At 64.1% G+C, this 57,671-nt stretch carries 47 protein-coding genes (2 of these 47 running past the window's edge); 27 read left to right on the top strand and 20 right to left on the bottom strand.

Translation table 11 applies throughout. From position 1 onward, the window contains the following. The 4 genes in view from ABIB80_RS07185 to ABIB80_RS07170 are tightly spaced (at most 21 nt apart) and all read left to right on the top strand, a layout consistent with a single transcriptional unit that may run on beyond the window. Positions 1 to 519, top strand: partial view of a CpaE/TadZ family protein gene (locus ABIB80_RS07185; protein ID WP_007599774.1) — the 3' end only. Its footprint begins 750 nt before the window's first position; 519 of the gene's 1,269 nt are visible here — the last part of the coding sequence; its start codon lies beyond the left edge, outside the window; its stop codon occupies positions 517 to 519. Between the two features lie 21 nt (positions 520 to 540). Continuing rightward, positions 541 to 2,001: a TadA family conjugal transfer-associated ATPase gene (locus ABIB80_RS07180; RefSeq protein ID WP_007599772.1), complete on the top strand. Its 1,461-nt coding sequence runs from the start codon at positions 541 to 543 to the stop codon at positions 1,999 to 2,001. A 16-nt stretch (positions 2,002 to 2,017) separates the two neighbouring features. Further along, positions 2,018 to 2,995: a type II secretion system F family protein gene (locus ABIB80_RS07175; protein WP_007599770.1), complete on the top strand. Its 978-nt coding sequence runs from the start codon at positions 2,018 to 2,020 to the stop codon at positions 2,993 to 2,995. Positions 2,996 to 3,004: 9 nt separating this feature from the next. Further along, positions 3,005 to 3,979 (top strand): type II secretion system F family protein, encoded by a 975-nt coding sequence (locus tag ABIB80_RS07170; protein ID WP_007599767.1) that lies wholly within the window; start codon positions 3,005 to 3,007, stop codon positions 3,977 to 3,979. 74 nt (positions 3,980 to 4,053) lie between these two features. On the opposite strand, the gene ABIB80_RS07165 is transcribed toward ABIB80_RS07170, so the two are convergent. The 3 genes from ABIB80_RS07165 to ABIB80_RS07155 form a co-directional block, all read right to left on the bottom strand. Continuing rightward, positions 4,054 to 4,896, bottom strand: coding sequence for a tetratricopeptide repeat protein (locus tag ABIB80_RS07165; protein ID WP_007599765.1), 843 nt, complete (start codon positions 4,894 to 4,896; stop codon positions 4,054 to 4,056). A 94-nt stretch (positions 4,897 to 4,990) separates the two neighbouring features. Further along, positions 4,991 to 6,505 carry a metallophosphoesterase family protein gene (locus tag ABIB80_RS07160; protein WP_007599764.1) on the bottom strand — a complete coding sequence of 505 codons (1,515 nt, stop codon included), beginning with the start codon at positions 6,503 to 6,505 and terminating at the stop codon, positions 4,991 to 4,993. A gap of 266 nt (positions 6,506 to 6,771) precedes the next feature. Then, positions 6,772 to 6,975, bottom strand: a complete 204-nt coding sequence (locus ABIB80_RS07155; protein WP_007599763.1) for a hypothetical protein — start codon at positions 6,973 to 6,975, stop codon at positions 6,772 to 6,774. Positions 6,976 to 7,175: 200 nt separating this feature from the next. Here ABIB80_RS07155 and ABIB80_RS07150 point away from each other — a divergent pair, with 200 nt between their 5' ends. Further along, a complete protein-coding gene (locus ABIB80_RS07150; RefSeq protein ID WP_007599762.1) occupies positions 7,176 to 8,549 on the top strand; it encodes a leucyl aminopeptidase family protein in 1,374 nt (457 codons plus the stop codon). Further along, positions 8,542 to 9,396, top strand: coding sequence for a C40 family peptidase (locus tag ABIB80_RS07145; protein WP_354127156.1), 855 nt, complete (start codon positions 8,542 to 8,544; stop codon positions 9,394 to 9,396). The genes ABIB80_RS07150 and ABIB80_RS07145 overlap by 8 nt, the downstream gene beginning before the upstream one ends. Before the next feature lie 6 nt (positions 9,397 to 9,402). Here the strand turns inward: ABIB80_RS07145 and ABIB80_RS07140 are convergent, their stop codons facing one another. The 6 genes from ABIB80_RS07140 to ABIB80_RS07115 form a co-directional block, all read right to left on the bottom strand. Further along, a complete protein-coding gene (locus tag ABIB80_RS07140) occupies positions 9,403 to 11,040 on the bottom strand; it encodes an ABC transporter ATP-binding protein (protein ID WP_007599757.1) in 1,638 nt (545 codons plus the stop codon). 4 nt (positions 11,041 to 11,044) lie between these two features. Next, entirely contained in the window at positions 11,045 to 12,226 is a 1,182-nt protein-coding gene (locus ABIB80_RS07135) for an ABC transporter permease (protein ID WP_007599755.1), read from the bottom strand. Next, positions 12,226 to 13,335: a microcin C ABC transporter permease YejB gene (locus ABIB80_RS07130; RefSeq protein ID WP_007605353.1), complete on the bottom strand. Its 1,110-nt coding sequence runs from the start codon at positions 13,333 to 13,335 to the stop codon at positions 12,226 to 12,228. The genes ABIB80_RS07135 and ABIB80_RS07130 overlap by 1 nt, the downstream gene beginning before the upstream one ends. Continuing rightward, a complete protein-coding gene (locus ABIB80_RS07125) occupies positions 13,332 to 15,212 on the bottom strand; it encodes an extracellular solute-binding protein (protein WP_007599752.1) in 1,881 nt (626 codons plus the stop codon). The genes ABIB80_RS07130 and ABIB80_RS07125 overlap by 4 nt, the downstream gene beginning before the upstream one ends. 14 nt (positions 15,213 to 15,226) lie before the next feature. Further along, positions 15,227 to 17,128, bottom strand: a complete 1,902-nt coding sequence (locus ABIB80_RS07120) for an extracellular solute-binding protein (protein WP_007599751.1) — start codon at positions 17,126 to 17,128, stop codon at positions 15,227 to 15,229. Between the two features lie 209 nt (positions 17,129 to 17,337). Beyond that, on the bottom strand, positions 17,338 to 17,892 hold the full coding sequence (locus ABIB80_RS07115) for a c-type cytochrome (RefSeq protein ID WP_007599749.1): 555 nt from the start codon (positions 17,890 to 17,892) through the stop codon (positions 17,338 to 17,340). A 231-nt stretch (positions 17,893 to 18,123) separates the two neighbouring features. Here ABIB80_RS07115 and ABIB80_RS07110 point away from each other — a divergent pair, with 231 nt between their 5' ends. Further along, positions 18,124 to 18,864, top strand: a complete 741-nt coding sequence (locus ABIB80_RS07110; RefSeq protein WP_007599748.1) for a 3-deoxy-manno-octulosonate cytidylyltransferase — start codon at positions 18,124 to 18,126, stop codon at positions 18,862 to 18,864. A 21-nt stretch (positions 18,865 to 18,885) separates the two neighbouring features. Then, complete coding sequence (locus tag ABIB80_RS07105) at positions 18,886 to 19,731, top strand: prephenate dehydratase (protein WP_007599747.1); 846 nt, start codon at positions 18,886 to 18,888, stop codon at positions 19,729 to 19,731. Between the two features lie 45 nt (positions 19,732 to 19,776). Here the strand turns inward: ABIB80_RS07105 and ABIB80_RS07100 are convergent, their stop codons facing one another. Beyond that, the gene (locus ABIB80_RS07100) at positions 19,777 to 20,790 is read right to left on the bottom strand and encodes an LLM class flavin-dependent oxidoreductase (protein ID WP_007599746.1); all 1,014 of its coding nucleotides are present in this window, start codon (positions 20,788 to 20,790) and stop codon (positions 19,777 to 19,779) included. Positions 20,791 to 21,182: 392 nt separating this feature from the next. On the opposite strand from ABIB80_RS07100, the gene metF reads away from it, so the two are divergent. From metF to ABIB80_RS07075, 5 genes are all read left to right on the top strand, one after another. After that, on the top strand, positions 21,183 to 22,103 hold the full coding sequence (gene metF, locus ABIB80_RS07095) for a methylenetetrahydrofolate reductase [NAD(P)H] (RefSeq protein WP_007599745.1): 921 nt from the start codon (positions 21,183 to 21,185) through the stop codon (positions 22,101 to 22,103). Between the two features lie 6 nt (positions 22,104 to 22,109). Further along, on the top strand, positions 22,110 to 25,973 hold the full coding sequence (gene metH / locus ABIB80_RS07090; RefSeq protein WP_007599744.1) for a methionine synthase: 3,864 nt from the start codon (positions 22,110 to 22,112) through the stop codon (positions 25,971 to 25,973). Between the two features lie 515 nt (positions 25,974 to 26,488). After that, positions 26,489 to 26,620, top strand: coding sequence for a hypothetical protein (locus ABIB80_RS07085; protein ID WP_007599743.1), 132 nt, complete (start codon positions 26,489 to 26,491; stop codon positions 26,618 to 26,620). After that, the gene (locus ABIB80_RS07080; RefSeq protein WP_245285966.1) at positions 26,602 to 27,369 is read left to right on the top strand and encodes a hypothetical protein; all 768 of its coding nucleotides are present in this window, start codon (positions 26,602 to 26,604) and stop codon (positions 27,367 to 27,369) included. The genes ABIB80_RS07085 and ABIB80_RS07080 overlap by 19 nt, the downstream gene beginning before the upstream one ends. 83 nt (positions 27,370 to 27,452) lie before the next feature. Beyond that, positions 27,453 to 28,460 (top strand): DUF3592 domain-containing protein, encoded by a 1,008-nt coding sequence (locus ABIB80_RS07075; RefSeq protein WP_088941392.1) that lies wholly within the window; start codon positions 27,453 to 27,455, stop codon positions 28,458 to 28,460. A gap of 284 nt (positions 28,461 to 28,744) precedes the next feature. Here ABIB80_RS07075 and ABIB80_RS07070 read toward each other — a convergent pair whose 3' ends face one another. Continuing rightward, positions 28,745 to 29,374: a glutathione S-transferase family protein gene (locus tag ABIB80_RS07070; RefSeq protein ID WP_035995420.1), complete on the bottom strand. Its 630-nt coding sequence runs from the start codon at positions 29,372 to 29,374 to the stop codon at positions 28,745 to 28,747. Positions 29,375 to 29,492: 118 nt separating this feature from the next. On the opposite strand from ABIB80_RS07070, the gene ABIB80_RS07065 reads away from it, so the two are divergent. After that, positions 29,493 to 29,912 (top strand): DUF6636 domain-containing protein, encoded by a 420-nt coding sequence (locus ABIB80_RS07065; protein ID WP_007599735.1) that lies wholly within the window; start codon positions 29,493 to 29,495, stop codon positions 29,910 to 29,912. Positions 29,913 to 30,195: 283 nt separating this feature from the next. Here ABIB80_RS07065 and ABIB80_RS07060 read toward each other — a convergent pair whose 3' ends face one another. Beyond that, positions 30,196 to 30,801: a GNAT family N-acetyltransferase gene (locus ABIB80_RS07060; RefSeq protein ID WP_007599733.1), complete on the bottom strand. Its 606-nt coding sequence runs from the start codon at positions 30,799 to 30,801 to the stop codon at positions 30,196 to 30,198. Positions 30,802 to 31,067: 266 nt separating this feature from the next. Then, positions 31,068 to 32,573: a glycerol kinase GlpK gene (gene glpK, locus ABIB80_RS07055; protein ID WP_007599731.1), complete on the bottom strand. Its 1,506-nt coding sequence runs from the start codon at positions 32,571 to 32,573 to the stop codon at positions 31,068 to 31,070. A 419-nt stretch (positions 32,574 to 32,992) separates the two neighbouring features. Between glpK and ABIB80_RS07050 the strand changes: the two genes are divergently transcribed. Continuing rightward, positions 32,993 to 34,351, top strand: coding sequence for an MBOAT family O-acyltransferase (locus ABIB80_RS07050; protein WP_354127155.1), 1,359 nt, complete (start codon positions 32,993 to 32,995; stop codon positions 34,349 to 34,351). 1 nt (position 34,352) lies between these two features. Next, on the top strand, positions 34,353 to 35,246 hold the full coding sequence (locus ABIB80_RS07045; RefSeq protein WP_007599727.1) for a hypothetical protein: 894 nt from the start codon (positions 34,353 to 34,355) through the stop codon (positions 35,244 to 35,246). Between the two features lie 14 nt (positions 35,247 to 35,260). Here the strand turns inward: ABIB80_RS07045 and ABIB80_RS07040 are convergent, their stop codons facing one another. The 6 genes from ABIB80_RS07040 to ABIB80_RS07015 form a co-directional block, all read right to left on the bottom strand. Continuing rightward, positions 35,261 to 36,034, bottom strand: coding sequence for an SDR family NAD(P)-dependent oxidoreductase (locus ABIB80_RS07040; RefSeq protein ID WP_007599725.1), 774 nt, complete (start codon positions 36,032 to 36,034; stop codon positions 35,261 to 35,263). A 125-nt stretch (positions 36,035 to 36,159) separates the two neighbouring features. After that, entirely contained in the window at positions 36,160 to 37,302 is a 1,143-nt protein-coding gene (gene pimD, locus ABIB80_RS07035; RefSeq protein WP_007599724.1) for a pimeloyl-CoA dehydrogenase small subunit, read from the bottom strand. Positions 37,303 to 37,488: 186 nt separating this feature from the next. Further along, positions 37,489 to 38,679, bottom strand: a complete 1,191-nt coding sequence (gene pimC, locus ABIB80_RS07030; protein WP_007599723.1) for a pimeloyl-CoA dehydrogenase large subunit — start codon at positions 38,677 to 38,679, stop codon at positions 37,489 to 37,491. A 132-nt stretch (positions 38,680 to 38,811) separates the two neighbouring features. Next, a complete protein-coding gene (locus ABIB80_RS07025; protein WP_354127154.1) occupies positions 38,812 to 39,999 on the bottom strand; it encodes an acetyl-CoA C-acyltransferase in 1,188 nt (395 codons plus the stop codon). Next, positions 39,996 to 41,690, bottom strand: coding sequence for a dicarboxylate--CoA ligase PimA (gene pimA / locus ABIB80_RS07020; protein WP_219682929.1), 1,695 nt, complete (start codon positions 41,688 to 41,690; stop codon positions 39,996 to 39,998). Before pimA ends, ABIB80_RS07025 begins: the two co-directional genes overlap by 4 nt. A 205-nt stretch (positions 41,691 to 41,895) precedes the next feature. Beyond that, positions 41,896 to 43,992 carry a 3-hydroxyacyl-CoA dehydrogenase NAD-binding domain-containing protein gene (locus ABIB80_RS07015; protein WP_354127153.1) on the bottom strand — a complete coding sequence of 699 codons (2,097 nt, stop codon included), beginning with the start codon at positions 43,990 to 43,992 and terminating at the stop codon, positions 41,896 to 41,898. 128 nt (positions 43,993 to 44,120) lie between these two features. Between ABIB80_RS07015 and ABIB80_RS07010 the strand changes: the two genes are divergently transcribed. From ABIB80_RS07010 to ABIB80_RS06965, 10 genes are all read left to right on the top strand, one after another. After that, entirely contained in the window at positions 44,121 to 44,987 is an 867-nt protein-coding gene (locus tag ABIB80_RS07010; RefSeq protein ID WP_007599713.1) for an IclR family transcriptional regulator, read from the top strand. Between the two features lie 66 nt (positions 44,988 to 45,053). Then, on the top strand, positions 45,054 to 45,851 hold the full coding sequence (locus tag ABIB80_RS07005; protein WP_354127152.1) for an ABC transporter ATP-binding protein: 798 nt from the start codon (positions 45,054 to 45,056) through the stop codon (positions 45,849 to 45,851). Beyond that, entirely contained in the window at positions 45,848 to 46,561 is a 714-nt protein-coding gene (locus tag ABIB80_RS07000; protein ID WP_007599709.1) for an ABC transporter ATP-binding protein, read from the top strand. Before ABIB80_RS07005 ends, ABIB80_RS07000 begins: the two co-directional genes overlap by 4 nt. A 12-nt stretch (positions 46,562 to 46,573) precedes the next feature. After that, positions 46,574 to 47,452, top strand: a complete 879-nt coding sequence (locus ABIB80_RS06995; RefSeq protein WP_007599708.1) for a branched-chain amino acid ABC transporter permease — start codon at positions 46,574 to 46,576, stop codon at positions 47,450 to 47,452. Positions 47,453 to 47,454: 2 nt separating this feature from the next. Next, positions 47,455 to 48,471, top strand: a complete 1,017-nt coding sequence (locus ABIB80_RS06990; protein WP_007599707.1) for a branched-chain amino acid ABC transporter permease — start codon at positions 47,455 to 47,457, stop codon at positions 48,469 to 48,471. Positions 48,472 to 48,502: 31 nt separating this feature from the next. Next, positions 48,503 to 49,738 carry an ABC transporter substrate-binding protein gene (locus ABIB80_RS06985; RefSeq protein WP_007599706.1) on the top strand — a complete coding sequence of 412 codons (1,236 nt, stop codon included), beginning with the start codon at positions 48,503 to 48,505 and terminating at the stop codon, positions 49,736 to 49,738. A 120-nt stretch (positions 49,739 to 49,858) separates the two neighbouring features. After that, a complete protein-coding gene (locus ABIB80_RS06980) occupies positions 49,859 to 51,085 on the top strand; it encodes an ABC transporter substrate-binding protein (protein WP_007599705.1) in 1,227 nt (408 codons plus the stop codon). Positions 51,086 to 51,324: 239 nt separating this feature from the next. Then, entirely contained in the window at positions 51,325 to 52,554 is a 1,230-nt protein-coding gene (locus ABIB80_RS06975) for an ABC transporter substrate-binding protein (protein WP_007599704.1), read from the top strand. Positions 52,555 to 52,747: 193 nt separating this feature from the next. After that, complete coding sequence (locus ABIB80_RS06970; protein WP_354127151.1) at positions 52,748 to 54,031, top strand: glycerate kinase type-2 family protein; 1,284 nt, start codon at positions 52,748 to 52,750, stop codon at positions 54,029 to 54,031. Positions 54,032 to 54,252: 221 nt separating this feature from the next. Then, positions 54,253 to 56,349 (top strand): putative bifunctional diguanylate cyclase/phosphodiesterase, encoded by a 2,097-nt coding sequence (locus tag ABIB80_RS06965; RefSeq protein WP_354127150.1) that lies wholly within the window; start codon positions 54,253 to 54,255, stop codon positions 56,347 to 56,349. Positions 56,350 to 56,408: 59 nt separating this feature from the next. Here the strand turns inward: ABIB80_RS06965 and ABIB80_RS06960 are convergent, their stop codons facing one another. Beyond that, a complete protein-coding gene (locus ABIB80_RS06960) occupies positions 56,409 to 56,930 on the bottom strand; it encodes a MarR family winged helix-turn-helix transcriptional regulator (protein ID WP_007599701.1) in 522 nt (173 codons plus the stop codon). Between the two features lie 176 nt (positions 56,931 to 57,106). Between ABIB80_RS06960 and ABIB80_RS06955 the strand changes: the two genes are divergently transcribed. Then, a protein-coding gene (locus ABIB80_RS06955) for a branched-chain amino acid ABC transporter permease (protein ID WP_007599693.1) crosses the window boundary here: on the top strand, positions 57,107 to 57,671 show its 5' portion. 476 nt of this gene lie beyond the right edge of the window; 565 of the gene's 1,041 nt are visible here — the first part of the coding sequence; it begins with the start codon at positions 57,107 to 57,109; its stop codon lies off the right edge, out of view.

Raw genomic sequence — 57,671 nt, 5'->3', positions numbered from 1 at the left:
CTCGATCGGGTCTATGATTTCGGCGCCGACGCTTTCGATGCCGTGTTCGACACGCTGCGCTCCACCATGCCCTGCATCGTGCTCGACGTTCCGCACCAATGGTCGGGCTGGACCAAACGCGCCCTGATCGGGGCGGACGACATCCTGATCGTGGCGGCGCCCGACCTCGCCAATTTGCGCAACGCCAAAAACATGTTCGATCTCCTGAAAGCCGCGCGCCCCAACGACCGGCCGCCGCTCTACTGCCTGAACCAGGTCGGCGTGCCGAAACGGCCCGAAATCGCCGCGGCGGAGTTCGCCAAGGCGATCGAGAGCCAGCCCGTCGTCTCGATCCCGTTCGAGCCGCAGATCTTCGGCTCGGCGGCCAATAACGGCCAGATGATCGCGGAAATCTCGGCCAACCATAAGTCGATCGAGATGTTCCTTCAGATCGCCCAGCGCCTGACCGGCCGCAGCGAAACGAAGAAGCAAAAATCGTCCCTGCTTTCACCCCTGATTGACAAGTTGCGGGGAAAATAGGTCGCCGCATGGAGTTTTTAAGTGTTCGGTAAGCGTAGCGGAACAGACGCCGACGCCCGGGCCCCGAAGCCCGGTGCCGTGTCGCCAGAGCCTGCCCAGGCTCCGGCGCCCGCCGTGTCGCGCTTGCCGCAGCCGACAGTCTCGTCGCCGCCGCTTGCCCCGGCGAAGCCTGCGCCGACCATGGAAGCCCGCCGCTCGGACAATTATTACGAGGTCAAGGCGACCATCTTCGGCGCGCTGATCGAAGCCATCGACCTCGCCCAGCTCGCCAAGCTCGATTCGGAGTCCGCGCGCGAGGAAATCCGGGACATCGTCAACGAGATCATCGCGATCAAGAACATCGTGATGTCGATCGCCGAGCAGGAAGAGCTACTCGACGACATCTGCAACGACGTCCTCGGCTACGGTCCGCTGGAGCCGCTGTTGTCGCGCGACGACATCGCCGACATCATGGTCAACGGCGCCGACACCGTCTACATCGAGGTCGCCGGCAAGATCCAACGCACCGGTATCCGCTTCCGCGACAATCAGCAGCTCCTCAACATCTGCCAGCGTATCGTCAGCCAGGTCGGCCGGCGCGTCGACGAATCCTCGCCGATCTGCGACGCGCGCCTGGCCGACGGCTCCCGCGTCAACGCCATCGTGCCCCCGCTGTCGATCGACGGCCCCACGCTCACCATCCGCAAGTTCAAGAAGGACAAGCTGACGCTCGATCAGCTCGTCAAGTTCGGCGCAATCTCGCCGGAAGGCGCGGAAATCCTCCAGATCATCGGCCGCGTCCGCTGCAACGTGCTGATCTCCGGCGGTACCGGCTCGGGCAAGACCACGTTGCTCAACTGCCTGACCAACTACATCGAGCACGACGAGCGCGTCATCACCTGCGAAGACGCCGCCGAACTCCAGCTCCAGCAGCCGCACGTAGTGCGACTGGAAACCCGCCCGCCCAACATCGAGGGCGAAGGCCAGGTCACCATGCGCGAACTGGTGCGCAACTGCTTGCGTATGCGTCCCGAGCGCATCATCGTGGGCGAAGTCCGCGGACCCGAGGCGTTCGACCTGCTCCAGGCCATGAACACCGGCCATGACGGCTCGATGGGCACGCTGCACGCCAACAATCCGCGCGAGGCGCTATCGCGCTGCGAATCCATGATCACGATGGGCGGCTTCTCCCTGCCTTCACGCACCATCCGCGAGATGATCTGCGCCTCGATCGACATCATCGTCCAGGCAGCGCGGCTGCGCGACGGTTCGCGCCGCATTACCCACATCACCGAAGTGATGGGCATGGAAGGCGACACCATCATCACCCAGGACGTCTTCCTCTACGACATGGTCGGCGAGGACGCCAACGGCAAGATCATCGGCCGGCACCGGTCGACCGGAATCGGCCGCCCGAAATTCTGGGAACGCGCCCGCTATTACGGCGAAGAGAAGCGCCTTGCCGCGGCGCTCGACGCCGCGGAAGTGGCGCCGCCGACGTGAGCAGGTCAGCACAGCCATGAACATGCAAGTCCTTGCCCTCGCCTTCCTTGCCACCGCGACCGTCGGCGGCCTGGCCTGGGTCTTCCTTTATCCGATGCTGTCCGGGGAACGGAAGGCCGAGAGCCGCCGCGCCTCGATCTCGCGCGCCGAGGCGCCCACGGCCCGCGCCGCCGAGAAGACACAGCGCTCGCGCCGCGAGCAGGTCGAAACCTCGCTCAAGGATCTCGAGGCGCGGCGCCAGCAGGAGAAGAGCGTATCGCTCAGTGTTCGCCTGTCGCAGGCCGGCCTCGACTGGACGCCGCAGAAATTCTGGATCGCATCCGCCGTCGTGGCGGGCGTGCTGTTCGCAGTCGCCTTGTTCATCGGCGGCGGCCTGCTCGGTGCCGCCGGCTTCGCTTTTGCCGGCGGGCTCGGTCTGCCCCGCTGGGCGCTCGGCTTCCTGAAGAAGCGCCGCGAAAACAAGTTCCTGGCCGCCTTGCCCGATGCCGTCGACGTCATCGTCCGCGGCATCAAGGCGGGCCTGCCGCTGTTCGAATCGATCAAGGTGGTCGCCGCCGACGCGCCAGAGCCGCTACGCTCCGAGTTTCTGTCCATCATCGAGACGCAGGCGATCGGCATGCCGCTCGGCGAGGCCTGCACGCGACTCTACAATCGGATGCCGCTGCCCGAGGCCAATTTCTTCGGCATCGTCATCTCGATCCAGCAGAAATCGGGCGGCAACCTCTCCGAAGCGCTCGGCAACCTCTCGAAGGTGCTGCGCGACCGCAAGAAGATGAAAGAGAAGATCCAGGCGATGTCGATGGAAGCCAAGGCCTCGGCCGGCATCATCGGCTCGCTGCCGCCGATCGTGATGTTTCTCGTCTACCTCACGACGCCGGGATACATCTCGATGCTTTGGACTCATCCCACCGGCCAGCTCATGCTGGTCGGCTGCGTCGTCTGGATGTCGATCGGCATCATGGTGATGAAGAAGATGATCAATTTCGACTTCTGATGGTGCCTTATGGTAGAGTTCCTCGTTGCGAAACTTCACGACGTTCACTTCATGACGATGCTGCTGGCGGCCATCGCCGCCAGCGCCACCGTCTATACGCTGGTGATGCCGCTGTTCGCCGGCGAGGGCCTTTCCAAGCGCATGAAGGCGGTTGCGAACGAACGTGAGCGCATCCGGCAGCGCGAGCGCGAGCGCCTCCACAAGAGTGAAAAAGTCTCGCTGCGACAGACGCCGAAGCAGCTCGTCTCGAAGGTCGTCGATGACTTCAACCTGACCAAATGGCTCGCGCAGGAAGCTGCGCGGGACAAGCTCATCATGGCGGGCTATCGAGGCCAGGCGCCCTACATCACCTTCCTGTTCGCCCGCCTGGTTGCCCCGATCGTGCTATTCGTCGGTTCGGTCATCTACGTGTTCCTGATCGCGCACATGCAGCAGTCGTTGCCGATCAAGATCGGCATCTGCGTCGGTGCGGCCTATCTCGGACTTCAGGCGCCAATGCTGTTCCTCAGGAACGCGATCTCCAAGCGCCAGCTCTCGATCAAGCGCGCCTTTCCCGATGCGCTCGACCTGCTCCTGATCTGCATCGAATCCGGCATGTCGGTCGAGATGGCGTTCCGGAAGGTCGCGGTCGAAATCGTGAGCCAGTCGATCGCGCTGTCCGAGGAGTTCACCCTGACCACGGCCGAGCTGTCATATCTGCAGGATCGCAAGGTCGCCTACGAGAACCTCGCGCGGCGCACCGGGCTCGAGGGCGTCAAGTCGGTATGTCTCGCGCTCCAGCAGGCCGAGCGTTACGGCACCCCGCTCGGTCAATCCTTGCGAGTGATGGCGCAGGAAAATCGCGACATGCGCATGAACGAAGCCGAGAAAAAGGCCGCAGCACTGCCGCCGAAGCTGACGGTACCGATGATCCTGTTCTTCCTGCCGGTGCTGTTCGTCGTCATCCTCGGGCCGACGGGGATCAAGGTCACCGAGATGCAATGACGTTAGACGCGGACCGCGCACGGTCCGCGGGCGCCTTCAAGATTGGAAGATCAAGACTCGAAGATCACGTCTGATCAGTCGGGCTGGCCGAGCGAGGCGACCGGAATCCGCTTCGGCGCACCCCGCCGGACGTCGTTGCGGGTCAGCATTTCCTTGAGATAGGCGACGTTGGCCACAGCCTGGTCCGGCGGCAGGTCCGCTTTCACGATGGTCTCGGCTTCGGCGAAGCGGCCCTGGAGACCGACGACCAGACCGAGATTCTGCCGCACCCGCGCGTTTGCGCGCGGCGAGGCATAGGCTTGCCGCAGGGCGTCTTCGGCCTTCGGCAGGTCTCTCGACAACATATAGGACAGGCCGAGATTGGAGAGCACACCGGGATCGCCAGGCGCGATCTTGAGCGCGCTCGCATAATAGGAGCGCGCTTCCTCGTGACGGCCCATCTGATCGAGCGCCGTCCCCTGTACCGAGAGCAGGCGCCAATCCGGGTTATCGGGCGAATGCGCCTTCGACAACACGTCGAAGGCTTGCTGGAAATTGCCGTTGTCGGAGAGCGCGCGGCCGTATTGGGCCATCAGCGCCTTGTTGCCGGGATTGGCGATGGTCGCCTGCTCGAGCACGGCGGCGGCCTGGGCGTGCTGGCCGTTGGCGCGCAAGGCCTGACCGTAGGCGAGCGCCGCATCGGCGTCTTTGGGATTGGCACGATAGCGCTCGCCATAGACTTCGGCAGCACGCGCGGGATCGGTGGGAGCGGCTTCCGCTCGCGGCCCGACCGAGCCCGTGACGTCGGAGAGTTTCGACATCGCCGTGCAGCCGCCGAGGCCCATGGCCACCGCCGCGACCAGCGAGGTGGACGCGAAAAGCCGGGCAAGACTGAGCCGTCCAAGACTGAACCGTTCAAGACCGAACCGTTGACGCATGACGCTTTGACTCTCGAGCCGATTGATCGAGCCGAACGCGCCAGCAATAGACTGTTAACCCTAACGGCCGGTTAATTCCCCGGACCCGCGTCCCTCACTGCGGCGCCGGCGGCGGGACCTTGCCGCCGAGACCCGGATCGAGACCGAGCGCCTTTGCCTGCTCGTTCAGGTCTCGCAGCAATTGCAATCGTTGCCGCGTCTCGATCTCGAGATCGATACCCGGGCGCGCCACCCTCGGCAATTCGCGCCGAAGGTCGTCACGATTGACCAGACGCCTCGCGCGGAGCTCGTCGAGCTGAAAATCGTCGATGCCGAGCACATTTGCAGATTGTTCGATCAACCGACGCAGCAGCGATGTCACCGTGGCCGCGGCGTCGACCTCATGCTTGCGTGCGGATCTCGATAACTTGCTTTCGAGATCTGCCCAGACGTGGGAGGTGACGAGATAGACGTGGAGCAAATCGGCCCAATCCGCCTCGCCATCGGCATAGAAGGCGCGGCGCAGCAGGAGCCGGCGGGCGAATGCCGCGACCTGATCCCGTTTCAGCGTCGTGCATGCGTCGATCTCGATGCCCGACTGGACGGCCGGATCTCGGGAAAAATCCCGCCCGGCCGGCAGCCCGACGACGCCGTGCGGCAGGTTGGAATCGAGGAGCCTGAAGACACCATCCTTGCGCGGACGTGAGTAGCGGGCGATCGCGAAGCGATACTCGGTGCGGCCGCCATGGGACATCGGATGGGACATCGGGCCGAAATGGATGACGTTGAAGCCGGCGTCGTCACCGGCCTGCCCGGTCGATGACGGACAGGACAAGACGTAGATCGTGCGCCAGAATGCTTCATCGCTCTCGCTCGACATGGCGCGCGGATCGGGAATCGAATAGCGCGTCAACCCTTCGACATGCCGGTGTCCGTGCAGAACCAGATCGACGTTGAGCGATGTCGCCGCTTCGAGGAAGGTCGCGGGCGCGGCGAGATACATCAGCGGTTCGTCGGGCACGCCGAGAAACCGCTTTCCTTCTCCGGTCGCCTGCGGCAGTGGATGATGGTGCAGCGCCAGCACGCGCACGAGGTTTTCCACCGGCTCGGCATAATCGGCGCGGCCGCCCGAGCCGAGGCTGCCCGCGAGCTCGACGCTCAGCCGCGCGGAATCCGAAACCATGGCGTGATAGGCGCTCTGGTCGACGTTGCCGCTCGCGAGCGTCGTGAGGCTCGCGCGGTTGGAATCCAGCAGCACCAGATCGAGGCCGGCCTGACGGTAGTAGACGCTCTTCGAGGTCCGCGGCAAATGCAGGTAATCATAGACGTCGTAGCGGCCTGCACGCTGGCTCGAGCGCTTGACGTCGTGATTGCCGGCGATTGCCTGGATGTCGGTGAACAGCCCGGTCTGTCGGAAGGACGCGATGACTGCGAGCGCTTCGTCGAGCGCAGGCGGCGTCGGGTCGTCCACGATATCGCCAGTGATCAGCAGGATGCGATCGGGAATGTCCGCGAAGTCCGCCATCCTCTCGCGAATTGCGGCATTGAGCGTCTCGATCGTCGCAAGCAGTCGACCAGACCCGTCCAGATGCAGGTCGGAAATCTGTACGATGACGAACGATCTATCCATTTTGCGTCGCTCATTTGCGAATGTCGCGCCGCGCAAACGATGAGAGAAATGCCTTCGACGATCAGATTCAGGCCGGTTTCAACCCAGGCCGTGATGAGCCAGGTAGCAATGACTTTCGCCACGTGCAGAACCCGCACGACACAATCTAAAATATTGGCCAATAATGCCACAACCGCAGCGCTAGTAAAGCCCCGCGGCCGCTCGCGCGAACCGCGGATCTTGGCATGAGATACGGGGCCCGCCCGATGATGGTTTCGCACACTTGATCAATATTCGATGGCGAGCCGCTTGCGGATTTCGTCAATGCGCTTGTCCAGTGCATCGAACCGCGCGTGAACGGAGCGGTCGTGGAGATAGAAGGCGTAACCGCCGGCAAGGAACGCGAATATCCAATGATGATGCTCGACATAGCCAAAAATCGCCTCGACCGCCTGGCCGATGAATGTGACCACGCTCCACACAAATTCCATTGCATTTCCTCCCGGCCGGCTTTGTCGTCGGCCGCCGGAGATCTCCGCACCCGACGGCCGTTGCCGGAACCTAGCATGGCCCCCTTGCTGCGAGTAGCGGATCGCTGAACGGTGGCAGCAAAGCTGATTGCGGCGGCGGCAAAACTCTGCGAAATCTCGTCCGTTCGTATGACCCGCTCGATCTGGATCCGGACCCGCCAATGCCTTCTGTCTTCGAGACGTCGCCTACCGCCATCCCGATCACCTTCGTCACCAAGTCGAGCTGGGATCAGGTCGCCGAGGGGCTACCGGCGGCGCAACGCCAGTTCGCCATTGCGAGCGCCTTTACCGCAAAGCCGGGCGGCTATCTCGCGCTGCCCGCGCTCGATGGCGCGATCGCGCAAGTGCTGTTCGGGCTCGAGGACGAAGGTGCAAGATCGCGCGACCTGTTCCGACCGGGCGCCCTGCCCGGCCTGCTGCCGCCGGGCATCTATCGCTTCGCCAATGCACCGCACGATGCACGGCTCGCCGCACTCGCCTTCGCGCTCGGCAGCTACCGCTTCGCCCGGTACCGCAAGGCGGATCGCCCCGAGGTCCGCCTCGTGCCGCCCGACGGCGTCGACGCGACCGAGATCAACCGCATGGCGGACGCCGCAACACTGGCGCGCGACCTCATCAACACGCCGGCCAATGACATGGGGCCGGAGGAGCTGGCCGCGGCCGCGCAGGATCTCGCCGCCGAATTCGGTGCAAGCTTTGCCTGCACCATCGGTGACGACTTGAAGACGAATTTTCCGCTGATCCACGCCGTCGGCATGGCATCTAGCCGCGCGCCGCGGCTGATCGACATCGGCTGGGGCGACCCGGCCCATCCCAAGGTGACGCTGGTCGGCAAGGGCGTCTGCTTCGACACCGGCGGGCTCGACTTGAAACCGTCGAGCGGCATGCTGATCATGAAGAAGGACATGGGCGGCGCCGCCAACGTGCTGGCGCTGGCGCGCATGGTGATGGATGCGAAGCTGAAGGTGCGACTGCGCGTGCTGATTCCGGCCGTGGAGAACGCGGTCGCGGGCAATGCCTTCCGCCCGCTCGATATCTTCACCTCGCGCAAGCGCATCACGGTCGAGATCGGAAATACGGACGCGGAGGGACGGCTGGTGCTCGCCGACGCGCTGGCGCTGGCGGACGAGGAAAAGCCGGACCTGCTGATCGATCTCGGCACGTTGACGGGAGCGGCACGCGTCGCGCTGGGGCCGGATTTGCCGCCCTTTTACACCAATGATGAGGCGCTGGCCGCCGACGTCGCACGATGCGCGGCGAGGGAGAACGATCCGTTGTGGCGCATGCCACTGTGGCCGCCTTACGATGCGTGGCTGGACTCCAAGACGGCCACCATCACCAACGCACCGTCAGGCGGCTTTGCCGGCTCGATCATCTGCGCGCTGTTCCTGCAACGCTTCGTCGAACAGGCCAAGAGCTGGCTGCATGTCGACATCTACGGCTGGACGCCGTCGGCGAAGCCCGCACGCCCCGAGGGCGGCGAGTGCCAGGCCGCGCGCGCGATCTACACATTGTTGAGCGAGCGCTATGCGTGATCCGGGACGAGATCCAAGGCTGACACCGTCGCGAGGCGACCTCGCCGCGAAGTATCTCGAAGGCACGGTGCAGGCGGATCGCTTCGTCACGGGCGAGGAATTCGAGATGATCGAGGCGATCGCGCCCGTGCGCGAGCAGCCGTCGCCGAACGCGATGCTGATGACGCAAGCGTTGCGCGGCGAGCGCGTCACGGTCTACGACCGCAACAGCGAAGGCTGGGCATGGGGTCAGCTTTCCGGTGACGGCTATGTCGGCTGGCTGCCGGACGCAGCGCTCATGAAGCCTGCGGCCGCGCCGACCCACATAGTCAGGGCTTTACGAACCTTTGCCTTCCCCGGCCCCTCGATCAAGCTGCCGCCGGCGGACACGCTGGTGATGGGATCGAAGATCGCGGTTGCACGCGAGGACGGCAGCTTCGCCGTGACGGGCGACCGACAATATCTGCCCAAGGCCCATCTCGCCCCGCTTGGCCATCGCGAGCCGGATTTCGTCGCAGTCGCCGAGCGTTTCGTCGGCACGCCCTATCTCTGGGGTGGCAAGAGCAGCCTCGGCGTCGATTGCTCCGGCCTCGTCCAGATCTCGCTGACATCAGCGGGCATCGGCTGCCCGCGCGACAGCGACATGCAGCAGGCCGGCCTCGGCCGCGCGCTGGAGCCGCATGAGCGGAGCAGCTTGCTGCGCGGCGATCTCATTTTCTGGAAGGGTCATGTCGCCATCGTCCGCGACGCCGACACTATGGTCCACGCCAATGCGCATCACATGGCAACGGCGATCGAGCCGATCGAGCCGGCCATCGCAAGGATCAAGCAAGCCGGCAGCGAGGTCACCGCGATCAAGCGGCTCTGACGGACGCTAAGTCGCCGCAGACCCATTCCCCGCCGTCTCCAGCCGGAACGCCGCCGCAAACAGCGCGCGCGTGTAATCCGTCTTCGGGTTCTTGAAGAGCTCGGCGGCCTGGCCTTCCTCGACCACCTTGCCGCCGCGCATCACGATCAGATGGCTGGCGAGCGAGGCGACGACGCGCAGATCGTGCGAGATGAACATGTAGGTGAGATCGCGCCGGCGCTGCAATTCACGTAGCAGATCGACCATTTGCGCCTGAATCAGCATGTCGAGCGCACTGGTCGGCTCGTCCAGCACGACGAAATCCGGCTCCAGCACCACCGCCCGGGCGATGCTGATGCGCTGGCGCTGGCCGCCGGAGAATTCATGCGGATAACGGTGGCGGGTATCCGGCTTCAGTCCGACGTCCTCGAGCGCCTTGACGACGCGCTCCTCACGCTCGCCGCGCGAGAGCTGCGGCTGATGCACGGTGAGGCCTTCGGCAACGATGTCGGCGACCGACATGCGCGGGCTGAGCGAGCCGAACGGATCCTGGAACACGATCTGCATGTCGCGCCGGAACGGCCGCATCTCCTTGAAGCGCAGGCCCTGGATATCCTTTCCCAGGAACACAATGCGTCCGTTCGACGAGATCAGCCGCAGCAATGCGAGCCCCAGCGTGGTCTTGCCCGAGCCGGACTCGCCGACGACGCCAAGCGTCTCGCCCTTGCGCACGGCGATGCTGACACCGTCGACCGCCTTGATGTGACCGACCGTCTTGCGCATCAACCCGCGTTTGATCGGAAACCAGACTTTCAGGTCGTCGGCCGACATCACCACCGGCGCATCCGGCTGCGGCGGCGCCGGATCCGGCTTCGGCTCCGCGGCAAGCAGGTCGCGCGTGTAAGGATGCTTCGGGGTCTTGAACACTTGCTCGACCGGCCCCTGCTCGACGATCTCGCCGCCCTTCATGACGCAGACCTGGTCGGCGATGCGGCGCACGATGCCGAGATCGTGGGTGATGAAGAGCAGGCTCATGCCGAGGCGACTGCGGATCTCCGCGAGCAGCGTCAGGATCTGCGCCTGCACGGTGACGTCGAGCGCCGTGGTCGGCTCGTCCGCGATCAAGAGGTCAGGCTCGTTGGCGAGCGCCATCGCGATCATCACGCGCTGACGCTGGCCGCCGGAGAGCTGGTGTGGATAGCTCTTCAGCCGCGTTTCAGGCTCGGGAATGCCGACCTGCGTCAGCAATTCCAGCGTCCGCCTGCGCGCCTCGGCATTGCTGGTCGGATTGTGCAGCTGGATGATCTCGCCGATCTGCGCCTCGATCGTGTGCAGTGGGTTGAGCGAGGTCATCGGCTCCTGGAAGATGATGGAGATGTCGCTGCCGCGAATCTCCCGCATCTCCTGCTCCGACCGGTCGATCAGTTCCTGGCCCTTGAAGTGGATGCTGCCCGAAGGATGCGAGGCGTTCGGATAGGGCAAGAGCTTGAGGATCGAGAGCGCGCTGACCGACTTGCCGGAGCCGGACTCGCCGACCAGCGCCACGCACTCGCCGCGCCTGATCTGGAACGAGATCTTGTCGACCGCGAGCGTGGTGACGCCGCCCTGGTGGAAGGCCACCGAGAGCTCGCGCACGCTGAGCAGGGGCTGGTTGATCGCGTCCATTGGCTTACCTGAACGTCTTGCGCGGATCGAACGCGTCGCGCACGGCCTCGCCGATGAAAATCAAGAGCGACAGCATGATGGCGACCGAGAAGAAGCCGGAGAAACCGAGCCAGGGCGCCTGCACGTTGGACTTGCCCTGCGACAGCAGCTCGCCGAGCGACGGCGAGCCGGGCGGCAGTCCGAACCCGAGGAAGTCGAGCGCCGTTAGCGTCATCACCGAACTCGACACGATGAACGGCAGGAACGTCATGGTCGCGACCATCGCGTTCGGCAACAGATGCCGGAACATGATGACCTTGTTCGACACGCCGAGCGCCCGCGCCGCCTGGATATACTCGAAATTGCGCCCGCGCAGGAATTCCGCGCGCACGAGTCCGACCAGCGACACCCAGGAAAACAACAGCAGGATGCCGAGAAGCACGAAGAAGCCGGGCACGAGCACCGACGACAGGATCAGCAGTAGATAGAGCGAAGGAATCGCAGTCCATATCTCGATGAAACGCTGGAACAACAGGTCGATCCAGCCGCCGAAATAGCCCTGCACCGCGCCGGCCGCGATACCGACGATGGAGGAGACGATGGTCAGGCAGAGGCCGAACAGCACCGAGATGCGGAAGCCGTAGATCAGCCGCGCCACCACGTCGCGGCCCTGATCGTCGGTGCCGAGCCAGTTGTATTCGAGATCGCGGCAGCTCTTGAGGCCTTTCTTCTCGACGACAGGCTTGCATTGCGCTTCCGTCAGCATCCAGGTCGGCTTCGACGGCGCCGGCGTCGGCAGATCGAGATTGTGGGTGTCGTAGGAATAGCGGATCAGCGGCCAGACGATGCTGCCACCCTTGTCCTTGATCAACTTCTGCAGATAGGGATCGCGATAGTCGGCCGCCGTTTCGAAATCGCCGCCGAAAGTGGTTTCCGAATAGGTGACGACGGAGGGCCAATAAAGGTGGCCATCATATTTGATCAGGAACGGCCGATCATTGGCGATCAGCTCGGCGAACAGCGACACCACAAACAGGATCAGGAAGATCCAGAACGACCAATAGCCGCGCCGGTTCGCCTTGAAATTCTGCCAGCGGCGCCTGTTGAGCGGCGACGGCACGAACGGTTTGCGCGTGATCGGCACGGCATTGCCGAGCGGCGACTTCGCAGTGGTTTCGATCGGCGTGGTGGGGGCGGCCAGCGTCATCAGACCTCCCGCGCCTCGAAATCGATTCGCGGATCGATCCACATATAGGTCAGGTCAGAGATCAGGTTGATCACGAGGCCGACGAGCGAAAAGATGAAGAGCGTGCCGAACACCACGGGGTAGTCGCGGTTGAGAACGCTCTCGAAACTGAGCAGTCCCAGTCCGTCCAGCGAGAAGATGGTCTCGATCAGAAGCGAGCCCGAGAAGAAAGCGTGAATGAAGGTCGAGGGAAAGCCGGCGATGACGATCAGCATCGCGTTGCGGAAGACGTGGCCATAGAGCACCCTATTCTCGCTGCAGCCTTTCGCGCGCGCGGTCATCACGTATTGCTTGCGGATCTCGTCCAGAAACGAATTCTTTGTCAGGAACGTCATGGTGGTGAACGCACCGAGCCCCATGGCGATCAGCGGCAGCGTCAAATGCCAGAAATAATCGATGATCTTCCAGTACCACGGAAATTGCGACCAGCCGTCTGACGTCAGTCCGCGCAGCGGGAACCAGTTGAAGAACGAGCCACCGGCAAACAGGATGATCAAGAGGATCGCGAACAGGAACCCGGGTATGGCGTAGCCGAGCACGAGCACGCTCGACGTCCAGGTGTCGAAGCGCGTCCCGTCCCTGACCGCCTTGCGGATGCCGAGCGGAATCGAGATCAGGTAGGTCAGCAGCGTCAGCCATATGCCGAGCGAGATCGAGACCGGCAACTTCTCCTTGACGAGTTGCAGCACGCTGACATCGCGAAAATAGCTCTTGCCAAAATCGAAGCGGGCGAAATTCCAGACCATCAGTGCGAAGCGCTCCGGGGCCGGCTTGTCGAAGCCGAACTGCACTTCCAGCTTTTTGATGAAATCGGGATCGAGGCCTTGCGCGCCGCGATATTTCGAATTGATAGCGTCGCCGCCAGCGCCTAACTGCCCCGGGGCGCGTTGCGCAAAGTCGCTGCCGCCCGAAATGCGCGAGGTCCCGCCGGTATCGGCGCCCGAGAGCTGCGCGATCACGCGCTCGACCGGCCCGCCCGGCGCGAACTGCACGACGATGAAGGAGACGAAGAGGATCCCGAGCAAGGTCGGGATCATCAGCAGGATGCGGCGGGCGATATAGGCGCTCATGGCTGTTTCGCCTGCTCGAGCCTGGCGGCTTTGCCGCCCTCGTACCACCAGATGTCGGGGGCACCGACGCCGTTGGCATAACGCGGCGGCTTCTGCGGATGACCGAATTGGTCCCAATAAGCAAGCCGGTGCGTCTTGTTGTACCATTGCGGCACCCAATAACGGCCGGCGCGGAACAGCCGATCGAAGGCCCGGCAGGCGACGGTCAAGTCCTCGCGATTGTCCGCCGCCATGATCTTCTCGATCATGGCGTCGATGGCCGGACTGGCGACGCCCGCGAGATTATAGGAGCCCTTGGTCGCCGCGACCTGCGAGGAAAAGAACGCGCGCATAGCATCGCCCGGTGTCGCCGACATGCTGAAGCGCTGGATCGTGATGTCGAAGTCGAAATCTTCCTGGCGCGCCTTGTATTGCACGGCATCGACGAGGCGCACGCTCGCTTCGATGCCAAGCGTCGCGAGATTCTTGATGTAGGGCGCATGGTGCGGCTGGAACGAAGCCTCGTCCAACAGGAATTCGATCCTGAAGATCTCGCCGTTTGGCAGCACCCTCTTGCCGTCCTTGATCGGCAGGCCGGCGTCGCTGAGCAGTTGCTGCGCCTTGCGCAGCAGGCTGCGGTCCTGCCCGGAGCCGTCCGAGACCGGCGGCGTGAACGGCGCAGCGAACACCTCGTCGGGAATCTGGCCGCGAAACGGCTCCAGCAGCTTCAGCTCTTCCGGCGGCGGAGGCCCGTCGCTCGCCATGAGGTCCGAGTTCTGAAATGGCGACACCGTGCGGGCATAAGCACCGTACATGATGGTCTTGTTGGTCCACTCGAAGTCGAAGGCGTCGATCAGTGCCTCGCGCACGCGGGGATCCCTGAACTTGTCGCGCCGCGTGTTGATGAACCATCCTTGCGCGCCGGAGGGCGTGTCGTCGGGCACGACCTCCATCTTGACGCGACCGTCCTTCACCGCAGGGAAGTCATAGCGGGTCGCCCAGATCCGAGAGGTGAACTCCTCGCGATAGAGATAGTTCTTACCGGTGAAACCTTCGAAGGCGACATCGCGGTCGCGGTAGAATTCGTAGCGCACGACGTCAAAATTGTAGCTGCCGCGACAGGGGGGCAGATCGGCAGCCCACCAATCCTTGACGCGCTCGTATTCGATGTAGCGGTTGACCTCGAACTTGCCGACCTTGTACGGCCCCGAACCCAACGGGATCTCCAGAGACGTTTCGTCGAACGAACGGGAGGCATAGTAGGCTTTCGAGAAGATCGGCAGACTCGCCACATAGAGTGGCACGTCGCGCGCGCGTCCCTTGGCGAAGGTCACAACAAGCGTCGCATCGTCAACAGCTTCCGCGCTGACCATATCGCGCATCTGCACGATGATCAGGGGATGGCCCTTCGTCTTCAGCGACGTCAGCGAAAACGCCGCGTCGTGCGCGGTCAGCTTGGTGCCGTCGTGGAACTTCGCCTCGGGCCGCATCGTGAAGCGATAAACCAGCCTGTCTGCCGATATATTTACAGACTTGGCGGCAAGCCCGTACATCCCGTCCGGTTCGTCATTGGCTCGCACCATCAGCGGCGCAAACGTCATGTCCATGCCCTGCGCGCCATCGCCTTTGAGGATGAAGGCATTGAGCGAGTTGAAGGTTTGGTAGGACTGGTTGTAGGCGCGCACCGACGGAATCAGCGAGAAGGTGCCGCCCTTCGGCGCGTCGACATTGACGTACTCGAAGTGATGGAAGTCGGCGGGATATTTGAGGTCGCCGAAGGCCGACATGCCGTGGGCCTCGGCGGGCATCTCGGACGCTGTCGCGCCCCGGAGCCAGGAGACGCCGAACGCGCCACCGGCACCCAAGGCCAGCACATGCCGGCGTGAAAGCTGCGCCATGCGGAGAATGTCCTTCACGACTTCTTTGCGATCCGCGCCGCCTTGTCCGCGTCGTACCACCAGATGAACGGAAAGCCGGACTGACCGTATTTGGGTAATTCCGCCGGCCGGCCGAACCGATCCCAGCGCGCGGTGCGGACCTTCGTATAAGTCCACTGCGGCACGACGTAGTGATTCCACAGGAGCACGCGGTCGAGTGCCTTGGTTGCCGCGACGAGATCGTCGCGACCCTTGGCGTAGATCACCCGCTCGATGAGCTTGTCGACAGCTGGATTCTTGATGCCGGTAATATTGCGTGAACCGGCGATGTCGGCCGTCTTCGAGGACCAGAATTCGCGCTGCTCGTTGCCCGGCGACTGCGACTCGCCCCAGGAGTTGGTGACGATGTCGAAATCCCACTCGCGCGTCCTGTTCTCGTACTGGGTGGGATCCACCGTCCGCACGCTGACGGCAATGCCGAGCCGTTCTAACGAGGGCTTATAGAACAGCGTGATCCGCTCGAAACTCGGATCCGAGTTCAGCAACTCCAGGGAGAACTGGGTGCCGGTCTTGACGTCGATCAGCTTGCGGTCGCGCACCTCGTAGCCGGCTTCCTTGAACAGGCGCAGCGCTTCGCGCAGATTGTCGCGCACGGCTTCCGGACTGCCGCCGACTGGATTGGTATAGGCCGTCGTGAAGACTTCGGGCGGAACCTCGGCGCGGACCGTCTCGAGAATCTCGAGCTCCTTGCCCTGCGGCAACCCGGTCGCCATCAGCTCATCGATGCCGTCGAAATAACTGCTGATGCGCTTGTACTGGCCGTAGAAGATCTGCTTGTTCATCTCCTCGAAGTCGAACGCGTAATTGAGCGCGCGTCGCACGCGCGGATCCTTAAACTTGGCGCGGCGCAGGTTCGGCACGAAGGCCTGCATGACACCCGAGCTGCGATTGGCGAACTCCTCGAGGATCACGCGCTTTTCGGTGACGGCCGGGAAGTCGTAGGCTGTCGCCCAGTTCTTCGCGCTGTTCTCGGTGCGCCAATCGACCTGATCGGCCTTGAAGGCCTCGATCGCCACGGTGGCGTCGCGGAAATACTCGTAGCGCAGCTCGTCGAAATTATTACGGCCCACATTGGCCGCGAGGTCGCGCCCCCAATAATCTTTTACGCGCTCCAGCGCGATCGACCGTCCGGCAACGAATTCCTTGACCCGGTAGGGGCCCGAACCCAGCGGCACTTCGAGCGTGGTGGCGGAGACATCGCGCTTGCGGCCCTGCGCGTCGGTGCCCTCCCACCAATGCTTCGGCAGGACTGTGAGCTGCCCGACGATCTGCGGCAGTTCGCGGTTGCCCGGCGCGTCGAACACGAATTTCACCTCGCGCTCGCCGACCTTCTCGGCCTTCACCACATGGCTGTAATACGCCGAGTACTGCGGGTGGTGCTTCTTGAAGGAATCGAGCGAGAAGATCACGTCATCCGCGGTAACCGGCTTGCCGTCGTGCCATTTGGCTTGCGGCCGCAAGCGGTAAGTCACGAAGGAGAAATCATCCGGATGGCTGACGGCCTCGGCCAGCGCGCCGTATTCGGTCGAGACTTCGTCGAGCGCGGCCGTCGTGAGGGATTCGTAGATGAATGCTACGGCGCCGGCGACTTGCCCCTTCACACCGGAGACGACGATGTTGAAATTGTCGAATGTGCCGACGGCGATCTGGCGCGCGACGCCGCCTTTTGGCGCTTCCGGATTGACGTAGTCGAAGCGCTTGAAGTCCGCGGGGTATTTGACCTGTCCGAACAGCGACAGAGCATGGCGCCAGGTGGGCTCGTTGGCGGATTGCGCGTGTGCCACGCCGACGGCGGGAAGGCCCGCTACGGAACCAAGGGCGGGGAGCGTTACGGCAGCAGTGCCAGTGAGCAGGAGATCGCGTCGGGTAAGGGCCAAATCAACATTCCTGTCTTGAAGGAGGCTACTCCTTTAAGTTCCCAATATAGGCGAGGTTTCGACGGAATATGTTGCTTTTTCCTCATCTTGGAAGGCCGGCTGGCCGATCGCTGCGGCCAAACGCCCCGATAACAACGCCGCGAGGCCCGGATAAGCAAACGGCCAGGCTTTTCAGCCTGGCCGCTTACGAAGAGCGAAGTCGATAGGCCTTACTTCGCCGCGGTGGGCAGCGGCTTCGGGCTGTCGGAGAGGCTGTTCAGGTAAGCGATCACGTCGGCGCGCTCGCTATCCTTCGGGATGCCGGCAAAGCCCATCGCGGTGCCCGGGACAGCCGCCTTGGGATTGGCGATGAATTTGTTGAGCGCATCGAAGTCCCACGTGCCGCCCTTGGCCTTCATCGCTGCCGAGAAGTTGAAGCCGCCGCGACCTTCGCCAACATGGTCGCCGACGACGCCATAGAGGTTCGGACCGACACGGTTCGGGCCGCCCTTCTCGAAGGTGTGGCAAGCGCCGCACTTCTTGGCGGCGGCGGCGCCCTTCTCGACCGAGGCGGTCTGGAGCAGCTTTTCGATCGGCTCGGCGGCCGCGGGGGCAGCGCCGCCTTCCTTGCCGTGGCCGGCGTCTTCCTTCACTGCGATCTCGAAGCCCGGCTTTTCCGGCATCTTGGGCGAGAACAACGCCTGGGCGGTGAAGCTCGTCACCAGCAGAAGGAGACAGGTGCCGAGCACGGCACCGAGAATCTTGTTCAGTTCGAAAGAGTCCATTTCCGGCCAGGCCCCACACCGCAAGAAGGATCGAGCGGCCCAATGCGGCCGCCAGGACGAGCCTCGGAGAATCAACGTTCCTTACTGTTTCCCCGAGTTTTGCCATTGAGATATCGGTTTGCCCGGGGTCTGGCAACCCGTATAAGCGAGCGGGCTTCACGCCCGTCCCCACCCATTTCTCGGCGCGGAAAACGCCTCGTTTCCAGGCCCTTGAACCCAGGCCCTTGAATCATGATCGATCCCCGCATCCTGGTGCTTATTCCGGCCCGCATGGCCGCCACCCGCCTGCCCGGCAAGCCGCTCGCCGATATCGCGGGGCAGCCGATGATCGTGCACGTCATGCGCCGTGCCGAAGCCGCCGGGATAGGCCGGGTCGCGGTCGCAACCGACACGGCGGAGATCGCGTCCGTCGTGACCGCCCATGGCGGCGAGGCCGTGATGACCCGCCCGGAGCACCCGTCCGGCTCCGACCGCATCCACGAGGCCATGCTGAAGCTCGATCCGGACGGCAAAGCCGAGATCGTGGTCAATCTGCAGGGCGATTTCCCGACCATCACGATCGACAACATCCGCGAGGTGCTGCCGCCGCTGCAAGACCCCGTCGTGGACATTGCAACGCTGGCTTCGCAGATCCACACCGAGGAGGAGGACCTCGCGCCGAGCGTCGTGAAGGCGATCGGGACCTCGCTCGGCGGCAGACGTATGCGCGCACTTTATTTCACCCGCGCAACCGCCCCGACCGGCGACGGACCGCGCTACCACCATATCGGTCTCTATGCCTATCGCCGTGCCGCGCTGGAACGCTACGTCCGGCTCCCGCCCTCGCCGCTGGAATTGCAGGAGAAGCTCGAGCAGCTCCGGGCGCTCGAGGCCGGAATGCGCATCGACTTCACCATTGTCGATACCGTGCCCCGCGGGGTCGACACGCCGGCGGACCTGGAAACCGCCCGCAGCATCCTTTCCAAATCCTGAGCCGCTGTTACAAGGCCGAGCATGAGCAAGCTGAAAATCGCATTCCAGGGCGAGCCTGGCGCCAATTCCCACATCGCCATCGTCGAGGCCTATCCCGACGCCGAGCCGATGCCCTGCGCCACCTTCGAGGACGCCTTGTCGGCGATCTCGTCCGGCGAAGCCGATCTCGGTATGATCCCGATCGAGAATTCGGTCGCGGGCCGCGTCGCCGACATCCATCATTTGCTGCCGGCCTCCGGCCTCTTCATCATTGGCGAATGGTTTCTGCCGGTCCGGCATCAGCTGATGGCGGTGAAGGGCACCCGGCTCGAAGACATCAAGAGCGTCGAAAGCCATGTGCACGCGCTCGGCCAGTGCCGGCGCATCATCCGCAAGCTCGGCATCAAGCCCATCGTGCACGCCGATACCGCCGGCAGCGCCCGCGACATCTCCGAGCGCAACGACAAGACGGTGGCCGCGATCGCCTCGCGCCTGGCCGCAAAGATTTACGGCCTCGACATTTTGGCCGAGGACATCGAGGACGAGGCCCACAACACCACGCGCTTCGTGGTGCTGGCGCGCGAACCGAAATGGGCCGCACAGGGCTCCGGTCCGCTGGTCACGACTTTTGTGTTCCGGGTGCGCAATTTGCCGGCCGCGCTCTACAAGGCGCTCGGTGGCTTTGCCACCAACGGCGTCAACATGACCAAGCTCGAGAGCTACATGGTCGACGGCAATTTCTTCGCCACCCAGTTTTACGCCGACGTCGACGGCCACCCCGAGGACAAGGGCCTCGCTTTCGCGATCGAGGAGCTGAAATTCTTCTCGCGCGAATTCCGCATCGTCGGCGTGTATCCAGGCCACCCGTTCCGCGCGACGATGGAATAGTCCCGTGTCCCGGACGCGCGAAGCGCGAGCCGGGGCACGAGAGCCTTATCCGACCGCCTTAAGTCCGAACGCCTCCGCCAGCAGCGAATACGATTTCTTGCGCGCCTCGTGATCGTACACGGCGGTGATCACCATCAACTCGTCCGGCTTGCTCGCGTCGATCAACGGCTGCAGTGTCTTCTGCACGGTTGCAGCGCTGCCGACGAACAGGCGCGAGCGGTTGCGCCGGATCGAGATGCGCTCCGAGTCGCTATAGGGATAGGCCAGCGCCTCTTCGACGCTCGGCAACGGAAGATACTGGCCGCGGTCGCGGCGCAGGCGGTTGAGGTCGAAAGACGCGGCGAGCTTTTCGGCTTCGTCATCGGTGTCGGCCGTGATGACGGCGACCGCGAGGATCGCGCGCGGACTCGCACTCCAGGCCGAGGGCTGAAAACGATTGCGATAGTGCACCATCGCATCGATCGCATCGTGGGACGCAAAATGATGGGCGAATGCGAAGCCCATGCCGACCTGCGCGGCGAGCTCCGACGAATAATCGCTGGAGCCGAGCAGCCAGATCGGCGGCAACGGCGTATCGTCGGGCATCGCGACGACGTTGTGGTAGGGATGGCCCGAGGGGAATTCCCGGGTCTGCCACAGGATCAATTCGTGCAGCCGCTCGAGGAAATCATCGCCTTCGCGGCGGTCGAGCCGGCTGCGCAGCGCATAGGCCGTGGCACCGTCAGTGCCGGGGGCGCGGCCGAGGCCGAGATCGATGCGGCCGGGAAACAACGCCTCCAGCATCTTGAAGCGCTCGGCCACGACCAGCGGCGCGTGATTTGGCAGCATCACGCCACCGGAGCCGACGCGGATGTGCTTCGTCACCGCCGCGATTTGCCCGATCATCACGTCGGGCGCCGGACTAGCGACAGAGGCGAGATTGTGATGCTCGGCGAGCCAGTAGCGGACATAGCCGAGCCCATCGACATGGCGCGCCAGGTCGATGCTGTTGCGCAGCGCCGCGGCGGGCTTTGTGCCGCTTGTGACGACGGAGAGGTCGAGGACTGAGAGCGGGATCATGGCGCGCTAACGTAGTGGAGAGCGGCGCAGCGGCAATGGGCCGGGCGCGCAGGTCTGACGTGCAGGCCGCGGACTCGCGGGACTTCGCCGCAGTGTTGGGACAGCGACCGCGCTAATAGTATCATTTTCATATTGCCCACCGATAAATTCGCGCCGAACGAACCACCCTCTTCTATTATATATCTGATATATCAGATATTTTATCTAAAATCGAACTTCCCACCTCGACCTCTTACCTCAGATGTTTCTTAATTTATACCCGTAAAGTGGGCAATTTCCCATCACTGATGGGCTGTCGAGTGCGGCCGCTTTGGCCTATCTTGACCTCTCCCAATCTAGACCTGACCGCCGGCCGCCAGCGACCCGGCGAGCCCTTGGAGTGAGTGGTGCCCATGACTGACGCGACGATGCCTGCCCACACCGACGGGCAAGACGGGTACCTGAAGCGGCCTGCGATCTCCTTCGAGTTCTTTCCGCCCAAGACGGAAGATATGGAGCGCAATCTCTGGGACACCATCAACCGGCTGGCCCCGCTCGACCCGAAATTCGTCTCGGTGACCTATGGCGCCGGCGGCTCGACCCGTGAGCGGACCCACGCGACCATCTCGCGCATCCTGAAAGAGACCGCGCTGCTGCCGGCCGCGCATCTGACCTGCGTCGGCGCCTCGCGCGGGGAGATCGACGAGATCGTCGACCGCTATCACGAGGTCGGCGTCCGCCACATCGTGGCTTTGCGCGGCGATCCCGCCGGCGGCATCGGCACGGCCTACTCCAGCCATCCCGACGGCTACCAGAGTTCCGCCGACCTCGTCGCCGGCATCAAGAAGCGGCACGGCGATATCGAGGTGTCGGTGTCGGCGTACCCCGAGAAGCATCCCGAGGCGCGCGACTTCGACGATGACATCGACACGCTGCAGGCCAAGGTCGATGCGGGCGCGACCCGCGCGATCACGCAGGTGTTCTTCGATAACGACCTCTACTTCCGCTATCTCGACCGCGTGCGGGCGCGCGGGATCAACATCCCGATCGTGCCGGGCATCATGCCCATGCACAATTTCAAGCAGGCTCGCAATTTCGTCACCCGCGCCGGCACCTCCGTGCCGGATTGGTTCGCCGCGAAATTCGAGGGCCTCGACGACGACGCCGAGACCCGCAAGCTGGTGGCGGCCACCGTCGCCGCCGGCCAGGTGCAGAAGCTGGCCAAGCACGGCGTCGACACCTTCCATTTCTACACCATGAACCGCGCCGATCTCGTGTTCGCGATCAGCCATTTGCTCGGCATCCGCGCCAAGAGCGCGCAGAAGGCGGCTTAAGACACCATGACCGTATCCACCTCTCCCAAGCGAACCGCCCTGCTCAACGCCGCGCGCGAGCGCATTCTCGTGCTCGACGGCGCCATGGGCACGATGATCCAGAACCTCCAGTTCGACGAAGCCGCCTTCCGCGGCGGGCGCTTCAAGAACTTCCATCGCGATTTGCGCGGCAACAACGACCTCCTGATCCTGACCCAGCCGCAGGCGATCGAGGACATCCACGCCGCCTATTTGCGTGCCGGCGCCGACATCGTCGCCACCAACACCTTCTCCACGACTTCGATTGCCCAGGCCGATTACGATCTCGCCGACATCGTCTACGAGATGGCGCGTGAAGGCGCCCGCCTCGCCGGCAATGCCGCACGCCGCGTCGAGGCCGAGGACGGCAAGCCGCGCTTCGTCGCGGGCGCCATCGGACCGACCAACCGCACCGCCTCGATCTCGCCCGACGTGTCCAATCCCGGCTACCGCGCCGTCACGTTCGACGATCTGCGCAAATCCTATGGCGAGCAGATCAACGGCATGCTCGACGGCGGCGTCGATCTGCTGCTGGTCGAGACCATCTTCGACACGCTGAACGCCAAGGCGGCGCTCTACGCGATCGCCGAGATCACCGAGGAACGCGGCATCGACATGCCCGTGATGGTGTCGGGCACCATCACCGACAAGTCCGGCCGCCTGCTGTCCGGCCAGTTGCCGGAAGCGTTCTGGCATTCGGTGCAGCACGCCAAGCCCGTCACCATCGGCTTCAACTGCGCGCTCGGCGCGGAAGATCTGCGCGCGCATATCGCCGATATCGGCCGCGTCGCCGACACGCTCGTTTGTGCCTATCCCAATGCCGGCCTGCCCAACGAGTTCGGCCAGTATGACGAGACCCCGGAATACATGGCGCGCCTGGTCGGCGAGTTCGCGCGTGATGGTTTGGTCAACATCGTCGGCGGTTGCTGCGGCACCACGCCGGACCATATCGCGGCGATTGCGGCTGCGGTCGCGCCGCACAAGCCGCGCATCGTGCCGGAGATCGAACCTCGCTTGCGGCTCTCCGGCCTCGAGCCGTTCATCCTGACCGACGCGATTCCTTTCGTGAATGTCGGCGAGCGCACCAACGTCACCGGCTCCGCCCGCTTCCGCAAGCTGGTCACTGCCGGCGACTACACCGCCGCGCTGCAAGTCGCGCGCGACCAGGTCGAGAACGGCGCGCAGATCATCGACGTCAACATGGACGAGGGTCTTCTGGACTCGGAAGCCGCGATGGTGACCTTCCTCAACCTCGTCGCCGCCGAGCCCGACATCGCCCGAGTCCCGGTGATGGTCGATTCCTCGAAATTCTCGGTGATCGAGGCCGGCCTGAAATGCGTGCAGGGCAAGCCGGTCGTCAACTCGATCTCGATGAAGGAGGGCGAGGAGAAGTTCGTTCACGAGGCCAAGATCGCCCGCCGCCACGGCGCGGCCGTCGTGGTGATGGCGTTCGACGAGGTCGGCCAGGCCGACACGTTCGCCCGCAAGACCGAGATCTGCAAGCGCGCCTACGACATCCTGGTGAACCGCGTCGGCTTCCCGCCGGAAGACATCATCTTCGATCCGAATATTTTCGCGATCGCAACCGGCATCGAGGAGCACAACAATTACGGCGTCGACTTCATCGAGGCGACGCGCTGGATCCGCAAGAATCTGCCGGGCGCGCACATTTCTGGCGGTGTGTCCAACCTGTCATTCTCGTTCCGCGGCAACGAGCCGGTGCGCGAGGCCATGCACTCGGTGTTCCTGTATCATGCCATCAAGGCCGGCATGGACATGGGCATCGTCAATGCCGGGCAGATGATCGTCTATGACGACATCGATCCCGAATTGCGCCAGGTGTGCGAGGACGTCATCCTCAACCGCGACCCCGGCGCCTCCGAGCGTCTGCTGGCGCTCGCGGAAAGATTCCGCGGCAACAAGACCCAGACCAAGGAAGCCGATCTCGCCTGGCGCGAATGGCCGGTGGCGAAGCGGCTGTCGCATTCGCTGGTGCACGGCATCACCGAATTCATCGAGCAGGATACCGAAGAGGCCCGCAAGGCCTCGACGCGCCCGCTCGACGTGATCGAGGGACCGCTGATGGCCGGCATGAACGTGGTCGGCGATCTCTTCGGCGACGGCAAGATGTTCCTGCCGCAGGTGGTGAAGTCGGCCCGCGTGATGAAGCAGGCGGTCGCCTGGCTTATGCCGTTCATGGAGGAAGAGAAGGCGCGCAATCTCGCCAACGGCATCGGCACGGAAGGCTCCTCGTCCGCCGGCAAGATCGTGCTCGCGACCGTCAAGGGCGACGTCCACGACATCGGCAAGAACATCGTCGGCATCGTGCTCCAGTGCAACAATTACGAGGTGATCGACCTCGGCGTGATGGTGCCGGCAGCCAAGATCGTCGAGACCGTGAAGGCGGAGAAGGCCGACATCGTCGGGCTGTCCGGCCTGATCACGCCCTCGCTCGACGAGATGGCGTTCTTCGCCGCAGAATTGCAGCGAGAAGGCCTCAAGCTGCCGCTGCTGATCGGCGGCGCCACCACGAGCCGTGTGCATACGGCGGTGAAGATCGACCCGAGCTATCGCGCCGGCCCCGTGGTGCATGTCAACGACGCCAGCCGCGCCGTTGGTGTTGCGTCTGCTCTGCTGTCGCCCGAGAGGCGCGAGGCCTATGCCGCCGAAGTCCGCGCTGAATACGCAAAGATCTCGGACGCGCATATGCGCGCCCAGGCCGACAAGAAGCGGCTGAAGCTGGCGACCGCCCGCGCCAACCGCGTGCCGGTCGACTTTGCCGCGAACAAGCCGGTGAAGCCGACCTTCCTCGGCACCAGGAGCTTCGACGACTACGATCTCGCCGAGCTGGTGCCCTATATCGACTGGACGCCGTTCTTCCAGACCTGGGAGCTCGCCGGGCGCTTCCCCGCCATCCTTAGCGATGCCAAGGTCGGCGAGGTCGCGCGCTCGCTCTACGACGACGCGCGGAAAATGCTCGACCTGATCGTCAAGGAAAAATGGTTCCGAGCGCGCGCCACCGTCGGCTTTTGGCCGGCCAATGCAGAGGGCGACGACATCGTGCTTTATGCCGACGAGAGCCGGACCAGGACGATCGCGACGCTGCACACGCTGCGCCAGCAGCTCGAGAAGCGCGAGGGCCGTTTCAACGCCGCGCTGTCCGACTTCGTCGCACCCGCCACCACCGGCGTGCCCGATTATGTCGGGGGCTTCGTCGTCACCGCCGGCATCGGCGAGGATGTGGTCGCCGACCGGTTCAAGATGGCCAATGACGACTACTCCTCGATCCTGTGCAAGGCGCTGGCCGACCGCCTCGCCGAAGCCTTTGCCGAGCGCATGCATGCCCGCGTCCGCCGCGAGTTCTGGGCCTATGCGCCCGACGAGGCGCTCTCGACCGACGAGTTGATCCTCGAAAAGTACCAGGGCATCCGTCCCGCCCCCGGCTATCCCGCGCAGCCCGATCACACCGAGAAGGCGACGCTGTTCGAGCTGCTCGACGCCGAGAACACCGCCGGCGTGAAGCTGACCGAGAGCTTTGCGATGTGGCCGGGCTCTTCGGTGTCGGGGCTCTATCTCGCTAGCCCCGAGAGCTATTATTTCGGCGTCGGCAAGATCGAGCGCGATCAGGTCGAGGATTATGCTGCGCGCAAGGGCATGAGCGTCGCCGAGGCCGAGCGCTGGCTCGCGCCGATCCTGAACTACATCCCGGCGCGAGAGAGCCCAGGCGACAAGGCGGCGTTCGCGGCAACGCCGGCGAACGACGAGACGTCGAAGGAGCTTGCCTCGCATCCGCCGGGCTGCACCTGCGCGGTGCACCTGGTCTGGCAGAAGAAGCGCGCGGGCGCGGGTTAGGCGCCCTCCAAACAAAAAGCGAGAAATCAACCCCATGCACAGTAGACATGGGGTTGAAAAAGCTCGATAAATTTCGGTCTTGCCGAAATGACTTGCGGCGTCGGGCAAAACACCTGTATGAATGCATGATCGCCGACCGCGCCCGTTTGACACTCGCTGCCTCGTCCGTCGCGATCATGCGCGCGTACCACACGTTCGGTGTCGTCCGTTCGGTGTCGTCTTGGCGAAGGCCAGGACCCATACCGCGTGATCCATCGGTGACCATCGCTGGTAATACCGAACGACCAATCTTCGCCAAATGACCCATTTGGGTCATGGGTCCTGGCTTTCGCCAGGACGACATTGGTGAAGCAAATGCTCAGCCTGTACCGGAACGACGCAGCACATCGAACAGCTGCGGATGCGCCCTCGCAAGAATCGGCCGCTTGTGAACTCGTTCACTTGTCCGCTCAACCTTGGTTCGCTACTCTCTCGGCCTACTACCTTCAACCGACGATTTGCTTGGGATCGAACAAATGAAGCAGTTCATTGCACCGTTCCTCGCCGCGATCGCTCTCGTCGTGCTGCCCACGATTGCCGCGGCGGACTGTCCGAAAGGCTATGTGCCATGCGGCGAGAAAAATCAGTTGTGCTGCCCGGGAAAATAGCAAGCCGCAAATGGCTTTGGCTTGGTAGCGGAGTCTTCGTCGCGATCGGCCTCGTGATGGTCGCGGTCTACGCCGGATTCCCGCGGAAGAAGCAGACGATCACGGCCATCCTCTCCGAGACCGGATATTTCGAGGTGGTGCCGCCAAGCACGTTCGGCGGCCCCGGCACGATCAACACCATCGAGTATCTGAGCAACGGCCGGCTGGAGCTGCATCCGACTTGTGATGTCGATCCAACGCTGCTGACCGGCAAGATCCAGAAATCGCGGACCGTCGACCGGGACCTGAAGCAGTCGCTCGAGAAGAGGCTCGACGTGTCGGCCCAGGTCAAGGACAAGCTGTCGGCCCTCGCCGGAATGCAGCAGGTCGAGGCCGTCAACCTCAAGCTCGAGAATGCCAGCATTCTGCTGATATCCGACGAGTCGCTGATCTCGGCCCGCAACGCCTTGCTGAAGGCCGAGTGTGAGGACGCGGTCACTCAGAACGTTTCGAGCGGCGGCGTCGTGTGCCAGACGCGGTCCGTGCTGGAGGCCGACGTCGTCTACGAAATCAAATATCACAACGCGATTTCGATGGAGGAGAGGGCCAAACTGACCTCCGAGATCGCGACGAAGCTCGATCTGGACGTCCATGAGGGGACGAACGACAAGGTCTCCGGCTCTCAATTGTTCTTTGGCATCAGACTGTCGCCCAATCCGATCGTGATGCACTCTGCCTCGGGCGAGATCAAGCCCTGCACGAGGAGATAGGATCGGCGCCGCACCCCTGCCATGAACGCAACCCGCGTTCGCTGCGACCAATGGCGGTCGCCGCCGAAGCGCAGGGGAATCGGATGCTGAACGCCCAACAATTGATGTGGACACAGATTGCCGCCGGCATCGCCGTGCTGCTGTTTGGATTGACGCTGTTCAACCTGGTCCGCATGCGCGGCCGGATGGTGGCCGCGCGGAGCTGGGACAAGGTGGAGGGCATCATCACGGTCTCCCGAGTCGACCAGCCGGCGGCGCATTCCTCGGACGATCGGAACGACGCCAAGCCCATCATCCGCTATCGCTATCAGGCCGGCGGCCAGGAGCTGGAAAGCGACAAGATCTTTGTCGGCGGCCCCGTCATCACGACGAGGGTCTTGGCCGCAAAACTGACCGGACGCTATCCGGTCGGCGCCCATGTCGAGGTCCATGTCGATCCGAAGCAACCGACCGAGGCGCTGCTGGAGCCCGCCGCCGCGCAGAACGTCGCGGCGCTGGTGGCGTTCACGTTGGTGTTCGGAATTATCGCCGCCACCCTGACCGCGCATTCGTTCGCAGGCCACGTGCTCTACGCCGACAAGGGCGTCCCGCTATTCGCGTTCGCGGTGCCGATCATCGTGCTCGTGGGCGGGGTGTTCTTCGCCGCCGATTATGTCCGGACGCGCCGGCTGGCGAGCGCCAGCCTGCGCTGGCCGACCGCGTCGGGCAGGGTCATCCATTGCGACGTGATCGAGGAAATCATCGAAGAGAAGACCGAGCACGACAATCGACCGACGACATCAAAGCTCGTCCACCGCTATCAGGTCGACCTGCGCTACGCCTACAGGGTCGGCAAGCGCGACTTCATCGGCACCGAAGTCGATTGGAACGGCACCATGATCTCCGGCCTGCGCGAGGTCGCCGAAGAGGGCGCTGCGAAATATCGGCCCGGGAAGAGCGTCCAGGTCTATTACGATCCGGACCAGCCGGGGCAGGCCGTGCTGGAGCCGGCACGCCGGGAGGGCGCGCTGGGGCCGCTGATCGGTGCCGCGGTCTGCGCGGTCGTCGGCGGCCTTTTCCTGATGATCCTGATCAAGGTCGGGTTCGCGTAGCGGCGCTTCTCGGTTCGCCTCTCCCCCCTGGCTGAAGGACAAACGCATATGACGTCTCAGCGGCGCCCGAGCGAGCGCCTCGTCCTTCGAGACGGCCGCTTCGCGGCCTCCTCAGGATGAGGCTCAGCTGCATCCATCCGCGTGAAGTGCTGCCGCATACGCATCCCTCATCCTGAGGGCCCGCCGCAGGCGGGCGTCTCGAAGGATGGCCGCAGCCGAGCTTCCAGCCATATGCTTCTTCATATGCGATGGCCCTACCGCCCGCGGGAGAGATTGAAAGAGCCTCACCCCTTCGGCGGTGCCAGCGGTTGCACGATCTCCCGGAACGGCGCCAGCGCCTCGCAAGCGTCGGCATGCGCCGATAGCGACGGATAGCGCGATGGCTCGAACAGAAGCGGGTGCGCCTCACGGGTGAAGCGGACGACGCAGGCGACCACAACGTCGGCGTGGCCGATACGATCGCCCAGCCAGTATGGCGTGGTCACCCTGGCGCGCTCGGCCTCCAGCGCTTTCAGCACGTCCGCGATCTGCGCCTGGCAGCGCTCGACCCACAGCGCAAGCTGCTCCTTCCGCAGCACGCGCTCGTAGAGCAGGCTGACCGCCTTGTCGCCGAGACCGGAGGCGAGCGCGCAGATGCGCAAATGACGCCGGCGCTCGGCGCCGGAGCGCGGCAGCATCGCCTTCTCCGGCCCTACCAATTCATCGAGATAATCGAGGATGACCGTGCTCTCGATCAGCGCCTCGCCATCGTCGAGCACCAGCGTCGGCACGCGGCGCAGCGGGTTATAGGGCGCGATTTTGTCGGCATCGCCAAAGGTCGACCACGGCTTGTGCTCGAAGGCGAGGCCGTAAAGCCGCAGCGCGATCGCGACGCGGCGGACGAAGGGGGAATCGTATTGGCCGATCAGGAACATGGTTTGGCAGCCTTTGTCATTGCTGGGCTTGACCCGGCAATCCATCTCTTCTCAGATTAGGAAGCGATGGATGCCCGGATCAAGTCCGGGCATGGCAGAGCTGGGCGCAGGAGCATGCATGACGCAACGACTTGCAACGGTCGCACTCGGGCTCTCCCTGCTGGCCGCGAGCCTCGCCCACGCGCAGGACCGTCCGATCGGCTTTCAGACGCCGTCGAAAAACATCGCCTGCCAGTTCTTCACTGACAATGGTCAAGGCGTGCTCCGCTGCGACATCATGAACCTGGACACGCGGCCGCGCCGTCCGGCCGATTGCGAGCTGGAATGGGGCAACGCCTTCGAGATGAGCGCGAAAGGCAGCGCAGGCCGCATCTGCGTCGGCGACACCATCATGGACCCGTCATTGCCGGTGCTGTCCTATGGCGAGGTCTGGCAGCGCGCGGGGTTTACGTGCCGGTCGGAGCCGACGGGGCTGACGTGCTTCAATGCGATGCAGCGCGGGTTCTCGCTGGCGCGGGCGAAGCAGGAGGTGTTTTGAGCGTGTAGCCCGCATGGAGCGGAGCGGAATGCGGGGACGCTGTGCCGGATTTCGCTCCGCTCCAACCGGGCTACGCTTCCGAGGCTTGATTGCTTGCGTCGCGTCAACTTGGGAGCGCGTAGCCCTAATGAAACGCGACGACAGCGCCACACTCCGTCCTTGCGAGCGCAGCGAAGCAATCCAGCCACCGATTTAGGGGAGGCTCAGTATCTTTCCACGGAAACAGTCTGGATTGCTTCGTCGCAATGGCTCCTCGCACTGACGGTCGGAAGGCAGCTGCGCACTAGCCGATGATCGGCACATGCTTGGCCGCGGTCCGTGGCGCGGTGCCATCGAGGCGCGGGTCGTCGGCGATCTCGATCTGGCGGCGGAACGGGCGGAAGCCCGAGCGCTGGTAGAACGCGACGGCCGACGGATGATCGAAGGTGCAGGTGTGCACCCAGACGCGGGACAGGTCGCGTGACCATGCGAGCTCAAGCGCGCGGTTCATCAGGAAGCGGGCGGCACCGCTCCCGATCAGTTTCGCGGTGACACCGAAATACACGAGCTCGCACTGGCCGGCCTCGCGAAAGTCCAGCTCCAGCAGGCCTTCATCGTGGCCGTCCACGACAAGCCCATAGACCTCGACGCCCGGTGCGTGGATGATTGCGGCGAGCTCGGCGTCGTTCATGCGCGCCCGCGAAAACCACAACCACTCCTCGCCAACGCGACGATGGAGGTCGCGATACCAATGAAGCGCGGGGGTATCGACCTTGCGCAGGGTCCAAAGACCTGATGGAGCGCCCGGCGGATCGGCGCGGCGCGCAGGGCGCGCGGTCATCTCGAGATGGGTGACGACGGCAACGATCTTGCCGGCGGGGATGTCGGAATAGCCGTCGGGGAGGATCATGGGATGCGTCCCGTTGAAGCTGAGCGCCGGCCACACATTCCGGGTCGTCCTGGCGAAAGCCAGGACCCATTACCACAGCTGGTCGCCGTTGCGGCAGGCTGGGGCCGACAGCGGTCAAAGGCAACTTAGCACGGTGGTTATGGGTCCTGGCTTTCGCCAGGACGACGGCGGAGTTTGTGGATACGCCTCGTTCATCGCGGCGTCAGGGTAATCGCTTCCAGAGAACCCCGGATTTCACTGCGCTCCATCCGGGCTACGAGATCGGCCTAACCCTCGCCCTCGTCGCTCGCCAGCACGCCCTTCACCGCCCTCGCCCAGCCCGCCAGCTTCCGCTCGCGCGTCGCCTGGCTCATGTTCGGCTTGAAGCGATGCTCGAGGCGCCAGTTGTCGGCGAACTTGGTCGGTTCGGGATAGACGCCGGCCTCGAGACCCGCGAGATAGGCGGCGCCCAGTGCCGTCGTCTCCTGGATCACGGGGCGGTCGACCGGCGCGTCGAGCAGGTCGGCGAGGCGCTGCATGGTCCAGTCGGATGCGGTCATGCCCCCATCGACGCGGAGGACCACGCTCGCCACCTCCGAGCTCGGCCAGTCGGCCCGCATCGCGGCCCAGAGGTCGAAGGTCTGGTAGCAGACGCTTTCCAGAGCGGCGTGGGCAAGCTCGGCCGGGCCGGTGTTGCGGGTGAGGCCGAACAGCGCGCCGCGCACGCGCGGATTCCAGTACGGCGCGCCCATGCCGACGAAGGCCGGGACGAGATAGACGCTCTGCATCGAATCCGATTGATCGGCGAGAGGTCCGGTCTCGGCGGCGTGCTTGATGATGCCGAGGCCGTCGCGCAGCCACTGCACCGCGCTACCTGCGACGAAGATCGAGCCTTCGAGCGCGTAGGTGCGTTTGCCACCGAGCTGGTAGGCGATGGTGGTGAGCAGCTTGTTCTTCGAGGCCACGGGCGTGGTGCCGGTGTTGAGCAGGGCGAAGCAGCCGGTGCCGTAGGTGGATTTCATCATGCCCGGACGGAAGCAGGCCTGGCCGATGGTCGCGGCCTGCTGGTCGCCGGCGATGCCGGAGATCGCAATCGCGCCGCCGAACAGATCCGGCGTGCTCTCGCCGAAGCGGGCTGAGGAATCCTTCACCTCGGGCAGCATCGAGCGCGGCACGCCGATGATCTCCAAGAGCTCGTCGTCCCACTGCCCGGTGTGGATGTTAAACAACAGCGTGCGCGAGGCGTTGGTGGCGTCGGTGGCATGCACCTTGCCGCCGGTGAGGCGCCACAGCAGATAGCAATCGACGGTGCCGAACATCAATTCGCCGCGCGCGGCACGCGCCCGCGCGCCGGGGACGTGGTCGAGAATCCAGGCGACCTTGGTGCCGGAGAAATAGGGATCGATGATCAGGCCGGTCTTCTGCGAGATCACGGGCTCGCGGCCGTCGGCTTTCAGTCTCGCGCAGATGTCGGCGGTGCGGCGGTCCTGCCAGACGATGGCGCGATGCACGGCCTGCCCGGTGGCGCGATCCCACACCACGGTCGTCTCGCGCTGGTTGGTGATGCCGATCGCGGCGATGTCCTTTGCGCTGATGCCGGCTTGCGCGATCGCCTCGCGGCAGACCGTCACGGTCGAGGTCCAGATGTCCTCCGGCTCGTGCTCGACCCAGCCCGAGGCGGGGAAATGCTGCGGAAACTCGGCTTGCGCCTTTGCCGCAATGGATATGTCGCCGCGAAACACGATCGCGCGCGAGGAGGTGGTGCCCTGGTCGATGGCGAGGACGAAAGACATGGCAGCTTGCCCTTGGCGTGTTCCCGTGAGGAGGGGTTGTTGTGTTGGGGCAGAGAAAACGGGATTGCCGGCAGCAGGTCAAGGCGCCGGCGTTGATCCTCCCCGGGGGGGGGGCGGCGGCATCGGCAGTGCGCTCCCTCCCCCGCTTGCGGGGGAGGGCTGGGGTGAGGGCTGTCTCCGCAATGGGATTGTCGAGAATTGCGGAGGGAATCCCCAAGGGGTGAGAGCCCTCACCCGCCGCGCGCGGACGATGCTTCGCATCGCCCGGGGCGCGTCGGCCTCTCCCGCAAGCGGGAGAGGCGGAGCAAGCGGCGCGGTCCTTTTGAATTTCATATGCCACTGCCCTGGAGCGGGGGAGGACACCGGACTAGGACGGAGAATGCGAAAATGCTACATGCCGGGCGGGCAGATGGGGCGGCATGACCTTCACTTCTTTTCAGTTCGGCGTCTTCGTCGCGATCGTCTTTGGCGTCTATTACCTGCCTTCGCTGCGCAGCTTCCAGGTCCCGCTGCTCGTCCTCGCAAGCGTGTTCTTCTATGGCTTCGGCCAGCCCGAGCTGCTGCCGCTGCTGCTCGTTGCGGTGCTCGGCACCTATCTCTGCCTCGTGCTTGCGTTTGATAACCGAACTTTCTGGATGCCGGCCGGCATCGTCTTCAATCTCGGCCTGCTGGCGTTCTTCAAATACAAGTTCCTGTTCGTTGACGCCGCCGCGGCCCATCTGACCGGCTCCGCGCCGATCGACTTCCTGCTGCGGCTGCCGCTGCCGATCGGCATCTCGTTCTTCGTGTTCCACAACATCAGCCTGCTGGTCGATCTGACGCGCGAGAAGCGCACCGTGCGCTTGCGCGAGGTGTTCCTCTACATCATCTTCTTTCCGCAGCTGGTGTCCGGCCCGATCACGCGTGCGGCCCAGTTCATGCCGCAGATCGTTCCCAAGCGGATCGGCGACGTCGCCTCCGTCGAGGCCGCGAAGTGGATTCTGGTCGGCTATTTCTTCAAGCTGTATGTGGCGAACAATCTCAACGAGATGACGTCCTATATGGACTTCCCGCTCTACGAGACGCTGCGCACGCAGGACCGCTGGCTGCTGGTGTTCCTCTACAGCTACCAGATCTACGCCGACTTCTTCGGCTACTCGGCGATTGCGCTCGGCCTCGGCCTGCTGTTCGGCTATCGCCTGCCCGTGAACTTCAATTTGCCCTACATCTCGATTTCATTCTCGGAGTTCTGGACGCGTTGGCACATCTCATTGTCGAGCTGGCTCAGGACCTATTTGTACATTCCGCTCGGCGGCAACCGTCATGGACCGGCACGAACCACTCTCAACCTGATGATCGTGATGACGCTTGGCGGTCTCTGGCATGGTGCAAGCCTGAGCTACGCGCTGTGGGGGATGGCGCACGGGTTTCTGCTCGTGATCGAACGACCGTTCCTGAAGCTGCTGGGCGATCGAAGCCCCGCGGTGCGGGTGATCCGGATGGGCATCGTGTTCTTCTGCGTCACGATGCTCTGGATCTTCTTCAAGCTGCCGAACTTCGACCACGCGCTCAGCTATCTCAAGGGAATGTTCATGGCGACGGACGCGCCCAATCCACCAAAACTGTTCACCAATCTGGCTTTGCTTTACGCCTTGCCTGTTATCATCCAGCATATCGGCATCGGCGCGTTCGTCGAAGGCCGCTTGCGGCGATGGGAGCCGTATCTCTATGGCGCGCTCGCAGCGCTCGCCTGTCTCGAGGCGGGGCCCGACAGCACTTTCATCTACTTCCAGTTCTGACATGCAGCAGGATTTTTCGCTTTCATGGCTGATCAAGTGCGCGGTGGCGGCAGCCGCGCTGCTGCTGGCCTGCGCCTTCACCACGGCGCGCTTCGGCTCGGCCCTGCAGCAGCCGGCGGTCACGACCCGCGGCGGCAGCCTCGTCAGCCTCAACCGCTATGTGCGGGATCCCACGCCTGATATCGTGCTGGTCGGCAGCTCGGTCGCCTGGCGCCTCAAGGAGGAGTATTTCTCGCCGCCGCGCGTCCGCAATCTTTCGCTGGCGGGCGGCTCACCGGTGACGGGTCTCGAGATCGTCGCGAACCGACCGACCCCGCCGAAGATCGTGCTGATCGAGACGAATGTCCTGACGCGCGAGCCGGATAGCGCGCTGATCGAGAAATTTTCCGGCGGCGCGCGCACCGAAGCGCTGCTGCTGCGCCCGGTGCGAACAGCGGTCGCGGGCTATGAAAGCTGGAAACACGGTGAACCCGATCCCGCCCGGGCGCGCGCCGAGCGGGATCGCCTGCTCAGCCAGCCGCCGGGCACGTTCGACAACAAGGTCTATCTCGACCGCGCGCTGGAGCAGATGAACGAAGCTGACCCGACCGTGCCGGTACGCGCGAATGTGGTCCACGTCAGACAGCTCATCGAGGAACTGCAGCGGCGCGGCACCCGCGTGTTTCTGATTCACGTTCCGTTTGCGCCGGAGATCGAAGGCTCGCGCATGGTCCGGATCACCAACGAGATCGTCGACGAAGCCTTCCCGGATCGCGCGCTTTGGCTGCCGATCGATCCGCCGCGACGCGAGCTGCGTTGGGACGACGGCGTGCATCTCGACGAACGTTCGGCCCTGATCGTCGTACGCGCCATCGAGAGCGCCATCGAACGCACCTTGGCCGAGCGCCGCCCGTAGCGGAGGAGCGGCGGCTACGGCGCCGCCGTGGTCACGCCGCCGTCGATGACGATGGTCTGTCCGGTCATGAAGCTCGAAGCATCCGAGGCGAGGTAGGCCACCGCGCCTGCGATTTCGTCGGGTTCGCCGATGCGGCGCAGCGGGGTGGTGGCGGTGCGGCGCTTTAGATTTGCTTCGTCTTCCCACAGCGCGCGGGCAAAGTCGGTCTTGACGAGGCCGGGCGCGATGCAGTTGACGCGGACGCCTTTCGGGCCCCATTCGCCGGCGAGCGAACGACACAGCGCGAAGTCAGCGGCTTTCGAGATGCCGTAGGCGCCGATCACGGTCGAACCGCGCAGGCCCCCGATCGAGGAGATGATGACGACGGAGCCGTTGCCGCGCTCGGCCATCTGCGGGATCGCCAGCGCGGAGAGCCAGATGTTGCTCTTGACGTTCGAGCCCATGATCTTGTCGAAGGCTTCGTCGGTGATGTCGAGCAGCGGGCCGTAATACGGGTTGACGGCGGCGTTGCAGACGAGGATGTCGATCTTGCCGTAGTGCTTGATCGTGCCCGCGATCAGCGCCTCGACCTCTTGCTTGCGCGCAATGTTGCAGGGGATGACGGTTGCCTCGCCGCCGGCCGCCTTGATGCCGTCGGCGACGTCCTGGCAGGCATCGGCCTTGCGCGAGGAGACCACGACTTTGGCGCCGAGCTTTGCGAGCAGTTCGGCGGAAGAGCGGCCAATGCCGCGGCTGGAGCCGGTGACCACGGCGACCTTGCCGGTGAGATCGAACGGGGTGTTTTTCATTGTTGTTGCTCCGTTGAGGCCGCGTACTCCGTCATTGCGAGGAGCGTAGCGACGAAGCAATCCAGACCGTCTCCGCGGAAAGACTCTGGATTGCTTCGCTTCGCTCGCAATGACGGTGGAGAGCCCTAGATCAACCCGCCACCATCCGCCACGCGGCGCTGATGGTAGTCGGTGTCGCCGAACGAGTTCTCGATCATGGTCAGGCGCTTGAAGTAATGGCCGATCTTCGCCTCCATGGTCATGCCGATGCCGCCGTGGAGCTGGATCGCCTGCTGCCCCACGAACTTCAGCGACTTGCCGATCTGCACCTTGGCCGCGGCAACGGCGTTGCTGCGCTCCTTGGCGTCCTCGAAATCAGCAGCCATGGTCGCGAACATCGACATCGATCGCGCCTGCTCGGTGGCGACGAACATGTCGGAGGCGCGGTGCTGCAGCGACTGAAACGAGCCGATCGCGACACCGAACTGCTTGCGCGTCTTGATGTACTCGACCGTGGTCTTGAGCGACTCGTCCATCAGGCCGACCGCTTCGGCGCAGAGCGCGATGCGGGCTTCGTCGACCACACGCTCGATCAGCGCGAGCGAATCGTCGGGATTGCCGAGCGCCGCGTCGGCACCGACCTCGACGCCGGTGAAGGTGATGTCGGCGGCGTGCAGGCCGTCCTGGGTCGGATACGACTTCTTGGCGACGCCCTTGGCGTTGGCCGGCACCAGGAACACGCCGATGCCGCTCTTGTCGCGGCGCTCGCCCCTGGTGCGCGCGGTCACGATGAGGGTGTCTGCGTTCTCGCCGTTGAGCACGACGAACTTCTCGCCGTCGATGACCCAACCATCACCCCTCTTCTTCGCCGTCGTGGTGACGTCGAAGAGATCGTACCGCGAGTTCTTCTCGAGCTGCGCAAAGGCGAGCGTCTTGCTGCCGTCGACGATGCCGGGCACATGCGCGGCCTTCTGCGCATCGCTGCCTGCATGGCGCAGGAAGCCGCCGCCGATCACGACGGTCGCGAGATAAGGCTCGAGCACCAGCGCCTTGCCGAGCGCTTCCATCACGATCATGGTCTCGACGCCGCCGCCGCCGAAGCCGCCATCGGCCTCCGCGAAGGGCAGACCGAGCAGGCCCTGCTCGGCGAGTTTGCCCCAAACGGCTTTGCTCCAGCCGCCCTTTTCCTTCATGTACTTCTTGCGGCTCTCGAAATCGTAGGAATCGGTCAAGAGGCCGTCGATGCTTTCCTTGAGAAGCCGCTGCTCCTCGTTCAGATCAAAATCCATGTCTCTCTCCAAATCGGCGGGATTGCCCTGCCGTCGCCTCACCCTCAAATGTCATCCCCGCCTTGTGCGCAATTGCGCACTGGGGCGGGGATCCAGTAAACGCAGCGGCCCGTCGTACTCATGACCGCCGCGGCGTACTGGGTCCCCCGCCTTCGCGGGGGACGACAGCGTCCTGTATTCAATCGATCACAGCCCCAGCACCGCCTTGGCGATGATGTTGCGCTGGATCTCGTTGGAGCCGCCGTAGATCGAGACCTTGCGGTTGTTGAAGTAGCTCGGCGCGATCTGGGCGGTCCAGTCCATGGCTTCGTTCGAGCCGTCGTCGCCGTGCACGTCGTAGGGTGCCGCGAACGGGCCGATCACTTCCATCAGCAGTTCGGTGGTGGTCTGCTGGATCTCGGAGCCCTTGATCTTCAGCACTGACGACGCCGGATTGGGCTTGCCCTTGCCATGCTTGCCTTCGTCGGCGACGACGCGGAGCTGCGTCAGCTCGAGCGCCTTGAGCTCGATCTCGCAGGCCGCGAGCTTGTCGCGGAAGGCCGCGTCCTGGATGATCGGCTTGCCGCCGGATTCGACCTTGCCGGCGAGGTCGCGGATGCGGCGCAGCCGCTCCTTGGAGACGCCGACGCGGGCGATGCCGGTGCGCTCATTGCCGAGCAGGAATTTCGCGTAATCCCAGCCCTTGTTCTCCTCGCCGATCAGGTTCTCGTAGGGCACTTCGACGTCGTCGAAGAACACTTCGTTGACCTCGGCGCCGCCGTCGATGGTCTGGATCGGGCGCACGGTGACGCCCTTCGACTTCATCGAGAACACGATGAAGGAGATGCCCATCTGCTTCTTGGCGGACGGGTCGGTGCGGCAGAGGCAGAAGATCATGTCGGCGTGCTGGGCGAGCGTGGTCCAGGTCTTCTGGCCGTTGATGATCCACTTGTCGCCCTTGCGCTCGGCCTTCGTCTTCAGCGAGGCGAGGTCGGAGCCGGAGCCGGGCTCGGAGAAACCCTGGCACCACCAATCGTCGACATTGGCGATGCGGGGCAAATACCGCTTCTTCTGCTCTTCATTGCCGAAGGTGTAGATCACGGGACCGACCATGCTGACGCCGAAGGCGAGCGGCTGCGGCGCCGGATAGGACTGCAGCTCCTCGTTGAAGATGTAGTGCTGCACGGAGGTCCAGCCGGTGCCGCCATATTGCTTGGGCCAGTGGCTGACGCCCCAGCCCTTCTTGTTGAGGATGCGCCACCACGTCACCATCTCGTCCTTCGAGAGGTGGCGGCCCTCGACCAGCTTGCGCCGGGTATCCGGCGGCACGTTGTCGCGGAAGAATGACCGCACTTCCTCGCGAAACGCCTGCTCTTCTTTCGTGAATGCGAGATCCATCGGATCCTCCTGTTTCCTCGTCGTCCTGGCGAAAGCCAGGACCCATTACTACCGGCCTTCGTTATGCGAAGGCTGTCTGAGCACCACACTCCGGCTGCGGAGTATGGGTCCTGGCTTTCGCCAGGACGACGGCTACTGCAACACCTCAAAAAGCCCCGCCGCGCCCATGCCGCCGCCGACGCACATGGTGACGACCGCGTACTTCGCCTTGCGGCGGCGGCCTTCGATCAGAGCGTGGCCGGTGAGGCGCGCGCCCGACATGCCGTAGGGATGGCCGACCGCAATCGCGCCACCGTCGACGTTGATCTTGTCGGGGTCGATGCCGAGCTTGTCGCGGCAATACAGCACCTGCACCGCGAAGGCTTCGTTGAGCTCCCACAGGCCGATGTCGTCGACGGTGAGGCCATGACGCTTGAGCAGGCGCGGCACCGCGAACACCGGGCCGATGCCCATCTCGTCCGGCTCGCAGCCGGCGGAGACGAAGCCGCGGAAGATGCCGAGCGGGTTCAGCCCGCGCTTCGCCGCTTCCTTGTCGCTCATGATCACGCTCGCGCTGGCGCCGTCCGAAAGCTGGCTGGCATTGCCGGCGGTGACCGAAAATCCCTCGCCGCGCACGGCCTTGAGGCCGGCGAGACCTTCAGCGGTGGTCTCGGGGCGCGGGCCCTCGTCCTGCGAGAGCGTGACGTCCTTGAACGAGACTGCACCGGTCGCCTTGTCGGTCACCGCCATCCTGGTGGTGATCGGCGCGAGTTCGTCCCTGAACTTGCCGCCCTGCTGGGCCGCGGCCGTGCGGCGCTGGCTCTCCAGCGAATATTCGTCCTGCTTCTCGCGCGAGATGCCGTAGCGCTTGGCGACGATCTCCGCCGTGTCGATCATGGGCATGTAGACCTCGCCCTTGATCTCGAGCAGCGCCGGGTCCTGCGCATGGAAGCCGTTCATCTTGTCGTTCTGCACCAGCGAGATGGACTCGCCGCCACCGCCAACGGCGATCTCGACGCCGTCGAAGATCACCGAACGCGCGGCGAGCGCGATCGCCTGCAGGCCCGAGGCGCATTGCCGGTCGATGGTGGTGCCGGCGACCGTGACGGGGAGACCGGCACGGAGCAGCGCCTTGCGCGCGATGTTGCCGCCGGTCGCACCCTGTTGCAGCGCTGCGCCCATCACGACGTCCTCGACCTCCTTGGGGTCGACCTTGGCGCGCGCGACGGCCTCGCCGATGGCGTGGCCGAGCAGCGTTGCGCCCTCGGTGGCGTTGAGCGCGCCGCGATAGGCCTTCCCGATCGGGGTGCGGGCGGTGGAAACGATGACGGCGTCGGTCAAGAGCGATCTCCTGATGCAAGTCGGGTGACAAGTTGGGCGGATTGTGATGGTTTCTGCTGCTGGCGCAACTCATGGCGCGACAGCTTTCCGACCGGCGTGCGCGGCAGATCGTCGACGAATTCGACCTCCGCCGGCAATTCGTGCCTGCCGAGCTTGCCGGCGAGCTGCGCGCGCAGCTCGTCGAGCGAGAACGGCTTTGCGCCGGGCCTGAGCTTGATGAAGGCTTTTGCGGCCTCGCCGCGATACGAGTCGGGAATGCCGAGCACGATCACCTCGTGCACGCCTGGTAGGGTGTAGATCGCCTGCTCGATCATTTGCGGATAAACGTTGAAGCCGCCGGAGATGATCATGTCCTTCTTGCGGTCGACCAGGAAGAAATAGCCGTCGCTATCGACATAGCCGATGTCGCCGGTGACGAAGCGGCCGTCGACGAAGGCCTCCGCGGATCCCTCGGGCTTGTTCCAGTAGCCCATGGTGACGTTCGGGCCCTTGATGCGGATCTCGCCGACTTCGCCCGGCGGCAGCACTTTTGTGGGATCTTCCAGGGAAACGACGTCGAGCTCGATGCCGGGCAGCATCAGGCCGATCGAGCCCGGCTTGTCAGGGCCTGTGGGCGGATGGCCGGTGCCCGGCGAGCAGGTCTCGGTCATGCCCCAGCCGCTCTTGAGCTTCTTGCCGACCTTGCGCTCGAAGAAACTCGCAATCTCCACCGGCAGCGGCGCGCCGCCGGAGCCAATGGTGCTGAGCGAGGAGAAGTCGCGCTTGTCGAGATCCGGGAGCGCTGCAATCGCGATCCACATCGTCGGCACGCCTGGGAAATAGGTCGCGCGTTTGACCTCGATGTCGCGCATCACGGCTTCGACATCGAAGCGCTGATGCAGCGAGATCAGATAGCCGCGGCGGAGCGAGCACAGCAGCACGAGGGTCAGCGCATAGATGTGGAACAGCGGCAGCACGCCGATCACGCGCTCGACCACGTCGCCACGCGCGGCTCGGGACGGCTTGCCCCAGATGTCGAAGATCGACACCGCCGAGGTGAGGTTGCCGTGCGTCAGCATGGCGCCCTTGGGCAGACCGGTGGTGCCGCCGGTATATTGCAGCAGCGCGACGTCGTCGATCGTCACGGATGGCCACTGCGCCGGTGCGGTCGCGCCCTCGACAAAGGCCTTGAAGGTGACGATGCGGGGATCATTGGGGATCGCGGCCTGCGGCGTGCCGACCTTGCCCCAACTGTCCTCCTCGCAGACGACCAGGCGGTCGATCAGGCCCTTTTCCAGGAATTTCAGCGCGGTCGGCAGCAGCGCCGCGAGGTTGGTGGTGACGAGCAGGCGCGAACCGGAATCGGAGACCTTGTGGGTCAGCGCGATCTCGCCGTCGAGCGGTGAGAGATGCGCGACACGGGCGCCGGCCTTCAGCGCGCCGAAGAAATTGACGGGGTGGTCCGGCGTATTGCCGAGGAACAGCGCGATGGATGTGTGCTTGCCGCAGCCGGCGCGCAGGAACGCGGCAGCCGCACGCTCCGCCATCGCGGCGAGTTCGGTGTAGGTGATCGGACGATCCCGGAATTCCAGCGCGGTGCGCGGTCCGTACTCTGCGGCGGCTTTTGCCAGCAGGTCAGGCAACGGGCCCTGGACGATGGTGTCGTCCCAGCGCACGCCCTCGGGATAAAACTGTTCGCCGGGATGGGTCATCAACGATCAATGCTCTGCAAACGTAAGGCGGGTACGGACAGACGGGCTCCCTTCCCCCTTGTGGGGAAGGGTTGGGGAAGGGGGTGCCACGAACTCGGACCTCGCCCGGGGCTACCCCCCTCCCTGACCCTCCCCCACAAGGGGGGAGGGAACGGAGAGAGCGTTGCCCTGGCGAAGGTGTTCGCGGTCACCGAGCCCAATCCAATCACGCCGCCTTTGATGTCGCGGCCAATGACGCAAAGGTCTTGCCTTCGGCCGCGAGCTTCTTCAGCAGCGGCGCGGGCTCGAGGCTGGGGTCGTTGGTCTCCTTGGCATAGAAAGAGAGACGATCGGCGATGTGCTTGAGGCCGACGGTGTCGGCCCAGAACATCGGGCCGCCGCGGTAGATCGGCCAGCCGTAGCCATAGAGCCAGACCACGTCGATATCGGACGGGCGCGCGGCAATGCCTTCTTCCAGGATCTTCGCGCCCTCGTTGATCATCGGATACATCATGCGCTCGAGGATCTCGTCGTCGCTGACGACGCGCTTCTTGCGGCCCAAACGAAGCAGCGTCTCGTCGATCAGCTTCTCGACTTCGGGGTCGGGCAGCGCCGAACGGGAGCCGGCTTCGTATTTGTAATAGCCCTTGCCGGTCTTCTGGCCGAAGCGCCCGGCTTCACAGAGCGCATCCGCGATCTCCGATTTGATGCCGCGGTCCTTGCGCGAGCGCCAGCCGATGTCGAGGCCGGCGAGGTCGCCCATGGCGAACGGCCCCATCGGCATGCCGAACTTCGTCACGACGGCGTCGACCTGCTGCGGCAGCGCGCCTTCGAACAGCAGTTTCTCCGACTGCTTGCCGCGCTGGGCCAGCATGCGGTTGCCGACAAAGCCGTCGCAGACACCGACCACGGCCGGCACCTTTGCGATTTTGCGTGCGATCGAGACAGCCGTGACGAGGGCATCGGGCGCGGTCTTGTCGGCGCGCACGATCTCGCACAGTTTCATGACGTTGGCGGGCGAGAAGAAGTGCATGCCGAGCACGTCCTGCGGCCGCTTGGTCGACTTCGCGATCTCGTCGATGTTCAGGTACGAGGTGTTGGAGGCGAGCACGGCGCCCGGCTTGACGTACTGGTCGAGCTTGCCGAACACTTCCTTCTTCACTGCCATGGTCTCGAACACGGCTTCGATGACGAGGTCGGCGTCGCCGACGTTCTCGATGCCCACGACGCCGTTGATCAGCGCCATGCGCTTGGCGGGCGCGTCCGCCGGGATGCCGCCGCGCGCCGCGGTCGCTTCCCAGTTCTTCTGCATGATGCCCATGCCGCGCTTGAGCTGCTCCTCGCCGGTCTCGATCAGAGTGACGGGAACGCCGGCATTGGCAAAGGACATCGCGATGCCGCCGCCCATCGTACCGGCGCCGAGGATGGCGACGCGGTTCACGGGCCGCGGCTTGGTCCCCTCAGGAACGCCGGCGATCTTGCTGGCCTCGCGCTCGGCGAAGAAGGCATAACGCTGCGCCTTGGACTGATCGCTGGCGACGAGCTTCAGGAAGCCCTCGCGCTCCTTCTTCAGCCCTTCATCGAATGGCAGGTCGATGGCGTAGCCGACGGCGTCGGCCGCCGCGAACGGCGCTTCCAGGCCGCGTGACTTCTTGGTCATGGCCGCGACCGCATTGGTGAAGATCGAGCGGTCGGCCTTGGCCGCCGCGATCTTGGAGTCGTCGTCACGCAGGCGGCGCAGCGGACGCTTTTCAGCCAGCAGCTTTCGTACGAAGGCTTCGCCTCCGGCGGCGGGGCCCTCGACGATCTCCTCGATCAGACCGTTCTTCAGCGCTTCCGCAGCGCCGATCGGATCACCGCCGACGATCATCTTGACCGCGAGCTCCGGTCCGACTGCGCGCGGCAGGCGCTGGGTGCCACCGGCGCCCGGCAGCAGGCCGAGCTTCACCTCGGGCAGGCCGAGCCTGGCTTCCTTCACCGCAACACGGAAATGACAGGCGAGCGCGACCTCGAGGCCGCCGCCGAGCGCGGTGCCGTGGATCGCGGCGACGACCGGCTTCGGTGAATTCTCGATCTCGGAAAGCACGTCGTTGAGGGCGGGCGGCTTCGGCGGCTTGCCGAATTCGGTGATGTCGGCGCCTGCGATGAAGGTACGGCCGGCGCAGGTCAGCACGATGCCCTTGATTGCGGGATCGGCGACCGCGGCCTTGATGCATTCCAGAATTCCGCCGCGAACCGCGGCGCTCAGCGCGTTGACCGGAGGGCTGTCGACCGTGACGATCCCGACTTCGTCATGACGCTCAAACTTGACCACTTCGCTCACGGTGTCCCTCCTTGGTGGGGTAACTTTTGTTCAATTTCGCACTGCGGAATTTAATTCCGCATCTTGACGGCAGGGTTATTTTGAAGCACGTGGCTTGTCAACGACTCCGCGCAAGAAGCAGATCAGGGATGAAGCGTACAGGAAAGAAGACAGCGACCGATCGGAATTTCGTCGTCGCGCTTTCCCGCGGGCTAGACGTATTGCGCGCATTCCAGCCCAGCGACGGACTTCTTGGCAATCAGGAAATCGCGGCCCGTACCAATTTGCCCAAACCGACCGTTTCGCGGCTGACCTATACGTTGACGAAGCTCGGCTATCTGACGCCGGTTCCCCGCTTCGAGAAATATCAGCTTGCGCCGGCCGCGATGGCGCTCGGCTACGCCGCGTTGTCCAATCTCGGCGTTCGGCATTTGTCCGAACCGTTCCGCGAGGAAATGATGCGCGCGACCGGCGGAGCCGTTGCCGTCGGCGGCCGCGACCGTCACAGCATGATCTATTTCGGGCAAAGCCGCGGCAGCGAGACGGTCGGCGTTCAACTTGACGTCGGCTCCCGCGTGCCGATTGCAACCAGCGCGATGGGCCGCGCCTATTTTTGGGCGCTCGAGGAAAACGATCGGGCGGAACTGTCTCGTGTCTTGCGCGAACATTACGGCAGCCGCTGGCCCAAGATGCGCGACGGTTTGGAACGCTCCGGCGAGACGGTCGCGAAATACGGATTTGCGATTTCGGTCGGCGACTGGCACGACGATATCGGCGCCGCCGGCGTCGCGCTCAGGCTCAACGACGGAACCGGTCCTTACGCATTCAATTGCGGCGCGCCGGCATTCCGCTTCACGGAAGAGCGTTTGATCAACGACATTGGACCGCGTCTGCTTGCGATGGTAAGGAACATCGAAGCGGCACTTGGGGGTCTGATGCCGCATTCCAAAAAAGACGTCAGCAAAAAGCTGAAATCAGGAGGGAAAGTTGCGCGTGTGGCCGAGGGGATCAGATAGCCTTTGTCGTCATCGGGAGCGGTTCACATCGCCCCTTCGCTCACTGAACACAGTGGGCGAGACGAGATGACGCAGGCACAACTCGCGCAGGGGACATCGCCCCTGCTCGCGGTTCGCGACGTCAGCGTCGTGTTCGGCGGCATCGTCGCGCTCAACGGCGTGTCCTTTGACATGCACAAGGGCCAGATCCTCGGCTTGATCGGCCCTAACGGCGCCGGCAAGACCACGCTCTTCAACTGCCTCTCGCGGCTGTACCAGCCGTCGTCCGGCGACATCCTGATGGAGGGCGCGAGCATCCTGACGCGCCCGCCGCACCGAATCGCGGAGATCGGCATCGGCCGCACCTTCCAGAACGTGGCGCTGTTTCCGAATTTGTCGGTGATGGACAATGTCCGCGTCGGCACCCATGCCCGCACCTCCAGCGACATCATCAGCGACTCGCTGCGGCTGGCCTGGGTCCGCCGCAGCGAGAGCGACGTCAACAAGAAGGTGCATGAGATCCTCGCCTATCTCGACCTCGAGGATGTCGCCCACACCGTCGTGTCGGGCCTGCCGTTCGGCACGCAGAAGCGCGTCGAGCTGGCGCGCGCGCTCGCTGCCGATCCGAAGATCCTGCTGCTCGACGAGCCCGCCGGCGGCCTCAACCACGAGGAAGTCTACGTGCTCGGCGACCTCATCCGCCGCATCCGCGACGAACGCCATATGACCGTGCTGCTGGTCGAGCATCACATGGGCCTCGTGATGTCGATCGCCGACCACGTCGTCGCGCTGAATTTCGGCAAGAAGCTCGCGGAAGGCACGCCGGCCCAGGTGCAGGCGGATCCCCACGTCATCAAGGCCTATCTCGGGAGCAAGGACCAATGACGACGCTGCTCAACGTCAAGGACCTGCGCGCCTATTACGGCCAGGTCCAGGCGCTCCACGGCCTGTCCTTCTCGCTCAGCGAGGGATCGCTGACCACGCTGCTGGGGGCCAACGGCGCCGGCAAGACCACCACGCTGCGCGCGATCTGCAACATGGTGCGCTCGACCGGCGGCATCGAGTTCGACGGCAAGCCGCTGAACAACCGCTCCACCGAAAGCATCGTGCGGTTCGGCATCGCCCATGTGCCGCAGGGCCGCGGCACCTTCACCACCATGACGGTGGAGGAAAACCTCCAGCTCGGCGCCATCACCCGCAAAGACAGCGCCGGCATCGTCTCCGACATCGAGCGCATGTATGCGCATTTCCCGGTGCTCAAGCAGCGGCATACGCAGCAGGCCGGCACGCTCTCGGGCGGCGAGCAGCAGATGCTCGCGGTCGCCCGCGCCCTCATGCTGCGGCCGCGGCTAATGCTGCTGGACGAGCCCTCGTTCGGACTGGCGCCGCTAGTCGTGCGCGACCTGTTCGGCATCCTCGGCAAGATCAACCGCGAGGACAAGGTGTCGATCCTGGTGGTCGAGCAGAACGCCCAGCTCGCGCTCGAGCTCGCCGACCAGGCCTATGTGATCGAGACCGGGCGCATCGTGATGTCGGGCAACGCCAAGGACATCGCGAACAACGAAGAAATCCGCAAATCCTACCTGGGTTACTGAGGAGCCGGCACGATGGAGCTGTTCACCAACCAAGTGCTGGCCGGCATCGCCACGGGCGCGATCTACGCCTGCATGGCGCTCGCCGTGGTCATGATCTATCAGGCGATCGACCATCTCAACTTCGCTCAGGGCGAGATGGCGATGTTCTCGACCTTCATCTCCTGGCAGCTGATGCAATGGGGCATCCCCTATTGGGCCGCCTTCGTGATCACGCTGGCATTGTCCTTTGTCGGCGGCATCGCGATCGAGCGCATCCTGTTCAAGCCGCTCGCCAAGGCGCCGGTGCTGACCAACGTCGCCGGCTTCATCGCGCTGTTCGCGATCATCAACTCCTCGGCCGGTCTGATCTGGGACTTCACCATCAAGCAGTATCCGACCCCGTTCGGCTCCTCGCCGTTCCTCGGTAGCCAGCTGATCTCGACTCACCAGGCCGGCATGATCGGCGTCACGGTGCTGCTGCTGCTCGGCCTCTACTTCTTCTTCCAGTACACCAAGATCGGCCTCGCCATGCGCGCGGCCGCCTCCGTGCCTGAATCGGCCCGGCTGGTCGGCATCAACACCAGCTGGATGATTGCGCTGGGCTGGGGCATGGCGTCCGCGATCGGTGCGATCGCCGGCATGCTGATCGCACCAGTCGTGTTCCTCGAGCCCAACATGATGGGCGGCGTGCTGATCTACGGCTTCGCCGCGGCGGTGCTCGGCGGACTGACCAGCCCGTTCGGCGCCGTGGTCGGCGGCTTCCTGGTCGGTGTCTTCGAAAACCTCGCCGGCACCTACATTCCCGGCGTCGGCAACGAGCTGAAGCTTCCGATCGCGCTCGCGCTGATCATTTCCGTCCTGGTCGTCAAACCCGCTGGCCTGTTCGGCCGGCAAATCGTCAAGCGAGTTTGATCATGAGCGCTGCAGAAGACGTCGTCACGGAAGCCCCGGCCGTCGAGGCGGTTCCGAAGCGGGCGATGACGCTGGGCACGGGCACCTCCCTGTTAGTGCTGGCGGTGCTGTTGATCGTGCCGATGTTCGTCAAGAACTTCATCATCTTCCAGATGACGATGCTCCTGATCTACGGGCTCGCGGTGCTGGCCTTGAACATTCTGACGGGCGGCTCCGGCCAGTTCTCGCTCGGCCAGAGCGCCTTCTATGCCGTGGGCGCTTATACGTCGGCGGTGCTGATGGAGTACTTCAACGTCAACTATGCGCTGACAATTCCGGTTTCCGCCGCGGTCTGCTTCGCCTTCGGCTACCTGTTCGGCAAGCCGGCACTGCGGCTGTCGGGCGTCTATCTCGCGCTCGCGACCTTTGCGCTTGCCACCGCGATGCCGCAGCTGCTGAAGCTGAACTTCCTCGAGCACTGGACGGGCGGCGTGCAGGGCCTCGTCGTCACCAAGCCCGACGCGCCGTTCGGGTTGCCGATGTCGCAGGACACATGGCTCTACTACTTCTCGCTCGCGGTCGTGCTCGCGATCTACATCTTCTCTGTCAACCTGCTGCGCTCCCGCTCGGGCCGCGCCTTCATGGCGATCCGCGACAACGAGATCGCGGCCTCCTCGATGGGCGTCAACGTCGCACTGTACAAGACACTGGCCTTCGGCGTGTCCGCCGGCATCACCGGCGTTGCCGGCTCGCTTGGCGCCATCGCCGTGCAGTTCGTCGCGCCCGACAGCTACACGATCACGCTGGCGATCTCGCTGTTCCTCGGCATGGTCGTCGGTGGCGTCGGCTGGCTGCCCGGCTCGTTCGTCGGCGCAGCCTTCATCATCTTCGTGCCGAACATGGCAGAGGGCATCTCCAAGGGCCTCTCCGGCGCCGTATTCGGCGTACTCCTGTTCGCCGTCATCTACCTGGTGCCGCACGGCGCGAGGCAGATCGCGATCATGGGCCAGCAACTCGTCGGCCGGCTCAGAAAGAACTGACAACCCGTTGATTAAGCCAAGGAGACCCGAATTGTTTTTTGAAAGAACACTGCGAACCGCTGCGCTGGTGACGGCAACGGCGGTCATCACTCTCACCTCCGGCGCCGCATTCGCCCAGAAAAAATACGACACCGGCGCGTCCGACACCGAGATCAAGATCGGCAACATCATGCCGTACAGCGGTCCGGCCTCGGCCTATGGCATCATCGGCAAGACCGAAGAAGCCTATTTCAAGATGATCAACGACAAGGGCGGCATCAACGGCCGCAAGATCAACTTCGTCACCTATGACGACGGCTATTCGCCGCCGAAGGCCGTGGAGCAGGTCCGCAAGCTGGTCGAGAGCGACGAAGTGATCGTCGTGTTCAACCCGCTCGGCACGCCCTCGAACAGCGCGATCCAGAAGTATTTGAACGCCAAGAAGATCCCGCAGCTGTTCGTCGCCACCGGCGCCACCAAGTGGAACGACCCGAAGAACTTCCCCTGGACCATGGGCTGGCAGCCCTCCTACCAGAGCGAAGCGCAGATCTACGCGAAATGGCTGTTGAAGGAAAAGCCCGACGCCAAGATCGCGATCCTCTATCAGAACGACGATTTCGGCAAAGACTACCTCAAGGGCACCAAGGACGGCTTGGGCGCCAAGGGCGCGTCCATGATCATCATGGAAGAAAGCTACGAGGTGTCCGAGCCCTCGATCGACGGTCACATCGTCAAGATCAAGGCGGCCAATCCCGACGTCCTGCTGATCTACGCGACGCCGAAATTCGCGGCCCAGACCATCAAGAAGACCGCCGAGCTGAGCTGGAAGCCGCTGCAGATCCTCACCAACGTGTCGATCTCGGTCGGCAGCGTGATGAAGCCGGCCGGCTTCGAGGCCTCGCAGGGCGTGCTGTCGGCGGCCTATGCCAAGGACTCCACGGACCCGCAGTGGGCCAACGACCCCGGCATGAAGAAGTGGAACGAGTTCGTCGACAAGTACATGCCGGGTGCCGACAAGTCCGACACCAGCATGGTCTATGGCTACGGCGCAGCGTCGACGCTGGCCAAGGTCCTGGAGATGTGCGGCGACGATCTGACCCGAGCCAACATCATGAAGCAGGCGGCCTCGTTGAAGGATTTCGCACCGGACACCTTGCTGCCCGGCGTCAAGATCAACACCGGCCCCACCGACTTCGCCCCGATCGCGCAGCTCCAGATGCAGCGCTTCAAGGGCGAGAAGTGGGAACTCTTCGGCGAGATCATCAGCGGCGACATCGCCACCGAGTGACGCTCTGACGCAATAGTCCGACACCTCGAGAAGCCCCCGCGAACGATCGCGGGGGCTTTTTGTTGACGTCCCGCATCAATCTTGTTCAATGCGGCGGCGATCCGTTCCGGGTGGAGAAAGATGACTGCCGTTCGATTTCAGGTTGCGGGCGTACTGGCCGCATTCGCATTGTGCACTGCGATGGGCAGCCCGGCACTGGCGCAGAAGAAATACGACAGCGGCGCTTCCGATACCGAGATCAAGATCGGCAACATCATGCCCTATAGCGGCCCGGCCTCCGCCTACGCGGCGATCGGCAAGGCCGAGGAAGCCTATTTCAACAAGATCAATGCCGAGGGCGGCATCGGCGGCCGCAAGATCAAGTTCATCTCCTACGACGACGGCTATTCGCCGCCGAAGACGGTGGAGCAGGCCCGCAAGCTGGTCGAGAGCGACGGGGTGCTGCTGATCTTCGGCTCGCTCGGCACCTCCACCAACGGCGCCATTCGCAAATACATGAACGAGAAGAAGGTGCCGCAATTGTTCGTGGCGAGCGGCGCTTCGAAGTGGAACGATCCGAAGCAATATCCCTGGACCATGGGCTGGCAGCCGAGCTACGCGAGCGAGGCGCGCATCTACGCCAAGTACATCATGAAGGAGAAGCCGGACGGCAAGATCGGCGTGCTCTACCAGAACGACGATTTCGGCAAGGACTATCTCAAGGGGCTGAAGGACGGCCTTGGGCCCAAGGCCTCGATGATCGTGCTGGAAGATGGCTACGACACCTCGGAGCCGGCGATCGACGAGCACGTCGTGAAATTGAAGGCCTCCGGCGCCGACATCTTCGTCAGCATCACCACGCCGAAATTTGCAGCGCAAGCGATCAAGAAGGCGGCCGAAATCGGCTGGCATCCGGTCCACATCATCTCCAACGTCTCGGCCTCGGTCGGCGGCGTGCTCGAGCCGGCGGGGCTCGAGATCTCGCAAGGCATCCTATCGGCGAGCTACACCAAGGACGGCTCCGACCCGCAATGGAATGCCGATGACGGCATGAAGAAGTTCTACAACTTCCTCGCCAAATACGATCCCAAGGCCAACAAGCTCGATGCGGGCGTGGTGTTCGGCTATGCCGCCGCGCAGACCATGGTGAAGGTGCTGCAGATGTGCGGCGACGACCTCACCCGCGACAACGTCATGAAGCAGGCGGCAAGCCTGAAGGATTTCGAGCCCGACACCCTGTTGCCCGGCATCAAGATCAACACCGCAGCCGATAATTTCGCCCCGATCGAGCAGCTCCAGATGATGCGGTTCAAGGGTCGGAAATGGGAGCTGTTCGGGGACATCATCTCGAGCGAGCTCGGCCACTGAAGCCACGCAACTCAAACTCGCTCCAGATCGGTTCGTCAACTCAGACGGATGCACCTTCTCGCAGTCGCACACGAGCGCGCGGGCGCCCCTGACTACTAAAGAAGCAGCCCCTGCGCCCCCGCCGCAGGGGCTTTCTGTTGAAGGCGTCCGGTAAATCGTATTGAATTGCTGCTGCGTCAGCAAAAACAGGCAACACAAGAAAAGGGACGCGCACACACCAAGAAAATAGGGAGATAGGAATGCCCGCTGTCACCGGCAAACTTGCGGCCGCCTCACTCGCGCTCGCGCTCATTGCGGCCTCGGCCTCCACTGCATCGGCCCAGAAGAAATACGATACCGGCGCGACCGATACCGAGATCAAGATCGGCAACATCATGCCCTACAGCGGACCGGCCTCCGCCTACGGCATCATCGGACGGACGGAAGCGGCCTATTTCAAGAAGATCAACGACGAAGGCGGCATCAACGGCCGCAAGATCAACTTCATCAGCTACGATGACGCCTACTCGCCGCCGAAGACGGTGGAGCAGGCGCGCAAGCTGGTCGAGAGCGACGAGGTGCTGTTCATCTTCAACTCGCTCGGCACGCCGCCGAACTCCGCGATTCACAAATACATGAACTCGAAGAAGGTGCCGCAGCTCTTCGTCGCGACCGGCGCCACCAAGTGGAACGACCCGAAGGATTTCCCCTGGACCATGGGCTGGCAGCCCAATTACCAGAGCGAGACGCAGATCTACGCGAAATGGCTGCTCAAGAACAAGCCGGATGCCAAGATCGCCGTGCTGTTCCAAAACGACGATTACGGCAAGGATTATCTCAAGGGCCTGAAGGACGGCCTCGGCGCCAAGGCCGCGTCGATGATCGTCATGGAGGAGAGCTACGAGACCTCCGAGCCGACCATCGACAACCACATCGTCAAGCTGAAGTCGACCGGCGCCGACGTCTTCATGAACATCACGACGCCGAAATTCGCGGCGCAGGCAATCAAGAAGAATGCCGAGATCGGCTGGAAGCCGCTGCACTTCCTCAACAACGTCTCGGCGTCCGTCGGCAGCGTGCTCAAGCCCGCCGGGTTCGAGAACTCGCAGGACATCATCTCCGCCGACTACCTGAAGGACATTTCGGATCCGGCGTGGAACAGCGATCCCGGCATGAAGGACTTCGTCGCGTTCATGAACAAGTACTTTCCGGACGGCGACAAGCTCGACCACGGCACCATCGTCGGCTACGGCGTGGCGCAGACCCTGGTCCAAGTCCTCAAGCAGTGCGGCGACGATCTCACGCGCGCGAACGTCATGAAGCAGGCCGCCAGCCTGAAGAACTTCCGCACCGAAGTGCTGCTGCCGGGCGTGCAGATCAACACCTCTCCGACCGACTTCGCGCCGATCAGCCAGCTCCAGCTCGAGAAGTTCAAGGGCGACAAGTGGGAGCTGTTCGGTGACGTGATCAGCGCCGACGTCGGCGGCTAACCGCCTGATACCCACGACGATGAAAACCCCCTGCGAACCATCGCAGGGGGTTTTTGCTTGCGCGTCGATTATGATCACGCGATTGCACAATCGAATGATGGTGAAGCCGGCTTACGCTTTGGCGCATGATGCGGTAGGCAGGTGAGCGGCGCGTTTGCCGCCAGTCTTTCCTGTCCGCTCAAGGCCCTTCGTCATGTCCGATCGACGCCCCCTGCTCCGCGCGCTCTACGACGCCGCCGTTGCCGCCGCTCATCCGAGCACGATTCTGGCGCCGCACCTGCGGCCCGCGCCAAGGGGACGCGTGATCTGTCTCGCCGCCGGCAAGGGCGCGGCCGCGATGGCCGCCGCCGCCGAGCGGCATTATCTCGACGCGCTCGGGCTCGCGCCGGAACGTCTCGTCGGCATCGCCACCACGCGACACGGCTACGGCGTGCCGACGCGCCGCATCCGTGTGGTCGAGGCCGGTCATCCCGTGCCTGACGAAGCCGGCCTGAAGGGCGCGGCCGATACGCTCGCGCTCGCAGCCGAGGCCGGGCCGGACGATTTGCTTTTGGTGCTGCTCACCGGCGGCGGCTCGGCGAACTGGATCGCGCCCGTCAACGGCATCAGCTTCGCGCAGAAGCAGGCGGTCAACAAGGCGCTGCTCCGCTCCGGCGCGCCGATCGGCGAGATGAATGTCGTGCGCAAGCATCTGTCGCGGATCAAGGGTGGGCGGCTGGCGCGCGCGGGCAAAAATGCCGCCGAGATCGTGACGCTCGCGATCTCCGACGTGCCGCATGACGATCCCTCCGCGATCGCCTCCGGTCCGACCGTGCCCGATCCGACCACGCTCAATGATGCGCGCGCCATCGTCGCCAAATACAAGCTCGATATCGACGATGCCGTCCGCCGCGCGCTGGATGACCCCGCCAACGAAAGCTGCAAGCCCGCTGATGCCGCCTTCGCGCGCGCGCATTTCGGATTGATCGCACGCCCGAAGCAATCGCTCGACGCCGCGGTGAGGCTCGCGCATGAGGCCGGTTACGAGACGATCGATCTCGGCGCCGACCTCGAAGGCGAGGCCCGCGACGTCGCCGCCGATCATGCCAGGCTGGCACTTCAGGCCCGTGCACAGGGCAAGCGCGTGGCGATCCTCTCCGGCGGCGAGCTCACGGTCACCGTGCGTGGCGATGGCCGCGGCGGCCCGAACCAGGAATACGCGCTGGCGCTCGCCGGCCTCTTGAAGGACACGCCTGACATCTCCGCGCTCGCCGGCGACACCGACGGCGCCGATGGCGGCGCCGGCCACCCCACCGACCCCGCCGGCGCGCTGATCGACGCGGCGACGTTCGCGAAGATGAGGGCGCAGGGGCTGCAGCCGCAGGCCTATCTCGACAACAACGATGCGACGACGTTCTTCGAGGCGACGGGCGACCTGTTGCTGCCGGGTCCCACGCTGACCAATGTGAACGATATCCGGGTGATCCTGGTCGACTGATCGGGCGGCATCGCCATCCCGCCGGCACCGCGCGCGGTTCGGCGGGACGACATGGTTAACGATCTCTGAATTCTTGTCGGCGTCCTCTTTTCCAGGGGGCGGGCATCGCCGCCCTTAACCTCGCGTTCGCCCAGTTTCAGGAACATGTCCCGAAACTGGGCGAATTGTTGGGCTGATTCACCACCGCCTGCTCTAATCGCGTCGTTTCGGGGGCAAGGCGCATGGCGGAGAATGATCAGGAGGTCGCAAGCATTGATCCGCTCGTGCTCGGCGAGCTGCTCAAGTGCGCCGCCAATAATCTGTGGCTCGGGATCATCCTGTTCGGCAGCGACCGCAGGGTCATTTTCTGCAATCCGCGCTACCGCGAGATGTACGCGCTCTCGCCCGAGCAGGTGCACCCGGGCACGCCGATCAAGGACCTGATCCAGCATCGGCTCGAACTGGGCCTGAACATCGGCGGAGAAGCCGGCGCCTATGTCCGTGCCCGCACCGAGGGTTCGGTCGTCAGCGAGCAGACGGTTCAGCAGTTCGCCGACGGACGAATCATCGCCTACACCATCCATCCCCTGCCCGACGGCGGCGGCATGGCGACGCACGAGGACATTACAGAGCGCGAAGAGCTCAGTGCGCGGCTACAGGAACGCAATTTCCAGTTCGACATCGCGATCAACAACATGTCGCAGGGACTTTGCTTCTTCAGCGCCGACCATCGGCTGCTGGTCTGCAACACGCACTATATCGAAATGTACGGCCTGCCGCCCGACCGCGTTCGTCCGGGCACGCCGCTCCAGGAGATCCTCGACCTGCGCTTCGAAGCCGGCAGCGTGCCGACAATGACGCGGGAGGAATACGCCACATGGCGGACCGATGTCGCCACGTCGGCCGAGGCCATGGACAGCATCGTCGAGATGCGGAACGGGCGGACCTTCAAGATCAGGCACCGACCGATGCCCGATCTCGGATGGGTCGCGACCCACGAAGACATCACCGAGCAGCGCAAGGCGGAATTGCAGATCGCGCATATGGCGCACCACGACGCGCTGACGGACCTCGTCAATCGCGCCCTGCTCGGTCAGCGCCTCAAGCAGGCGCTCGAACAGGGTGGGATGTTCGCGATCCACCACATCGATCTCGACAAGTTCAAGGCCGTCAACGACACCCTTGGCCACCAGGCCGGCGACATCCTGCTGCAGGATGTCAGCCGCCGCCTCAAGCAGCTCGCCCGCGACAGCGATACCGTCGCGCGTATGGGTGGCGATGAATTCGTCATCCTCCAGTCGCCGATCTCCGATTCGAACGAAGCGGACACGCTGGCGCGTGATGTTGTCAGCGCCCTGAGTGCTCCGTTCGGGCTCGACGGACATCAGGCTATTGTGGGCGCGAGCGTCGGGATCGCCATTGCGCCCGGCGACGGCTCGACGCCCGAGCAACTCCTGCACAATGCCGATCTGGCCCTGTATCGCGCGAAAAGCGACGGCCGCGGCATGCACTGCTTCTTCGAACCGGCCATGGGCGAAGAGGCGCAAAGCCGCCGCGCGCTGGAGCAGGACCTGCACAACGGCCTTGCCGCCGGCGAGTTCGAACTGCACTACCAGCCGGTCGTGAAGACCGACGGCGGCGAGATCAGCGGCTTCGAAGCCTTGATCCGCTGGCGACATCCACGACGCGGACTGGTCGCGCCGAACAGCTTTATCCCGCTTGCGGAAGAGATCGGCCTGATCGTGCCGATCGGTGAGTGGGTGATCCGGCAGGCCTGTGCCACTGCAAGCCGGTGGCCGGACCATCTGCACGTCGCCGTCAATATCTCGGCGGTGCAATTCCGCCAGCCGGGCCTGACCGAGGTGATCGTCGGCACCCTGGCGGCCTCTGGCCTCGATCCGCGGCGGCTGGAGATCGAGATCACGGAAAGCGTTTTGCTGCAGGACAGGCATGGGACGCTGACGACGCTGCACCAGCTCCGGGCGCTCGGCATCAAGGTCGCCATGGACGATTTCGGCACCGGTTATTCGTCATTGACCTATCTGCAATGCTTCCCCTTCGACAAGATCAAGATCGACCGGTCGTTCGTCAGCGGCGTGGAAAACAATGCGGCATCCCTCAGCATCGTGCGCGCGGTGGCGGCGCTGGCGCGCGGAATGGGCATGACGACGACGGCGGAGGGCGTGGAGACCGCGGAGCAACGGGACCGGATCGCAGCGGAGGGCTGCACCGAAATGCAGGGCTATTTGTTCGGCCCGCCCTTGCCCGCCCTGGAAATCGAGCGCCGCTTCCTGTCCGCGAAAACACCTGCCATGCCCAACCGGTTCGCTGCGGCGTAACCGCCGCCAGCCCGCCCGCGCTTCCGGGTTTGATGCCCGGTCGCCGGGGCAATCAACCGTCAAAACTCGTTGGCGATCTTCGAGAGCATCCCGAGCAGGGCTGCGCGATTGGACGGCCCGAGCAGCTCGTTCAGCCGAGCCTCGTGCTTGGTGGCGACGAGCTTCTTGGCGCGGGCCAGCACGGCCTTGCCCTTGTCGGTCAGCACCAGGATGTGCGAGCGGCGGTCGTTGGTGGAGCGGATCCGCGCGCAAAGGTCGCGGCTCTCGAGATTGTCGAGCATCGCCACGAAGTTCGGGCGCAGGATGCCGAGGGTGGAGGCGATCTCGGTCTGGTTACGGCCGGGGTTTTTCTCGACCAACAGCAGCACTGAGAACTGCGCCGGCGTGAGCTGGAGCGAGGCCATGCAGCGCAGGAAGTTCTCGAACACCTTGAGCTGTGCCCGCTTCAGGACATAGCCGAGCTGCTCCGAGAGCTCGCCGAGCTGGAGGGCTTCGCCAGGCCCGTCGGCCGCGTCCTTGCGGCCCTTGGCGGTCTCGGCGGGTTTTTCAGAGGACTTTTCAGCGGTTTTGGAAACGGTCATCGCCTCATGCTCGCAATCCCGTTAAGTTCGGGAGGATCGTTCGCCACTCTTGATGTTATATTTGATAATTGTTATGGACCATATCAAATATCGTCAGCGCTGTTCAATGGCTGTGAGCGGACCGTCCACCACAATCAGGGGACCGGTCCTGAATCTTTGAGGGGGAGCGTCCGGTCTTGAATACCACCATCATGCTGTTCCTGCTGCAGGACGGCATCACCAATGGCGCGATTTATGCGCTGCTCGGCCTGGCGCTGGTGCTGGTGTTCGCCGTCACCCGCGTCATCCTCATCCCGCAGGGCGAATTCGTCACCTATGGCGCGCTGACCTATGCCTCGCTGGCCGCGGGCCAGATGCCGGGTACGGCGAAACTCGCGCTCGCCCTGGGCCTTGGCGCCTTCGCGTTCGACCTGTTCGCCGCGCGCAAGGCGTTGCACGGGCGCCTGGTGCTGCGCAGCATCCTGACCAACATCGTGCTGCCGGCCATCGTGCTGGCGCTGACTGTCTACTACACCGCTCAGAAGCCGCCGGTTGCGGTCTGCATCGCGCTGTCGCTGGTGATCGTGGCGATGATCGGCCTGTTTCTCTACCGCATCGCATTCCAGCCGCTGGCGCACACTTCGGTGCTGGTGCTGCTGATCGCCTCGGTGGGCGTCCACCTCGCACTTCAGGGTTTGGGCCTATTGTTCTTCGGCGCCGAAGGTCAGCGCGGACCTGCCGTACTGTCGGGATCTTTCACCA

The organism is Bradyrhizobium sp. i1.15.2 (assembly GCF_040548425.1).
GTDB classification, from domain to species: domain Bacteria; phylum Pseudomonadota; class Alphaproteobacteria; order Rhizobiales; family Xanthobacteraceae; genus Bradyrhizobium; species Bradyrhizobium canariense.
The sequence above is the reverse complement of the archived record's forward strand: the minus strand, read 5'-3'. Positions and strand labels throughout refer to the sequence as shown.

Excerpts from the sequence above, each read along its gene's own strand:
- ABIB80_RS07175 (WP_007599770.1), top strand. The coding sequence starts at position 2,018 with ATGAACATGCAAGTCCTTGCCCTCGCCTTCCTTGCCACCGCGACCGTC.
- ABIB80_RS07170 (WP_007599767.1), top strand. The coding sequence starts at position 3,005 with ATGGTAGAGTTCCTCGTTGCGAAACTTCACGACGTTCACTTCATGACG.
- ABIB80_RS07165 (WP_007599765.1), bottom strand. The coding sequence starts at position 4,896 with ATGCGTCAACGGTTCGGTCTTGAACGGTTCAGTCTTGGACGGCTCAGT.
- ABIB80_RS07160 (WP_007599764.1), bottom strand. The coding sequence starts at position 6,505 with ATGGATAGATCGTTCGTCATCGTACAGATTTCCGACCTGCATCTGGAC.
- ABIB80_RS07155 (WP_007599763.1), bottom strand. The coding sequence starts at position 6,975 with ATGGAATTTGTGTGGAGCGTGGTCACATTCATCGGCCAGGCGGTCGAG.
- ABIB80_RS07150 (WP_007599762.1), top strand. The coding sequence starts at position 7,176 with ATGCCTTCTGTCTTCGAGACGTCGCCTACCGCCATCCCGATCACCTTC.
- ABIB80_RS07145 (WP_354127156.1), top strand. The coding sequence starts at position 8,542 with ATGCGTGATCCGGGACGAGATCCAAGGCTGACACCGTCGCGAGGCGAC.
- ABIB80_RS07140 (WP_007599757.1), bottom strand. The coding sequence starts at position 11,040 with ATGGACGCGATCAACCAGCCCCTGCTCAGCGTGCGCGAGCTCTCGGTG.
- ABIB80_RS07135 (WP_007599755.1), bottom strand. The coding sequence starts at position 12,226 with ATGACGCTGGCCGCCCCCACCACGCCGATCGAAACCACTGCGAAGTCG.
- ABIB80_RS07130 (WP_007605353.1), bottom strand. The coding sequence starts at position 13,335 with ATGAGCGCCTATATCGCCCGCCGCATCCTGCTGATGATCCCGACCTTG.
- ABIB80_RS07125 (WP_007599752.1), bottom strand. The coding sequence starts at position 15,212 with ATGGCGCAGCTTTCACGCCGGCATGTGCTGGCCTTGGGTGCCGGTGGC.
- ABIB80_RS07115 (WP_007599749.1), bottom strand. The coding sequence starts at position 17,892 with ATGGACTCTTTCGAACTGAACAAGATTCTCGGTGCCGTGCTCGGCACC.
- ABIB80_RS07110 (WP_007599748.1), top strand. The coding sequence starts at position 18,124 with ATGATCGATCCCCGCATCCTGGTGCTTATTCCGGCCCGCATGGCCGCC.
- ABIB80_RS07105 (WP_007599747.1), top strand. The coding sequence starts at position 18,886 with ATGAGCAAGCTGAAAATCGCATTCCAGGGCGAGCCTGGCGCCAATTCC.
- ABIB80_RS07100 (WP_007599746.1), bottom strand. The coding sequence starts at position 20,790 with ATGATCCCGCTCTCAGTCCTCGACCTCTCCGTCGTCACAAGCGGCACA.
- metF (WP_007599745.1), top strand. The coding sequence starts at position 21,183 with ATGACTGACGCGACGATGCCTGCCCACACCGACGGGCAAGACGGGTAC.
- metH (WP_007599744.1), top strand. The coding sequence starts at position 22,110 with ATGACCGTATCCACCTCTCCCAAGCGAACCGCCCTGCTCAACGCCGCG.
- ABIB80_RS07085 (WP_007599743.1), top strand. The coding sequence starts at position 26,489 with ATGAAGCAGTTCATTGCACCGTTCCTCGCCGCGATCGCTCTCGTCGTG.
- ABIB80_RS07075 (WP_088941392.1), top strand. The coding sequence starts at position 27,453 with ATGCTGAACGCCCAACAATTGATGTGGACACAGATTGCCGCCGGCATC.
- ABIB80_RS07070 (WP_035995420.1), bottom strand. The coding sequence starts at position 29,374 with ATGTTCCTGATCGGCCAATACGATTCCCCCTTCGTCCGCCGCGTCGCG.
- ABIB80_RS07065 (WP_007599735.1), top strand. The coding sequence starts at position 29,493 with ATGACGCAACGACTTGCAACGGTCGCACTCGGGCTCTCCCTGCTGGCC.
- ABIB80_RS07060 (WP_007599733.1), bottom strand. The coding sequence starts at position 30,801 with ATGATCCTCCCCGACGGCTATTCCGACATCCCCGCCGGCAAGATCGTT.
- glpK (WP_007599731.1), bottom strand. The coding sequence starts at position 32,573 with ATGTCTTTCGTCCTCGCCATCGACCAGGGCACCACCTCCTCGCGCGCG.
- ABIB80_RS07050 (WP_354127155.1), top strand. The coding sequence starts at position 32,993 with ATGACCTTCACTTCTTTTCAGTTCGGCGTCTTCGTCGCGATCGTCTTT.
- ABIB80_RS07045 (WP_007599727.1), top strand. The coding sequence starts at position 34,353 with ATGCAGCAGGATTTTTCGCTTTCATGGCTGATCAAGTGCGCGGTGGCG.
- ABIB80_RS07040 (WP_007599725.1), bottom strand. The coding sequence starts at position 36,034 with ATGAAAAACACCCCGTTCGATCTCACCGGCAAGGTCGCCGTGGTCACC.
- pimD (WP_007599724.1), bottom strand. The coding sequence starts at position 37,302 with ATGGATTTTGATCTGAACGAGGAGCAGCGGCTTCTCAAGGAAAGCATC.
- pimC (WP_007599723.1), bottom strand. The coding sequence starts at position 38,679 with ATGGATCTCGCATTCACGAAAGAAGAGCAGGCGTTTCGCGAGGAAGTG.
- pimA (WP_219682929.1), bottom strand. The coding sequence starts at position 41,690 with ATGACCCATCCCGGCGAACAGTTTTATCCCGAGGGCGTGCGCTGGGAC.
- ABIB80_RS07010 (WP_007599713.1), top strand. The coding sequence starts at position 44,121 with ATGAAGCGTACAGGAAAGAAGACAGCGACCGATCGGAATTTCGTCGTC.
- ABIB80_RS07005 (WP_354127152.1), top strand. The coding sequence starts at position 45,054 with ATGACGCAGGCACAACTCGCGCAGGGGACATCGCCCCTGCTCGCGGTT.
- ABIB80_RS07000 (WP_007599709.1), top strand. The coding sequence starts at position 45,848 with ATGACGACGCTGCTCAACGTCAAGGACCTGCGCGCCTATTACGGCCAG.
- ABIB80_RS06995 (WP_007599708.1), top strand. The coding sequence starts at position 46,574 with ATGGAGCTGTTCACCAACCAAGTGCTGGCCGGCATCGCCACGGGCGCG.
- ABIB80_RS06990 (WP_007599707.1), top strand. The coding sequence starts at position 47,455 with ATGAGCGCTGCAGAAGACGTCGTCACGGAAGCCCCGGCCGTCGAGGCG.
- ABIB80_RS06980 (WP_007599705.1), top strand. The coding sequence starts at position 49,859 with ATGACTGCCGTTCGATTTCAGGTTGCGGGCGTACTGGCCGCATTCGCA.
- ABIB80_RS06975 (WP_007599704.1), top strand. The coding sequence starts at position 51,325 with ATGCCCGCTGTCACCGGCAAACTTGCGGCCGCCTCACTCGCGCTCGCG.
- ABIB80_RS06970 (WP_354127151.1), top strand. The coding sequence starts at position 52,748 with ATGTCCGATCGACGCCCCCTGCTCCGCGCGCTCTACGACGCCGCCGTT.
- ABIB80_RS06965 (WP_354127150.1), top strand. The coding sequence starts at position 54,253 with ATGGCGGAGAATGATCAGGAGGTCGCAAGCATTGATCCGCTCGTGCTC.
- ABIB80_RS06960 (WP_007599701.1), bottom strand. The coding sequence starts at position 56,930 with ATGACCGTTTCCAAAACCGCTGAAAAGTCCTCTGAAAAACCCGCCGAG.